This is a genomic window from Microbispora sp. NBRC 16548 (assembly GCF_030268985.1).
Classification (GTDB): domain Bacteria; phylum Actinomycetota; class Actinomycetes; order Streptosporangiales; family Streptosporangiaceae; genus Microbispora; species Microbispora catharanthi.
Genome location: NZ_BSSF01000025.1, coordinates 1 through 56,658 on the forward strand (window position 1 = coordinate 1; position 56,658 = coordinate 56,658).

The following is a 56,658-nucleotide window of genomic DNA, read 5'->3' on the forward strand; positions in this document are numbered from 1 at the left end:
CCGGCCTTCAGCAGGTCCAGGACTTTGCGACGGAACTCGGGGGGATAGCTCCTCGGCATGCTGACCTCTCTCGGGGTTCAGGCATGCCAGTCAACCAAAGGGACTCCACGAAAGGCGGTGAACATCACCGGACATGCTCGTGTTATGGGACAAGGGCTTCGACAGCAACGCTTTCCTGGCCCAGGTTGCCGCCACCGGCGCGCAGATCCTCGGCCGGCTGCGCAGCAATCGGCGCACCTGTCTCGGCCGTGCTCGCCGATGGCTCCTACCTCACGATGGTCGGCACCCTCCAGATCCGCGTCGTCGAGGCCCGCGTGACCGTGACCTGCGTGGACGGCACCACCTTCACCGGCTCCTACCTGGCCACCACGTTGACCGACGCGGGCCGCGCTATCCAGCCGCCGCCCTGGTCGCCCTCTACCCTCAGCGGTGGGAGCACGAGTCGGCCTACTACGCGCTGCGTCACACCATCATGCAGGGGCGGGTGCTGCGCTCGGGTGACCCCGCCGGGCTGGAGCAGGAGATGCGCTCGGTTCTCACGCTCTACCAGCTCCTTCGTACGACGATGGTCGACGCCGCCGAGTCCCGGCCCGGCACCGACCCGGACCGCTGCGGCTTGTCCATCGCCCTGCACGCGGCCCGCGATCTGGTCGTTCAAGCCGCAGGCGTCACCGAGTACGGCACCAACCTGGTCGGGGTCATCGGGCGTCGCGTCCTTGCCCATCTGCTTCCGCGCCGCCGCCCGCGGGTGAGCACCCGCAAGGTCAAGTCACCGATCTCCCGCTACCACGAACGACGCGATGACGGCCGGCCCGACCGCCAGCCCGTCACCGCTCTCACCATCGTCCTTGCAGCACCCATCGAACCCCCGCTTCCCACGGCGTCCCGCGACGACCAGCTCGCCGCACTGACCGACCGCCGCGGGGAAAGGCTCCTGGCCCTGCTCCAGGAAGATCCCGGCCGGTCCTGGCGCCCCGGGAAATCCCCTGCTACCTGGGCGACATCACCCTCGGCGCCATGTACACACAGCTCTCACGATGGGCCGAAAACGGCCTCATCCTCAAGATCGGTTCCGGCCTCTACACCGCCGCCGCGCCCGTACGCCGGTTGAGGCAGATGGCGCACCGTCTGGCGGAGTACAGGCAGCTCTATCAGGCGCTCCATCGGGTCGCCGAAATGCCCGCAAATGGCGGTTAGGAGATTGCACGACCGCGGACAGCATCACGCGGGTCGCGGCAACCCCGCTCGTTAAGCCAACCTGCTCGCGTCATGGACCGCCAGGCGTGGCAGGAGCACACCCGGCAACGGCTGTCGAGCCGGCGCTGCCGCGCTCAGTGGCGACCGAGCGCTCCGTGAGGACATCCAGCATCTCGTCGCGCTCGACACCCCAGACCCCGGTCTCCAGTGGCGGGCGACGTAGTCGAGCTCGGTGATGGCGATGACGCTGCGGAGGTGGCGGGTGCCGGCGGGGGACCGGCCGGCACGGTCGAGCCCCTCCTTGATGTCACCGATGGCCTCGTTCATCCACTCGTCGAGGAGCGTGTGGAACGCGGGGTCGACGGCGGCGCAGGAGGCTAGCCGACATACAGCCCCACAGGTGAGCCCGCTGCTCCTTTTCACCGCCTGGATGATGCGGTTGTCGGGGCGGATGTTACTGAGAGAGCACGTAGCGGCGGATGCCATCGTCTCCCGTGGCGGTCAACAGGCCGTGGTCGGCGAGTAGATCGAGGTGGGCGTCGCTCTCCAGCACCGCGAGCATCTGACTGAACAGGTCGAGGTCGTCGAGCTTCCGCCCGCGCCGGGTCCATCGCATGGCGCGGGCGACTTCGAAGGCGGTGCTCGCTCCCGCCCTGACGTGGCCGAAGGCTTCGTCAAGCCGTTCCTCGTGGTGCCGCAGAAGCTCCTCGATCCGGGTGTGAACGCTGCGGGTGACCGGGCCGTGGGCGGGCAGCAGCAGCGTGTCTGGCATGTCCCGCACCAACCGCAGCGAGTCGAGGTAACTGCGCAGCGGTTTGGGCTCCGGAACGGGCTCCAGTCCGAGGGAGGGGGTGATATGCGGAAGCACGTGGTCGCCCGCGAACAGCAGGCCCGCGACCGCGTCGCGAAGTACCACATGACCGCGGGTGTGTCCCGGAGTGGCGACCACATCGATTTCCCGTGGCCCCAGGGGGATCCGCTCGCCGTGGTCGAGCCAGGCGTCGGGGAGGGTGAAGGGCATGTTCCGGTCCTCCTCCGAGACCTCCTGGGTGGCGATACGGCGGGCCAGGTCTGGGGCGCCGCAGCGGAGGAGCATCTCGGCCTGGCGCGGGTGCAGGCCGTTGGCTGGGTCGTGCGCCTCGATCGACACGCGTTCGCCCCGGCCGACGCGCACCCGTACGCCGAAGGCGCGCCGCAAGGCCAGGGCCTGCGAATAGTGGTCCCAGTGGGCGTGGGTCACCAACACCTGCGCAAGGTCGGAGAGCCGATGCCCCAACGCCTCCAGCGCGGCGGCGAGGGCCTTCTCCGCGTCGGGCATCGCCCACCCGGAGTCGACGATCACGGGCCCCTCGAGGCTCTCGATGACATACGCGTTGACGGCATGCAGGCCGTTGGCGGGGATCGGAAGAGGCACCCGGTAGACCCCCGGCACCACCGGATGCGCTCCGGGTTCTCGCCAATCCTCAGGCTGTTCCGCCAGCATGCCGAACCCCCTCACCGCGCTCACGTCACTCATGGTTCATCAGAATCTAAAGGGCCCCGTACGCAAGGCCGCGGTCGGGAGGGCTCCCAGGCGCCATGTGACAGGGTTCGCACTCCTCGTCTTGTCTGGGTACGAGCGGTTCTGTACATTTATACCTAACAATCGATTGGTTGAACAAGTGGAGGGGATGTGGCCCTCGGTGTGGCCGATCAGTTCGGTCGCCTTCTGCAAGACCTGAGGATCTCCGTCACCGACCGATGCAGCCTCCGGTGCCGTTACTGCATGCCCCGAGAAGTCTTCGGTCCTGAGCACGTGTTTCTGGACCGCGGGGCGCTGCTGAGCTTCGAGGAGATCGCCCGGCTCGCGCGCATCTTCGTACGGCTGGGCGTCCGTAAGATTCGGCTGACCGGCGGAGAGCCGCTCCTGCGCCGAGGGGTCGCGGACCTGGTGGCGGGCCTTGCGGCCGTCGAGGGCCTCGAGGAGGTCACGATGACGACCAACGGCCTGCTCCTGCCCCGGCTCGCCGAGCCACTGCGGCGCTCGGGACTGCGGCGGGTCACGGTCAGCCTCGACAGCCTGGATGATCACACCTTCCGCGAGTTGGCGGATACCGTTCAGCCGGTCGCCTCCGTGCTGAAGGGCGTGGCCGCCGCCAAAGCGGTCGGGTTGGCACCCGTGAAGGTCAACACGGTGGTTCAGCGCGGAGTGAACGACCGCCAGATCGAGTCGATCGCGGAGTGGGCTCGAGACAGCGGTGTGACCGTCCGGTTCATCGAGTTCATGGACGTGGGCACGACGAACGGCTGGCGGCGCGAGCGGGTGGTTCCGGCTGCCGAGGTGGTCGAGCGGCTGCACGCCCGCTGGCCGATCGAGCCGGTCCATCGGCCGGGTGCCGGGATGGTGGCCGAACGCTATCGGTATCTTGACGGGGCCGGAGAGGTAGGGGTGATCGCCTCGGTGACCCGGCCGTTTTGCCATGCTTGCACGCGGGCCCGGCTCTCCTCCGCGGGAGAGCTCTACACATGCCTGTTCGCCTCGGCCGGCCTGGATCTGCGTACGCCGCTGCGTGATGGCACCACGGATGGGGAGATCGAGGCGCTGATCGCGGCCACCTGGTTCGCCCGTACCGACCGTTCGTCACAGCTGCGCGCCGAGGGCGGTCTGTCCGGCCCGCGAGTCGAGATGTCGTACATCGGTGGTTGACCTGATCGCTCTGCGCGACCGCGCGATGGTGACGATCGGTGGGCGAACCGAGAGATGAGCATGACAAGCGTCCGCGACCTCTGAGATCACGATCTCGTCCGGGGAAAGTGATCGAGACAGGAGTGCGGGGCGCGTCACGCGGTCCAGGCCGTAGGAAGATGGTCGCGTCGGCGCGATCCAACTCCCGGCTCCTTGCGAGGGTTGCGGAGATCGAAGAGCATTCGAGAGCTAGACTTGGCGTCTCACAGGTTCATACAAACGGTAGATTGGCTCAATGCCCTCAGCGAGACAGAGCAGAGGCGCGGTGGCTGACACGTCATCAGAGGCCCACGAAGCCCGGGGCTCTTCCAAACGGGGACGGCCGCGCCGGGGACCGGACCCGGAGCGCTTCCAGGACATCGTCGACGCCGCCGCGAAGCTCATGCTGGACAACGGGTACAGCGCCACGAGCATTCAGGACATCGCCGACGCCGTCGGCATCCTCAAGGGCAGCCTGTACCACTACGTGCGTTCCAAGGAGGACTTCCTCTACAGGATCATCAAGGACGTCTATGACGCGGCGCTCGAGGAGATAGTGCCGATCGCGAAGTCGGACCGGCCCGCGTTGGAACGCCTTGTGGCCTTCGTCACCGCGCACGTGCACTTCAGCATCCGCCACCTCACCGGCTTCACCATCCAGATCCGAGAGTTTGACCGGTTGAGCCCGGAGCGAAGGGAGGAGATCACCGCGGGCGGGGACGTCTATGTCGACGCTCTTCGTGGCATCCTGCAGGACGGCCAGGAGGAAGGCGTGGTGGACAGGGAGCTGGACGTCCGCTTCACCACGGTCGCCATCCTCGGCGAACTCAACTATCTCACCAGGTGGTACAGTCCGACCGGCCCGATGGCTCCGGACGAGATGGCTGCTCGTTTTGCCGGATTGATCCTCGGTTCGGTCGTCTCGGACAAGGCCGTCAAGGCTGCCGGAGGACTCGAGAAGCTCCGCCAGGATCTCCTCTCCTGAGACGGATTCGGCAGAGCCAGGAAGTCCGGACGGACGACCTGGCTCTTTTTTTGCGCATCTTGGCGGCTCTCCCTGTCGCGAGTATTCTACCTATCGTCTGGTTGAATAAAAGAAGGGGTGGATGATGCGGGCGGAGTCCGAGCCGGCAGATGATGTCCGGCGTCGCACAGATGGAGATTTGACATGCCGCTGGACATAGGCGTCGGGCTGTGGACGATGCAGTCGACCGCGTCGTATCCCCACTCCATCCCTGGTCAGTACCGGGCCTTTCCCGATGAGGCACGCCACGTCGAAGAACTCGGATTCGGCTCCCTATGGCTGGGTGAGCACCGTTTCTGGTACGACGCTTGGGTTCCGGCGCCCATGCTGCCCATCGCGGCCGGCGTGGCGGCCACCTCGACGCTCCGCTTCGGCACCGCGATGATGCTCTTGCCGCAGCACGACCCGGACCGGCTGGCCGCGACGGCCGCGTCGCTCAACGCCCTGGGCGGCCGGCGGTTCGATGTAGGTGTGGGACTGGGACATCGGGACGCCGAGTACGACGGGCTCGGTATCGCACGCCCCTCCCGTGGCCGGCGCATGGACGCCGGGCTGGACCGGCTCACCGCCCCGGTGTACGGCCTGGCGCCCGACACCATCTGGGTCGGGGGGATGGCCGAGGCCGCGCTCCGGCGCCTCGGCTGCCGCGGCATGTCGGCGATGCTGCCGCAGACGCTGGACGAGCGGGCCCTCCGCGGAGCCGTGCACACGATCGGCGAGGCGGCGGCGGCCGCGGACGTGCCCCGCGGCCGTATCGGCGTTTTGAAGGACGTGTGGGTCGACACCGACGGCGCGCGGGCTCGCGAGTGGTTCCTTCCACGGCTGCGGGACCACTACCAGGAGGAGGCGGGCGCCTGGTGGGTGCTGAAGGGGCGGGGTCACGGCTTCAGCCAGCGTGACGTGTTGGACAGGCAGGTCGACCGGGTCGTCGCGTCCGCCATCGTGGGCGATCCGGGCGAGGTGGCCGAGCGGCTGGCGGAACTGCCGGCCTGTGGAGTGGACAAGGTTGTGGTCCGGCTGAACTTCGACTTCACCTATGGGCCGGCCCTGCGTCGGGCCCTGGAGCTCTTCGCCGGCAGCGTGCTGCCCTTGGTCCGGGCCGCGACCGTCGAGGCGGTGACGGCATGAGGCTCGGAGCGGAGATCGACCTTTCCGTAGTCCCGCTCGCCGACGTCGCGTCACGCGCCGCCCAGGCCGAGGAGGCGGGCCTCGCCCTTGTCTGGCTCACACCCGCCGCGGGCCGGCCGCAGGAGGCGCTGGTGGCGGCGGCCGCGTGTGCCGCGACCACCCGATACCTGCACGTCGGCGTGCACGCGGTTTCGGGCGCCCGCCACCCCCTCTACCTCGCTGAGGAACTGCATGTCCTCGACCAGTTGTTGGGCGGGCGCCTCGTTACGGCGGTGGTCGACGAGGCGGATGATCAGGACCGTCTGGCCGAGACGCTGTCGGTGCTGCTCTCCGCCCAAGCCACCCGCCCCTTCCGGCATACGGGGCATCACTGGACAATCCCGGCTGGATTGGCGGAGAACCCGATCAACCCCGAGCACCGGCTGCGTGTGACCCCCGCGCCCTTCCGCCTGCACGCGGAGCTGTGGCTGCACGGACTCGCCGGCACGGCATGTGCCGCCAGGTTCGGCCTGCCGCTGATCGCGGCCGTCGAGGACACGGCTCCCGATGTGAGCACGGCGTGGGAGCGTGTCACGGCCTCCCTCGGCGACGCCGCCATGAGGATGCGCCGGGCCGCGTTCCGCCCTCTGGCCGGCGACGGCGTCGCAGATGCCGCATCCCTCGTGAGCGCGCTTCGGGCCGAACGCGATCTGTGGGGAATGGACACCGTGATCGTGCGCCTGCCCGGCGCGACGGACACCGGCGACTGGGGACGAGCGTTGCAGACGCTCGCCGGGTACGCAGGCCCCCGCCTCCAGCTCGATCGGCTGCCCTCGGGGCTGGAGGAGTTCTGGGACGAGCGGCTGGCGGAGTTCACGCGGCCGGACAGGTGAGGCGGTTGTCGTGGACCGACGACCATGGCCAGTGACCGTCGGGGTTGAAGGTCCACGACAACCAGGGTGTGTGTCGGGCGAGCTCGCTTTGCCCAGGACGAGAGGGAGATCCGGCGGTCCGGCACCGCTCGATGCTGTGCCGGACTGACGTGCGGGTTCAGTGCATGACGAGTCCGGCGGTGACATTCAGGTCCGCACCGGTGACGTTCGTCGCGGCGTCGGAAGCCAGGTAGACCACGGCGTCGGCCACGTCGCCAGGTTCGACGAGACGCCGCAGCGGAGCGGCATCACGGTAGGAGGCGCGCACCGTTTCCGCATCGGCACCCGTCGCGTCGACGTTCTGCTGAATGATGTTGTCGAGGTTGGCGCCCGCGACGCCGCCGGGCGAGACGAGGTTGGCCCGGATGCCGTAGGGTCCGCCGTCCAGCGCGATGGTGCGCACGAGTGCGACGAGTCCGGCCTTCGACGAGCTGTAGCCCGACCGGTTGGGGCTCGGTCGCTTGCCGGCGATGGAGCCGATGACGACCACCGTGCCGGATCCGCGCTCCACCATGTGCGGGAGGAGCGCCCGGCACGTGAGGAACACGCCGGTGAGGTTGACGTCCTGCACGTGACGCCACGCATCGACCGGGTACTCCCACACTGGCGCGGCCGGCCCGCTGATGCCGCTGTTGCACACGAGGATATCGATCGCACCCACGTGCCGGAGCGCGCTCTCCACGGCGGCGTTCACGCTGTCCGGTGCGGTGACATCCATGGAAACGACTTCGGACTTCTGGCCGATGGCACGCACCTCGTCCGCGACGGCGGCCATGGCGTCAATCGAACGGCCGGCGAGGATCACGTCGGCACCGGCCCGTGCCAGCGCGAGCGTGATCTCTCGGCCGATGCCGCCGCCGGCCCCGGTCACCAGCGCCGTACGGCCGGCCAACATCATCCTGCCCATGCCACCTCCACGGTTAAGGCAACGTCGTGTGTGCTCACCACTCCAGGACGAGACGTCCGCGTGTCCCGCCCGCCGACAGCCTCCGGTGGGCCTCGGCCGCCGACCGCGGGGGGACCGTGTCCGCGACCCGGAGCCTGAGATCACCGGCGGCGGCCTGCCGCACCAGGCCCGCGAGCCGATCCGGGTCACCCTGGTACGCGCGAACGCTGATGAGATGCACGTCGACGCCCGCCCTCTCGGCCTCCGGGCGCTCCGCACCCGACATGGGACGCATCAGGGCGAGCCTGCCACCGGGCCGGATGGCGCCCAGGATGCTCGAGCCGAGCACCGCGGTGTCGATGACTCCGTCGACACCGCGAGGCGCCGCACGGAGGGTTCCCCTCACGACGTCATCCCGGGAGACGCACACATCCGCTCCCAGGCTCACCGCGTAGGCCTGGTCGTCTTCCCGGGCCGTCGCGAGGACCCTGAGGCCGCGTGCGCGGGCGAGTTGCGCGGCGTACGCTCCGACAGCGCCGGTGACGCCGACGATGAGGAGGGTCGAGCCGGGCGGGAGATCCAGGGTGTCGAGGGAGGCGAGCGCGGTGAGCGCGCTCATCGGGAGGGTGGACGCCTCGGCGAAGCCCATGCCGGGCGGCATGAGCGCGGTGTCCGCGGCGTCGAGCACGGCCACCTCCGACTGGCAGCCGCGCCCGGAATCGATGAAGGTCGTGACCCCGAGGATCCGGTCGCCTGGAACGAAGGGCGCGCCCTCGCCACACGTCTCGACGGTCCCGGCCACCTCGAGACCCGGCACCCGCGGCCAGGGCCGGTCGCCCACGAGCCGGTCGACGCCGCCCTCCCGGAACCATACGTCGGCTGGGTTGACCGGAGTCGCCCGCGTGCGCACGAGCAGCTGTCCGGTCCCCGGCGGCGGGACGTCCACCTCTACCATGGTGAGCACGTCAGGCCCGCCGTAATGGTGGAAGCCCACCGCCGCCGCGCGCACGACGTCCCGGACGCTCACAGACCGTAACCTCCGTCGACGTCGATCCATTGACCGGTGATGTACCGCGCGTCGTCCGACGCGAGGAACGCGACCGCCGCCGCGATGTCCCGCGCCTTTCCATAGCTGCGCAGTGGAATCCGGGTCATGGCATGTTCCAGGTCTCCCGGGCGGATGTCACCGCTGTCGATGAGGACCTGGGTCATGCCCTCATCGAGGATTCCGACGCCGACCGCATTGGCGCGGACGCCGAACCGTCCCTCCTCGGCGGCGACGGCCCGGACGAGGGCTTCGTTCGCGGCCTTGGGTCCGGACGACAGCACATCGCGCAGGACGAACCGGCGGTTGGCGACCGTGCTCACGACGACGATCGAGCCCCGGCTCTCCCGCAGCGCCGGCAACGCGGCGGAGATGACGCGGAAGGTGCCGCCCGAGTCGACGGTCAACTGCTCGACGTAACGGCCCGGGTCGAGCCGGCTGACGTGGGACTGGTAATTCGTCGGCGACGCGGCCAGGACCACCGTGTGGAGGCCGCCGTGCCGGTGCGCCGACTCCTCGACGACGGCCCGCACCTGGTCGGCGTCCCCCATGTCCATCCTGGCCGCATGAGCGGCACAACCCTGCCCCGTCAGCCGGTCGACGAGGGCGCGAGCCCGCTCGGCGCCGCCGCTGTAGGTGACGGTTACGTCGGCGCCCATGGCCGCCAGCCGCTCGGCCACCGCGCCGCCGATCGCGCCGCTGCCCCCGACGACGATGGCCCCGCCCGTACGCTCTCCGAAGGTCTGCGCGACCGACCGGCTCACGTTGTCGTCCGCGGGACCGGGACGGGCGCCTCGGCGGGCCGGATCCGGCACCGGGCGCCGCGCAGCGGCTGGTCGCCGGCGAAGCTCGATAGCTTCGGGTCGCTCGGCGTGATCGCGTTGGCGTTCGAGACCCATACTCCCGAAAGGTGTGGCTCGTTCTGCGCCTGCTCCGGCTCCCACCAGTAACCGTCGGGGTTGATCGTGTCCTTGCGCATCGTCTGGTCGAAGCGGGCGCGCTGGCGGATCTCACCCTCCGGCCGCTCGATGACCACCCACCCGCCGTCGGTGATGCCCCACTCGTCGGCAGTCTCGGGATGGATGTCGCAGAGCGGCTCAGGATGAATCCGGTTGAGCCGGCTGCTCTGCCGCAGGTTCGACGCGGTCAGCTCACGGACCCGGCTGCCCGGGATCATTTGGAGCGGGTACTCGTCCTCCGGCGCGTCCGGGATGGAGTACGGCGGGCCGGTGTAGACGGGCGAGGGGTCGATGTCGAAGCGCTTGAACATGCTGGGCACGAGCTCGACCTTGCCCGACGGGGTCGCGAAGCCGTGCTCCTCGTACTTGCGCCACCTGGGCCGGGTGAAGTGGTGGTTGGCGTCGCCCGCGGCCCACTCCTCGTACGTCTTGCCGGACGGCGCGAGGAACCGGTCGAACATCTCCTCGACCCCCTCGGGCCAGTCGTCCGGATTCAGGAGACGGCGGCCGAGACCGGCCCACAGGTCGTAGTCGTTGCGGCGCTCGGCGATCGGCCGGGCGGACTGCTGCCCCACCACGAAGAAGTTGCCGATGCCCCAGTGGGCGCTGAGGTCGGCGCGCTCCAGGAAGTCGGCGGCCGGCAGGACATAGTCGGCGAGCTGGGCGGTCGGCGTCATCCACAGGTCCATCGCGACGAGCAGTTCGAGTTCGGGACTCGTGAAGGCCTTATACGCCGCCTGGCCGGCTCCCATCGACAGCAGCGGCTCGCCGCACTGCACGATGATCGCCCGGATCGGGTACGGGTCCTGCTCGACGACCGCCCGGTAGATGGCCGGCTGACTCGCGAACAGGACGTACGCCGTGCCGGTGTGCCCCTTGGGGTAGATCTTCCTCGTCGCCTCCCGGAACGCCTTATAGCCGCTGATCGACGTGATCCGGGTCTCATGGGCGTTGACGCTCTCGCGCGCGCGTAGCGGGTGGTCGATCAGCTTCTCGAAGTTGATGTTCTCGAGCCAGGCGAACTGCGTCTCGTCGTACGGGTTGCCCAGCGGCTCACCGCCGGGGACGTCGAGGTTGCCGGAGATCGCGCGCAGGATGGCCCGGCCGAGGACCGCGGACCGGGAGGCGCCCTCGCCGAGCTGGGTGGGGGCGACGCCGAACGAGAGCCGGGCCGGACCGCTCGTCGCGTAGATGTGGGCGGCCTCCACGATGTCGGCGGCCGGCACTCCGGTGATCTCCTCCGTGCGCTCCGGCGTCCACTTGGCCGCTTCGGCCGCGACCTCGTCGAAGCCGAGGCACCACTTGTCGACGAACTCCTTGTCGTAGATGCCGTCGCGGATCATGACGTGGATCAGCCCGAGCGCGAGCGCGCCGTCGGTGCGCGGACGCAGTTGGAGGTGGAGGTCCGCCCGGGCTGCGGTCTTGGTTCGCCGCGGGTCGACGACGATGAGCTTCGCGCCCTGCGCCTGGCAGGCGCGGAGCCTCTCGAAGGACGGCGGAGAGGACTCGGCCGGGTTGGAGCCCCAGATGATGACGCACTTGGTGAGGCCAGGGTACGGCGCCTGGTAGACGGTGTCCCAGCCGTAGACCGAGACCTCGGCGATGTACTCGCTGACACCGCAGTTGCGGCCCTGGCTGACGAAGTTGGGGGTCCCGAAGTCACACGCGAAGCGCCAGCTCGCCCAGTCGCCGGGGGTCTTGTGGGTGCCGCCGAGAGTGGCCAGCGCCTCGGGTCCCTCGCGGTCGCGGATGTCGGCGAGCTTCTCGGCGATCTCGTCGAGGGCCTGCTCCCAGGAGATGCGCTCCCACTTGCCCTCGCCCCGCTCGCCGACTCGCTTCAACGGGTAGTTGAGCCGGTCCGGGTGATGGTGCACTTCGATGGCCGTGGTGCCCTTGATGCACAACTTGCCCTTGGCCACCGGATTGTGCTGGTCGCCGTCGAACGCGATCGGCTGGCCGTCATCGTCGATCTGGATCAGCATGCCGCAGTGCTGCGGGCACAGCGTGCAGAAGGTGCGTTTGACGTCGCCGCCGAAGGTCAGCTTGGCCACAGGCTTGCCTCCACCATTCAACCAAACATCCGTTTGTTTTATTATTGGAAGTTATCCCATGCCGAGGGCGCACAACAAGACCCGGCCCGGGTGAGTGCTCAGAACGCCAGCGATCCCGAGTCGACGGGCAGTGCGACACCGTTGACGCGCGCGGCGGCATCCGACGCGAGGAACAGGACGACCGAGGCGACCTCCTCGGGCAGCGCGGGGGCCGGCTTGCGCCGGTCGCGCGAGAGCGCTTCGAGCGCGGACGGGAATGCGCCGGTGACGTCCTGCATGCCCGTCTGAATCGACCCCGGGCACACCGCGTTACTCCGGATGCCGCGGTCTCCCAGGGTCGCGGCGATGTTCTTCGTCAGTCCGACGAGGCCGTGCTTGGACGCGGTGTAGGCGGCGCCCGCGCGTCCTCCGCGTACCCCCGCGACCGAGGCGACGTTGACGATGACACCCCGCCCGCGCCGGAGCATGCCGGGCAGTACGCCGTTGCAGAAGAGGAAGGGCGCGGTCAGGTTGATGTCGAGCAGCCTGTGCCACTCCTCCACCGTCACTTCGTGCGCCATGCCGAGCCGATCGATGACGGCGGCGTTGTTGACCATGATGTCGACCTCGCCGGCCTCATCCACGACGCGCGCGACCTCCCCGGCCTCGGAGACGTCGGCGGCAAGGCGCATGACGCCGGGGTCCGCATCGAGGCGGTCCAGCGCGGCGGTGTCGCGGTCGACGGCGACGACGCGGGCGTCGCGCAGGCGGAACTCGCGCACCAGGATCCGCCCGACGCCTCCGGCGGCTCCCGTGACGATCACCGTCCGCCCGGCGAACGTTTGGGGCCGTGCGGTGTCTCCACTCATGACGTCTCCTTCTCGTGGTGCTGCCCGGGGTCGTCGAGGGCGGGGCGGACGGCGTCGCCGAGCGCGGCCTGACGCGCGCAGGGGACGGCGTCGAGGAACACCGCGCCGCCGCGCAGGACGGTCGCGAGGTCGACTCCGTCGACACCCTTGCTCCAGTCGCGCGTCGTGTCGACGAACTGGAGCAAGGCGCCGTGCGTGGCCGCCGGTTTGACGAACGTCTCGCGCCAGACCGGATTGGACAGATCGGTGCCCGTCATCGGATAACCCGCGGCCGAAAGCGCGTCGACGGTCACGCTGACGTCGTCCACGACGAACGTTATGTGGTGCATTCCCTCGCCTCGCCGCTCGAGCGTCCGGGCCAGGAGCGAGTCGGTGCGTAGCGGCTGCACCAGCTCGATCTTGAGGCCGCCGAGGTACAGGTGCAGCAGCCGGATGCCGGTCTCGTCGTTGTCGCCGCCGGTGACGAACCGGCCGCCGAGCGTCTCGCCGAACAGCGCCCACGCCCGGTCAAGGTCGCGGACGGCGACGGCCACGTGGTCGAGCCGCCGGACGCTCGTCGCGTCGCCCCCGCGGCCGGGAGCGGTCGCGACGGCGCCGTCTTCTACGGTGTGTTCCAATTCATCGACCAATCGTGCGAGAGGTGACCAGCGCGAGGGAAGACCTGGCGCGCCGGGTCGTGAGCGTGGGGGAGCCGGTCACGACACATCGATGACCGTCTTGATCACGGACTGTGGCTCGTCGAGGGCGTACCGGAGGGCCTTCCGCACGTCCGGCAGGGCGAACCGGTGGCTGACGAGGCTCGACACCTTCGCCTCGTAGCGGCGGCTCAGGGCGACGGCGCCCGGGAAGTCGAGCGTCGCGCGGCTGCCGAAGACGTCGAGTTCCTTGCTCGTGAACAGCCGCATGCTCACGCGCAACTCCTGCTCGGAGACGCCGACGATGGAGATACGGCCGCCGGTGGCGACCACGTCGAAGGCCGACGGCGCGACGGCCGGAGACCCGGTGGCCTCGATGACGACGTCGGCCCCGTCGCCGTCGGTCCAGTCCAGTACGCGCTGGGGGAGGCGGGCGAGTCCCGAGACGGTCTCCTCGGCGCCGAGTTCGGCGGCGAGGTCGAGGCGTGCCTCGTGCTGGTCGACGACGAGGACGCGTGCCCCGCGATCGGTGGCGGCGAGTACGGCGCCGAGGCCGATGGGTCCGGCGCCCAGGATCACGACCCGGTCCCGCTCGGTGACGGAGGGCCGGGTGACCGCGCGGAGGCTGACCGACAGCGTCTCGGCCAGGGCGGTGGCGGTGGGGGACAGGGAACCGGCGGGATGGCACTGACCGGCCGGGACGACGAGTTCTTCCTGAAACCCGCCCGGACGGTGAACGCCGACGGCGATCATGCGCTGACAGGTGTTGCGGAGGCCGTGGCGGCAGGCCCGGCACTGTCCGCAGGACGTGACGGGCTCGATCGCCACGCGGTCGCCGACGGCGAGGCGGGCGGCCGCCGCCGGCGAGACCTCGATGACCCGGGCGCTGATCTCGTGCCCCTGGATCACCGGGTAGTCGACGGGGTAGGAGCCATCGAAGATGTGCAGGTCGGTGCCGCAGATGCCGACGCACTCGACGCGCAGGCGGACCTCCCCGTCGGAGAGCTCGGCGGCGTCGGCCGTGCTGAGGCCGACGGTGAACGGTTCTGTGGTGCGGGCCGCGGTGTGCATGCTCCTCCTCGATGTCGGGATGCGGTTCCCCGCGCTGGGCGCGGGTCAGTCGCCGGCGGGCGCCGGCGCGGGCAGGGCCGCCACGGCGGGGTGGTCCTTGTCCAGGGGGCCGAGCGAGGCCGCGCCGCCCGGGCTGCCGAGGTCCGCGAAGAACTCGGCGTTGATGGAGAAGTACTCGCGATGCTCCTCCGGTACGTCGTCCTCGAAGTGGATCGCCTCGACCGGGCACACCGGCTCGCAGGCGCCGCAGTCGACGCACTCGTCCGGGTGGATGTACAGCATCCGGGGCCCCTCGTAGATGCAGTCGACGGGGCACTCCTCAACACACGCACGGTCTTTCACGTCCACACACGGCTGAGCGATGACGTAGGTCATGCGGCAACTCTCCCCACTGATCAAACGAGTGGTTGGTAGAATAGTGAGGGGTCCGAGCTGCGTCCACTCCCTGCCGGGCGTGGGTCCCGGCCGTTTCACTGCCAGGCGGCGAGGATCCCGCGAATCGCCGTCACGAAGGCGAGCGGCTGGTCGAGCATGATGTGGTGCGCGGCCGACGGCACGAGGACGAGCGGTGCCTCGCCGTGGCGCGAGCGAACGGCCGAGGATCCCGCGTCCGGTCCGAAGACCTTGAGCGCGTCCGAGGCCAGGTAGGAGTCCTCGCCCATGACGAGGGCGTACGGGCAGGCGCTGTCGGCGAGAGAGCCCTCGAAGCGGGCGATCCTGTTCTCGCCGCCGGCGACCCCGCCGTTGCCGCTGAAGATATGCGGGTCGAAACGCCAGCGGTACCCCTCGGGGGTCTCGACCAGACCGTGCCAGGCGATGTGCCGCAGGTACCAGTCGTTGTGGCATTCCTGCCGGGGGATGAGCCGGAACCTCGAAATCGGGTCCTCGGGGTCGGCGCAGTACCGCACCGGGGCCTTGGCCCTGGCGGTGATCTCGCCCTCGGGCGCCGGCGCGGTCTCCCACACCGGCGAGTCGGCCACGATGAGCCGTCTCATGACGTCGCCGGCCGTGACGGCGAGGTGGGCCGACACGATGCCGCCCATGGAATGCGCGATGACGGTGGGCGGCTCCGCGGACGTGGCCAGCGCGACCGCGCGTACCTCCTGCGCCCACTGTGCGACGGTGTACCCGCCGGGCCGCCAGTCGCTCAGGCCATGGCCGGACAGGTCCATCGCCACGACCGGCCCCCGGGAACGGAGCAGCGGCGCGAGCGGGCTCCACCAGTGCGCGTGCGCGCTGCCGCCGTGGACGAGCAGCGTGGCCGGTCCGGGCCCGCCCGGCCACCGGAGGTAGCGGACACGGGCGCCCGCGACCTCGACCTGCCCGATGGCCGGCTCGTCGGCCAGGGCGCGCAGGAACCACCGCGGCGCATGGGCCGGTGGCGACGGGTCCGGACGGTAGCGGGCCTGCACGAGGTCCCCGGAGGTGGGCGGCGTGAGCTGTGCATGAGTTGCTCGGTCCGGCATGGCCGCCTAATCTACCAAACATACGGTCGGTAATTTGGTGGGGTGTCACGCGGCCCGGAGCCGCCCGCCGGATCCCGCCGAGCGGCCCTGATCTGGCAGGAGTGCCCGTGCTCTCGACAGCGAACATCTACCACACCGGGTTCGTCGTGCCCTCGATCGAGGAAGCGATGAAGGAGTTCACCGCCGTCTTCGGCGTGTCATGGACCGGGATCGAGGAACGGGAGATGCCGGTCCTCACTCCCGGCGGACCGGTCCGGGCGAAGATGCGTTTCGTCTACTCCCAGGGCGGATCGCCGCGTCTCGAGTTGCTCGAGCCGGTCCTGGGCACCATCTGGGAGCAGCCCGTGCAGCCCGAGGGCGGTCCGAGCTCCGCCCACCACATCGGTGTGTGGGCCGACGACTTCCAGAAGACCTCGGCCGAGCTCGAGGCGGCGGGGTGCCCTCGGATGCTCACCTACGACGACGGCTCAGGCAAGGCGGTGCGCTTCGCCTATCACCGGCTGCCCAACGGCGCGATCGTCGAGCTCATCGACGCGACCCGGCGTGCCGAGCTGGAGGCCTGGTTCGAGGGCGCCGATTACCCGGCGGCCGTCGAAGGTGAGTGAGACCGGCGCGGCGGCACTGGCCGCTCATCAACTGCTGGGGGCGTACGCCTGGCTCGTCGACGAGCGCCGCTGGACGGAGTTCGGCGAGGTCTTCACGGTCGACGCCCTCGCGGACTACGAGGCGTTCACGTGCCGTGGCACCGACGAGCTCGGAAGCCGGATGGAGTCGATCCACGCCGGTCTCGACGCCACCCAGCACCTCATCGGGTCCGTGCTCGTTACTGAGGCGGAAGGCGGCCTCCGGGTACGCAGCCACGTGCAGGCGACCCTCGTCAGGCGCGGTTTCCCGGGTGGCGGCAGCGTCACCGTTGGGGCGCGGTACGACGATCGGGTGGTCCGCGGGGCCGGTGGCTGGCGGATCGCGGAACGGCGCACGCGCGGGCTGTGGGTGCGGGGCAATCGGGCGATCATCCCGTGGATGGCCGACCGCGGCGGTTCCGATCCGTCCGGGTCTGTCCTGAACGGTGGAGATGCGTGACCCAGTCCAGGCGAAGTCAGACGCGCCGCGGGCCGGACCCCGAGCGTTACCACGAGATCGTCGGCGCCGCCGCGGAGATCTTCCGGCAGAAGGGCTACAGCGCCACGAGTATCCAGGACATCGCGGACGCCGTGGGCATACTCAAGGGGAGCCTGTACCACTACGTCAGGTCCAAGGAGGACTTCCTCTACACGATCATCAAGGACGCGACCGAGGCGGCGCTCCGGGAGATCCAGACCGTGGCCCGGATGGAGGCCGGCGCGGTCCATCGGCTGGTCGCCTTCGTCCACGCGCACGTCCGCTTCGCCACCGGCCACCTCACCGCCTACTCGATCCGCCTGCGCGAGATGCGCCGGCTCAGCCCGGACCGGCGGGGCAAGATCAGGGCTGATGGGGAGGCCTACAACAAGGTCATGCAGGACATCCTCGTCCAGGGGCAGGAACAGGGCGTGTTCGACGCCGGCATGGACGTGGAACTGATGACCACGATCCTCCTCGGCCAGTTGAACGCCGTCACCCGCTGGTACCGGGAGGGCGGCCCGTACACGCCCGAGCAGCTCGCCGACGTCTTCGCGGGCACGGTGCTGAGTGCCGTCGTCTCCGACCGGGGTCTTGGGGGAGAGGGCATCGAGGAGCTCCGGCGCCGGGTCCTGACCATCTCCGCGGGCAAGGCCGCCGCCCGGACCTGATCCCGCACGCGGCCCGGCGCCCCTCTGGCGGGTGCCGGGCCGTTCTCGTTCCGGTGTTTCGCGCGGCGGTGGTCGTAGGCTACATTTCACCGAACAACCGATTGGTCGAAAGAGGGAGAATGACCGAGGAAGAACTCGCCGCCGTGGTGGGGCGGCGGCTCCCCGGCGGGGAGTACGTCATCGAGCCGTACGTGGACTGGCTGCTCAACGACGTCGTCGGCGCGCCCGTCGACGGCCACTGGGCGCACCCCCTGTTCGCCTACCTGGCGACGGCGCGGGGCAAGGGGATCACCTGGGACGAGGTCTTCGAGATCTGCGGCGCGACCGCCGCGGACGGCCCGATGTTCGGCGAGCACGAGACGGAGCTGCTGAGGCCGCTCAAGGTCGGCGAGAAGGTGACGGTCTCCGGCCGGTTCACCTCCGCCGAGCGCAAGAAGGGAAGGCGCGCCGGCGTGTTCGACATCGTCGCTTTCGAAGTCGAGCTGCGCGGTGCGGACGGCGCGGTGGCCGCGCGCACCCGCAACTCCATCGTTTTCCCGAGGAGGGCGGCGGCATGACGGTCCGTCCCGGCGACGTGATTCCCGCCTGGGAGATCGACGAGGTCTCCCGGGAGAAGATGAAGACGATGGCCGCGCTGCTGGCCGACTCGAACCCGATCCACTTCGACATCGAGTCGGTCCGCCGGCTCGGCCTGGGCGACCGGCCCGTCAACCAGGGCCCGAACAATCTCGCCTATCTGATGAACATGCTGGCCGCGTGGACCGGAGGCCGCGAGCACCTGCGCAAGATCTCGGTGCGCTTCCGGAGCAACGTGCTCGGCGATGACCACGTCGTCGCGCGGGGCACCGTCACCGAGGTCCGTGAGGACGGCGGCCGCGTGCTCGCCGACTGCGACATCGAACTCCTCGTCGAGGGACGGGACATCGCGCTGAGCGGCACGGCCACCGTCGACGTGACGCACATGAGCCGGCACTGAGGCGCGCGGCGCCTGTCCATCACTCGTTCCCATGACATCTGGAGACCAGACATGACCGAGGCATACATCGTCGACGCCGTCCGTACCCCGACCGGGAGACGGGGCGGCGCCCTCAGCTCCATTCACCCGGCGGACCTGCTGGGACACGTGCTGAAGGCGCTCGTCGACCGCACCGGGATCGACCCCGGCGCGGTGGACGACGTCATCGCCGGCTGCGTCGCGCAGATGGGCGCCCAGGCGTGGAACGTCGGCCGCAACGCGTGGCTCTCGGCGGGACTGCCCGAGCACGTGCCCGCCGTCACCATAGACCGGCAGTGCGGCTCGTCACAGCAGGCGCTGACGTTCGCCTCGTACGGCATCAAGGCCGGCGAGCAGGACCTCGTCATCGCCTGCGGCGTCGAGGTGATGAGCACCGTGCCGCTCAACAGCTCGGGCGACTCCGGGCTCGGCTTCGGCTATCCGTTCGGTGGTCAGGGCTGGGCGGATCGCTTCGGGGACCAGGAAATCCACCAGTTCCGCGGCGGCGACCTCATCGCCGAGAAGTGGGGGATCGGCCGTGAGGAGATGTTCGACCTGGCCCTGCGCAGCCATGGGAACGCCGCCCGCGCCGGGGACGACGGACGTTTCGCCGGCGAGATCGTCGAGGTCCGCGGACACTCCCGCGACGAGGGCGTCCGGCGTGACACGACGAAGGAGAAGATGGCCACGCTCGCGCCGATCCGGCCGGGCGGTGCGCACAATGCCGCGCTGGCCAGCCAGATCGCCGACGGCGCCGCCGCGGTGCTGCTCGCCTCCGAGCGCGCCGTGGAGAGGTACGGCCTGACGCCGCTGGCGCGCGTGCACACGACGACGGTCGTCGGATCCGATCCGGTGCTCATCCTGACGGGCCCGATCCCCGCTACCCGCAAGGCGCTCGAGCGCGCCCGGCTGAGTGTGGGCGAGATCGACCTGTTCGAGTGCAACGAGGCCTTCGCGGCCGTCGTGCTCGCCTGGGCCAAGGAGATCGGGGTGGACCTGTCCCGGGTCAACGTCAACGGTGGAGCCATGGCCCTCGGGCACCCCCTCGGCGCGAGCGGCGCCAAGCTGATGACGACCCTCGTCCACGAGCTCGTCCGGTCCGGCGGCAGGTACGGCCTCCAGACCATGTGCGAGGGCGGCGGGCTGGCGAACGCCACCGTCATCGAGCGGGTGTGACCGTGAAGGTCACCGACACGGTCGCGGTCGTCACGGGCGGCGCCTCAGGGATCGGCGAGGGCATCGTGCGGATGCTCGTCGCGAACGGCGGCTCGGCCGCCATCTTCGATCTCGACGGAGGCAAGGGGTCGGAACTGGCCAGGGAACTCGGACCCTCGGTCGCGTTCTTCCCGCTCGACATCACGATCCCGCAGCAAGTGGAGGCGGCGGTCTCCGCCGTGGCCGAACGGTTCGGGCGGATCGACGTCCTCGTCAACAGCGCGGGCATCAGCCCGGCGAGCCGCGTCGTCTCCAGGGACGGCGCCCTCTTCCCGCTCGACCTCTACCGCAGAGGCGTCGAGGTCAACCTCATCGCCGCGTTCGACGTCCTGCGCAACGTCGCCGGCGTGATGGCCCGCAACGAGCCGAGCGACGAGGGGGAGCGGGGAGTCATCGTCAACATCGGCTCGATCGCGGCTTTCGAAGGACAGATCGGCCAGGCCTCCTACGCGGCCGGCAAGGGCGGGCTGGTCGCGATGACCCTGCCGCTCGCCCGGGACCTCGCCTCTCACGGCGTACGTGTCATGACCATCTGCCCGGGCACGATCGACACCCCGATGGTTCAGCAGGCGAGCGAGCAGATCCGCGACTACCTGCGCGACGCCAACGTCTTCCCCAAGCGGCTCGGCGTTCCCGAGGACATCGCGGCGGTGGTCCGCACCTGCATCGAGACGACCTACCTCAATGGTGAGGTCATCCGCGTCGACGCGGCCGTCCGGATGGCGCCGCGCTGATGCCCGGCTCCGAGAACGAGGTGGAGAGTATGAGCTCGCGCATAGCCGACCCGCGGCCCCAGGCCGTGGCGTCCGGTGGTGTGGTCACGATCACCGGATGGCGGTGCCGGGACTGCGCCTATCCCATCGCCAGAGAGGTCCTGCGCTGCCCGATCTGCCGGGGCGGGATGGAGCAGACCACCTTTTCCCCCCGGGGGGAGGTCTTCGCGTCGACCTGCCTGCGTGTCGGGGTCCCCGGGCACGAACCGCCCTTCGCGATGGCGTATCTGATCCTCGACGACGGACCCCGGGTCCTCGTCCACACCGAGGGTGAGGAGCCGCTCCCGGTCGGCGGCCGGGCCGCCGTCACCTCGGTCACCGCCGGCGGCGACATGGTCGCCACGATCTGTGTGCAGGAGGCGTCATGAACGCGGTCGTGTACGGGGTCGGCGCCTCCCGCTTCGGACGTCAGCCCCGCCGCTCCGGAACGTCCCTCGGGCAGGAGGCGATCCTCGAGGCGATGGAAGACGCCGGGGTCGACTCCGTCGACGCGGTGTACGCCGGCACCGTCTTCGGCGCCCCGGGCACCGCGCAGCGCGCACTCCAGGACGCGGGGATCACGGGCGTGCCGATCCTCACCTTCGAGAACGCGTGCGCCACGTCCTCGACCGCCTTCCACGAAGCCCGCCACGCGGTCATGTCGGGCCGGTACGAACGGGTGCTGTGCCTCGGCATCGAGACCATGACGAGCAGCTTCAACGGCCCCATCACGCCGGAGGTCACCGACAGCGAAGGCCGTGCGGGACTCGCCCTGCCGGGTGTGTACGCCATGGTGGCCAGCCGGTACGCCTATCTCCACGGGCTCGACAGGAGGGCCATGGCCCAGGTCGCGGTGAAGAACCGGCGGCACGGGTCGTTGAACCCCCGCGCGCAGCACGGCAAGGAGGTCACCCTCGAGCAGGTGCTCGCCTCCCGGATGGTGGCCGATCCACTCACGCTGTACCAGTGCTGCGACATCTCGGACGCCGCCACGGCGGCGGTCGTCGGGGTGCCCCGCGGCAACGGCCGTGACGTGCGGATCGCCGGCTCCGCGCTCCGCTCCGGCGGCCTGTGGGACCACCGCAGCACCCATCCCTGGGGCTACGAGCTGATGGGCGAGGTCGCCGCGGCGGCCTGGGAGGACGCGGGCATCGGTCCCGAGGAGGTGGACCTGTTCGAGGTCCACGACGCCTTCACCATCGGCGAGATCACGGCCACCGAAGCGCTCGGGCTGACCGCCCCGGGCGGCGGTGCCGAGCTCGTGCTGTCCGGGCACACCGCCCTGGGCGGCAAGCAGCCGGTCAACCCCTCCGGAGGCCTGCTCAGCAGGGGGCATCCGCTCGGGGCCACCGGTCTGGCGCAGATCGCCGAAGCCGTGTGGCAGTTGCGCGGGGATGCCGGCGGCCGGCAAGTGGAAGGAGCGCGCGTCGCAGCCGTAGAGACCATGGGCGGTGGCACCGCGGGAATTGATGGAAACGGATGTGTAGTGGTGGTTCTTGGTGGCTGAGATGACGATGACCGTCGATGACGAGATCCTGCGGAGCGACCGCCTCGCGGATCCGTATTCCTACTTCGCCCTGCTGCGCGAACAGGACCCGGTGCACTGGAACGAGCGGTACCGCAGCTGGTTCGTCCACAAGCACGAGGACGTCCTCGCGGCGCTGCGCAACCCGGCGTTCTCCTCCGACCGGGTCCGGCCGGTGTTCTCCGACCGCCTCTCCGAGGAACAACGGGCCGCCCGGCGGCCGACCTTCGAGGTGCTGTCGCACTGGATGGTCTTCCTCGACCCGCCCGAGCACACGCGCCTGCGCAAGCTCGTGCAGCCGGCCTTCTCGCCGAAGGCCGTGGCGAAAATGCGGCCCAGGGTGGAGCAGGTCGTCCGCGAGACCATCGAGTCGCTCGCCGACCGCGACTCCTTCGACTTCGTACGGGATCTCGCCTACCCCATTCCCGCGATCATCGTCGCGGAGCTCATCGGCGTCCCGGCGGAGGAGCGCGACCAGTTCAAGAAGTGGTCCGACGACATCCTGACCCTGGTCTTCGGCGCCGAGGGGCAGGCCGACCGCCGCGAGCTGGCCCAGCGCGGGCTGCTCGAGCTGACCGGCTACCTGCGCGACATGATCGCCAAGGCCCGCCGGGAGCCGCAGGACGACATCATCTCCTCACTCGTGCACGCCCGTGATGTCGAGCCTCCGCTGAGCGACGAGGAGATCATCAGCACGTGCGCCCTGCTCGTCTTCGGCGGGCACGAGACGAGCACCAACCTCATCGCGAACGGCATACGGCAATTCCTGCTTCACCCCGCGCAGATGGAGCTGCTGAGGAACGATCGCGCGCTCGTCACAACCGCCGTGGAGGAGATGCTGCGGTTCGACGGCCCCTCCCGGATGGAGGCCCGCCTGCTCGTCGAGGACGTCACGCTGCGGGGCAAGCACATGCACGCCGGCGACAACGTCCTGCTCGTCCAGAGCGCGGCCAACCGCGATCCGGACGTGTTCGCGAACCCCGACACCCTGGACATCACCCGCAATCCCAACCCCCACGTCGGATTCGGGTTCGGGGTGCACCACTGCCTCGGCAACTTCCTGGCGCGCCTCGAGGCGCAGGTCGCCTACCTCGCGGTCCTCGACGCGATGCCGGACCTCGCCCTGGCGGGCGGGGAGACCTGGCATCCGACCATGATGAGCCGCGGCATGAAGAGCATGCCCGTCGTGCGGACGGGCCGGCGGTGACGGGCATCCAGGTTCTCGGCGGCCGCGTCGCCGTGGTCACCGGCGCCAGCGGAGGGATCGGGCGGGTCGTCGCCCGGGCCCTCGCCGAGGCCGGCGCCGACGTCGGCCTGCTGGCCCGGCGCAAGGACGCCCTCGACGAGACGGCGGGCCTCGTGGCCGGCCTCGGCCGGCGGGCCGCCGTCGCCCCCTGCGACGTGACCGACGAGGACCAGGTCCGGGAGGCGGTCGCCGCCGTCGCGGCGGAGCTGGGAGACCCGGACATCGTCGTCAACAACGCCGGCGGCGCACGGTTCGTGTCGGACCTCGAACACATGAAGCTGTCCGGCTGGGACAAGACCGTCAACCTCAACCTCAGGGCGCCGCTCGCGCTGGCCAAGGCCGCGCTGCCGGGGATGATCAGGCGCGGCGGCGGTTCGGTCATCACGATCGGCTCGATCGTCGGCGAACAGGCCCTCACCGGTCTGTCCCACTACGCGACGGCGAAGTCGGCCCTGGAGATGCTCAACCGGAGCATGGCCCGCGAGTGGGGCCGCCACGGGGTGCGCTGCAACCTCGTCGTGCCGGGCCTCGTCGACTCCGGCGCCCACGACCACTACGCGGGCGACCCGGCCATGGAGGCCCTCTACTCCAAGGAGATCCCCCTCGGGCGGTGGGCGCGTCCCGAGGAGATCGCCGCCCCCGTGGTGTTCCTCGCGTCGGACTCGGCGTCGTACATCACTGGGGCGTCGCTGCTCGTCGACGGCGGCACCGTGGCCTGACGAACCGGGCCTGACGAACCGGGCCTGACGAACCGGGCCTGACGAACCGGGCCTGACGAGCCGTTGGCCTTCCGGATCAGCGCCCGGCGGCTCCTTCCGCCCGGCCCTCGCGATTCGCGTGCTTCCGGGGAGCACCGGCGCGCGAAGACAGCGGATCGCCGATCGGCGATCCGCTGTCTTCCCGCTGGTTTCTCCGCGCCCTTGGCCTCGTCGTCTCAGGCCGGCTCCAGAGCGTCGGAGGCGAGGGAGGCGAGGATCTGCTTGCGAAGGCGGAAAGCCGCCTTGGGCATGCCCAGCAGTACGGCGCCGACGAGGCGTTCGCCGCGGTAGTAGCCGACGGCTGCCTCGCCGGCGAGGTCGCCGTCGAGCACCTCGACGCGCTCACCCAGAACCGGTGAGCCGAAGGACTGCAGCTTCATCTCGAACTGGTCGGACCAGAACCACGGGAGCGGCCGGAACGGCCCGGACTCGTCGGTCGTGCCGGACAGGTCGGCGAGCAGCGTGGCCGCAGCGCGAGCCGCGGTTTCCGCCGCCATCTGCCAGTGCTCGACCCGGCGTGGCACATTGTCGAAGAGCGGGTTCGGGAATCGGGCGACGTCGCCGACGGCGACCGCGCCAGGCAGCCCGCCCATTCTCAGCGAGTTGTCGCACTCGACGCCGTCGGTCAGGTCCAGGCCGTTGCCCTCGAGCCACTCGATACAGGGGGCAGATCCGACGGCCTGGACGAACACGTCGCACTCCACCCGGGAACCGTCGTCGAGGAGAAGGGCGTGACCCGAGGGAGAGCTTTCGACCGCTCGGATGGAGCGGCCGAGGTGAAACCGTACGCCGTGGGCTTCGTGACGGCGCTGGATGGCGGTCCCGACGAGCTCGCCGAGCGGCACCTTCATCGGCGCCGTGTCGAGCGCGACGACGTCGACGGCACAGCCGAAACCCGCCGCCGTGGCGGCGATCTCGCAGCCGATGAAGCCCGCGCCCACGATCGCCAGGCGGGTGCCCGGGCTCAGCAGCGGCCGCAGTGCGATGCAGTCGTCCAGGGTGCGCAACGTGAACCCGTTCCGCGTCACGCGTTCCGGCAGTCGCCGCGGGCGGACGCCCGTGGCGGCCACGAGGCCGTCGTAGGGGAGTTCGCTCCCGTCCGACAGGGTCAGGTGGCGGGCACGGAGGTCCGCGCGGACCGCCGAGACCCCGAAGCGCCAGCTCGCCGCATCGGTCTCCGGCCGCCGGCGCAGCTCCACGGCGGAAAGGTCCGGGGTGCCGGCGAGCAGGGCCTTCGACAGCGGCGGACGCGTGTAGGGAGGGTGTCGTTCGGCGCTGAGCACCACGATCTCCCCCTCCCAGCCTCGGGCCAGGAGGGCCTCGGTGGCGCGCAGTCCGCCGAGCGACCCTCCGACGACGACGATGCGTGACATACGGGAGCTCCCGTCTAGCTGACGATCTTGATTGCCTGGACCGGGCAGGCGATCGCGGCCGCCTCGACCGCGCCGCGCGTCGACTCCGGCGCCTCGGCCTGGTAGACCAGCTCGGCGTTGTCGTCCAGGTCGAAGACCTCGGGAGCGGCGAACACGCACTGGCCGTAGTTCTGGCAGACGCCGAGATCGACGGAGACGATCACTTGGGCCCTCCCGAGGGCAGGTAGAAGCGCTTCTTCATCTCCTCGAGCAGTTCGGTCTGCTCGGTGTTGCCGGGGTGGGGCACCCAGCGGTCGCCGGCGGCCTGGTAGCGGGTGGCCAGCTCGATGAGCACGCCGTGGGCCTTGGCCTCCGGAATGAAGTTCCACTGCAGCCACGGCATGGTGTCGGGGCTGCTGTCGCCTTCGAGCAGCAGGGGCAGGTCGGCGGCGCGGCACTGCTCGATGGTGTGCCCGAAGTTCGACGACAGGAAGGCGATGTGGTGGACGAACTCGCCGCGCTTGGCGAGCACCTTATGCACCCACGTGTTGTCGGCGCCCGGCGCCCAGAGCTGGATGGAGACTCCCGTGGGATCGGGGTTCTGGAACGTGGCCCACACCATCGGGGTGCCGTCGGAGGTGCCCTCGCCGTACGTGATCTGCTCAGTGTGGCCCGGCATGAGGACTCCGAGGATGTCCTTCCAGTCGGCGACCGCCGTGTCCAGATCCTTGACGCACATCGCGACGTGGTCGATGTGAACGCGTGTCATGACGCTCCTTCCGTAGGGCTCCGAGATTACACCAAACGTTTGGTCGGCGAAAGTCCTCACTTCCCTCTGCGCCTCTTGACAGGCCCTCGGATGCGGCTGTTCCATTGTCGACCAGTCGTTTGGTTGAATTCTTGGGGAGGATACATGGACTTCGCGCTCACCCCCGAGCAGGAGGACTTCCGCCGCATGGTGCGGGACTGGGTCGAGAAGGAGTGCCCGAAGGACGTCGCGCTCGAGCTGGAGAGGCAGGAGTTCCAGTACCCCCATGAGCTGTTCAAGAAGATGGCCGACGCGGGCTTCCACGGGATCGGTGTCGCCGAGGAGTACGGCGGCGCCGGCGGCACCGAAGTCGACCAGGTCATCCTGATACGCGAGCTCGCGCGCTCGCTGGCCGGTCAGGCCTGGATTTGGGGCATCAACGCCTTCGCGGGGTCCAAGTCCGTCGGTTACTACGGCACCCCGGAGCAGAAGGAGCGCTTCCTGCCGGAGATCGCCGCGGGCACCAAGAAGTTCGCGATCGCGGTGACGGAGCCCGCGGGCGGCACCGACCTGCTCGGGGTCCTCAAGACCAGTGCAAGGAGGGTCGAGGGCGGCTGGGTGATCAACGGGCAGAAGATCTGGTCGACGCAGGCGCACGTGGCGGACTACCTGCTGCTGCTCGCCCGCTCCGACAAGAACGTGGCCAAGAAGACGCAGGGCACGACCCTGTTCCTCGTCCCGACGAACAGCAAGGGCCTGGAGACCCGGCAGATTCCCAAGCTGGGCATGAAGAACGTTGGATCCTGCGAGGTTTTCCTCGACGACGTCTTCGTACCCGACGACCTCGTCCTCGGCGAGCCGGGCCAGGCGTGGTACATGCTGCTCAAGACCCTGAACAACGAGCGGATCATCATGGCCTCGCTCGCGCTCGGCATCCTGGACGGGGTCATCGAGGAGGCGCTGCGCTACCTCCACGAGCGCGAGGCGTTCGGCAAGCCGCTCGGCCAGTTCCAGGTCCTGCAGCACTACATCGCAGACATGATCATTGCGCAGAAGTCCGCTGAGCTGATCGTCCACAACGCCGCCTGGAAGCAGTCCCAGGGCATGGACTGCGGTCTCGAGGCGAACATCGCGAAGGTCGTGGCGTCGGAAGGCGCCGTCACGGCGGCCGACCGCGGGATCCAGATCTTCGGCGGCATGGGCTACTCGCTCGAGACGCAGATGCAGCGGTACTGGCGGGACGCGCGCCTCTACCGAATCGGCCCGATCGCGAACGAGATGGCCCGCAACTCCATCGCCGAGATGGTCGGCCTGCCGCGGTCCTTCTGAGCGGCGAGTCCGGCCACAAGGCGCGAAGTAGACAAGGAGCACCTGTGGGGGCGAAGACCGTCAAGCGGATCGAGTCGATCGTGATCCGATTCGCCGGTGACTCGGGCGACGGCATGCAGCTCACCGGGGACCGGTTCACTCATGAGAGCGCGGTCTTCGGCAACGACCTGGCGACTCTGCCGAACTTCCCGGCGGAGATCCGCGCGCCGCAGGGGACGCTCGCGGGCGTGTCGTCCTTCCAGGTGCAGGTCGCGGAGCACGCCGTGCTCACCCCGGGCGACGCGCCCGACGTCCTCGTGGCGATGAACCCGGCGGCGCTGCGGGCCAACGTCAAGGACGTGGCCAGGGGCGGCACGATCATCGTCGACACGCACGAGTTCACCTCGCGCTACCTGAGCAAGGCCGGCTACCCGAGGGACCCGCTCGAGGACGCTTCCCTCGCCGGCTACGCCGTGCACCCGGTCGACATGACGTCGCTCACGGTGGAGGCGGTCAAGGAGTTCGGCCTGGGGCGCAAGGACGCGGCCCGCGCGAAGAACATGTTCGGACTCGGGCTGGTGTCGTGGATGTACGGCCGTCCGACAGAGGCGACGGAGGCCTTCATCAGGTCCCGCTTCGCCAACAGGCCGGCCGTCCGGGACGCGAACCTCGCCGCCTTCCGCGCCGGCTGGAACTACGGGGAGACCGCGGAGGTGTTCGCGGTTTCCTACAGCATCCCGCCCGCTCCCATGCCGCCGGGACGCTACCGCAACATCACCGGCAACACCGCGCTGGCCTACGGCCTGATGGCGGCGGCGCGCTCAGCCGGGCTCGAACTCTTCCTCGGCGCCTACCCGATCACTCCCGCGTCCGACATCCTGCACGAGCTGAGCAAGCACGCCCGGTTCGGCGTCACGACGTTCCAGGCCGAGGACGAGATCGCGGGCGTCTGCGCGGCGATCGGCGCCTCTTACGGAGGGGCGCTCGGCGTGACGTCCACGTCCGGGCCCGGCGTCTGTCTCAAGAGCGAGGCCATGGGGCTCGCGGTGAGCCTCGAACTGCCTCTCGTCGTCGTCGACGTCCAGCGTGGCGGGCCGTCCACCGGACTGCCGACGAAGACGGAGCAGGCGGACCTGCTCCAGGTGATGTACGGCAGGAACGGCGAGGCGCCGCTGCCGGTCATCGCGCCCCGGTCCCCGGCGGACTGCTTCGACGCGGCGGTCGAGGCGGCGCGGATCGCCATCCGGTATCGCACCCCGGTGGTGCTCCTGTCGGACGGCTACCTGGCCAACGGGTCCGAGCCGTGGCGGATCCCCGAGGCGGGCGACCTGCCGGTGATCGAGCCGGGCTTCGCCACCGCGCCGAACCACACCACCGAGGACGGAAGCCGCCGGTTCTGGCCGTACAAGCGCGATCCGGAGACCCTGGCGAGGCCGTGGGCCCTCCCGGGAACGCCGGGGCTCGAGCACCGGATCGGCGGCCTGGAGAAGGGCGACGGGCACGGCGACATCTCCTACGAGCCGGCCAACCACGACCTCATGGTCCGCACCCGTCAGGCCAAGGTGGACCGGGTCGCGGAGGTCGTCGGCGACACCTGGGTCGACGACCCGGACGGTGAGGCACGGCTGCTCGTCATCGGCTGGGGGTCGACGCACGGGTCCATCGCCGCGGCCTGCGCCGCCCTCCGCAAGCGGGGTCACCCGGTCGCGCAGGCGCACCTCAGAACGCTCAACCCGTTCCCCCGCGACCTCGGGGACGTCCTGCGCCGCTACGACCGGGTCGTCTGCCCCGAGATGAACCTCGGGCAACTGTCGATGCTGCTCCGGGCCGGGTATCTCGTCGACGTCGTCGGCTGCAACCAGGTCAGCGGACTGCCGTTCCAGGTGGCCGAGCTCGAGGACGTCCTCGTCAACCATCTCCAGGAGGTCGGTCGATGACCGTGGAAGCACTGCCGTTTCCGGGCCTGAGGGGTGTGCCCGCCGCCGAGGTGCCGTCCGGCGCCAAGGACTACAGCTCGGACCAGGAGGTGCGGTGGTGCCCGGGCTGCGGTGACTACGTCATCCTCAAGACGATCCAGGGCTTCCTGCCGGAGCTTGGGCTGCGGCGCGAGAACATCGTCTTCATCTCCGGCATCGGCTGCTCGTCCCGGTTCCCCTACTACCTCGACACGTACGGCATGCACTCCATCCACGGGCGTGCCCCGGCGATCGCGACCGGGCTCGCGACCACGCGTTCCGACCTGTCCGTCTGGGTCGTCACCGGAGACGGCGACGCCCTGTCCATCGGCGGCAATCACCTCATCCACGCCATGCGCCGCAACGTCAACCTCAAGATCCTTCTGTTCAACAACCGGATCTACGGACTGACCAAGGGCCAGTTCTCGCCGACGAGCGAGGCGGGGAAGGTGACGAAGTCGTCGCCGGACGGTTCGGTCGGATCGCCGTTCAACCCCGTCGCGCTGGCCCTCGGCGCCGACGCGACGTTCGTCGCCCGGGCGATCGACTCCGACCGCGCCGGCCTGACCGAGGTGCTGCGGGCGGCGGCCGCGCACCGCGGCACTGCCCTCGTGGAGATCTACCAGAACTGCCCGATCTTCAACGACGGCGCCTTCGAGGTGCTCAAGAACCCCTCCGAGTCGGTGCGGCGTCTCGTCCGGCTCCGGGACGGGGCGGCGTACGACATCGACGGGCGCCGCTACCTCCACGACGAGAAGTCCGCATCCGCCGAGTCGTCCTGGGCGCTGGCGCGTCTCGACGACGGCTCGATGGAGCGGGTGCCCGTCGGGATCTTCCGTCGCGTCGAGCGGCCGGTCTTCGACGACCAGGTACGTGAAAAGCGTGCGCGGGCCGGCGAAGGGGACGACGACGCCTTCCTCTCGTTGCTGGCCGGTGCGGACCCCTGGACCGTCACCCGGCCGTCTTCCTGAACGCGGATGAGAGAGCCGAATCACATGGCAAGCAGTTATGCATCACCCTCTCGCGCCGACACCCGGTCCTGGGCCGAGGCCGTCCCCCTGGGCGACGTGCCGGTGCGCGGCGCCGTGCTCTGGGGGGAGAGCGAGGCGCTCGTCTTCCCCGGCACCCGCTGGACCTACACGACGCTGGGCGAGCAGGCCGAGCGCACGGCCCGCTCCCTTCTCGCGCTCGGCGTGCGCTCCGGGGACCACGTCGCCGTCCTGATGTCGAACTCCCCCGACTTCGTGCGCTGCCTTTTCGGCACCGCGATGATCGGCGCGGTCGCCGTCCTCGTCAACGCCCGGTACCAGGGGCGTGACCTCTCGCACGTGGTCGCCGACTCGGGGGTCAAGGTCCTGATCACGGGAGAGCAGCCGGGCCAGCCGTTCAGCATGCGCGCACGGGTCGAGTCCGCCCTCCCCGGGTTCGACCCCGCCGATCCGCAGGGCCTGCCCGTCGCGTCGGCGCCGGATCTGCGCCATATCGTCGTGCTCGGCGAACCGCCGGAGGAACCGCTGCCCGCCTACACGTCGGCCGCCGCCTTCGACGCCCTGGCGGAGACCGTCGACGGCGCGGAGGTGCACCTGCTGCGCCGGCAGGTGCCGCTGCGTTCCGTCGCCGCGATGATGTACACCTCCGGGACGACCGCGGACCCCAAGGGGTGCCTGCTGTCCCACGAGATGGTGGTCAGGAACGGCATCGCCGTGGGTGACCGCCTCGACGTGCGCCGGGGCGACCGCTTCTGGGACCCGCTGCCGATGTTCCACATGTCCTCGGTGCTGCCTTTGATCGCCTCGTTCCACGTCGGCGGCACGTTCGTCTCCATGCAGCATTTCGAGGCGGACGCGGCCCTCGCCCTGATGCACGAGGAGCGGGTGACCCACGCATTCCCGACCTTCCCGACGGTGACCCAGGCGCTGACCCAGCACCCCCGCTTCGCCGAGGTCGACTTCAGCGAGCTGAGACTGGTGAACACCGTCGCCTCGCCCACACGCCTGCGGGAGCTGCAGGACCTGTGGCCCGACGCCACCATCGTGACGGCGTACGGGTCCACGGAGACGGGCGGGTGCGTGTCCTTCAGTGAGATCACCGACACGCTGGAGGACCGCACCAACTCGTGCGGCCGGCCGTTCCCGGGCATCGAGCTGCGGGTCGTCGACGTGACGACCGGGCGGACGCTCCCGCCCGGGGAGCGGGGCGAGATCTGCGTCCGCGGCTACTCGATGTTCGAGGGCTACCACGGCGACCTGTCGCTCACGACCGGCAAGACCGACGACGAGGGGTGGTTCCACACCGGCGACATCGGCTCGGTGGACAAGGTGGGCCGGGTCTCGTACCACGGGCGGCTCAAGGACATGCTCAAGGTGGGCGGTGAGAACGTCGCCGCGGTCGAAATCGAGGAACTGCTCCAGTCGCATCCCGCAGTGAGCATCGCCCAGGTCGTGGGCGTCCCGGACGCGCGCCTCGTCGAGGTGCCGGCCGCCTTCCTCGAACTGGCCCCCGGGCGGAGCGTCACCGAGCAGGAGCTCTGGGACTGGCTCAAGGGCCGGGTGACGACCTTCAAGGTGCCGCACTACATCCGCTTCGTGCGGGAGTGGCCCGTGGCGGCCACGAAGATCCAGAAGTTCAGGCTCCGTGAGCGGATCTGCGCCGAGCTGGGCCTGACCGACCCGGACGGGGCTTGAGCCCGTGCTCGGCGACACGCTCGTCCGCCGGTTCGACCACGTGGCGATCGCCGTCGGGGACCTCGCCGAGGCCGTGCCGCTATACCACGACCTCCTGGGAGGGAAGCTGATCGCCGGCGGCGACGACGAGAACCTGGGACTGCGCACGATCCAGCTCGAATACCCGCAAAAGGTCAAGATCGAGCTGATCCAGCCGCTCACGCCCGACTCGTACCTGGCGGCGTACCTCAAGAAGCACGGACCGGGTTTCCATCACATGACCTGCTTCGTGCCGGACGTGGAGGGGGCCGTCCGGGCGCTGGAAGCCCACGGCTTCGAGACCGTCGGCACGAACACGAGCAGCTCCTACTGGCGCGAGACGTACGTCCGCCCGTCGTCGGCGTTCGGCACCCTGCTCCAGCTCGTATCGACGGAGCTGCGGTGGGAGGACCCGATCGTGCCCGAGGGCGCCACCGTCGAGGACATCATCGCCGGCCGGCTCGTCTGGAACGACGCCCGGCCCGCCTGGAGAGAGGACGCCAAGTGATCAAGCTCGTCGCCGTGGTTCGGCGCAAGGAGGGCCTCGACTTCGAGGAGTTCCGGCAGCTGTGGTGTGAGGAGCACCCGCAGCTCGTGCGGAGGATGCCGGGAGTGCGCCGGTACAGCCAGAATCTGGCGTTCGAGGGGCGGTCGCGAACGTGGCCGATCGACGGCGTGGCGGAGGTGTGGTTCGACGACAAGCACGCGGTCCGGGAGGCCTTCGCCTCCGAGGCGGGCACGGCGGCCACAAAGCACGAGAAGACCTTCGCCGGCGAGGTGACGTGGTTCCTCGCCGAGGAGATCGAGTACGAGTGGGGGGCGCGGTGACGTCGCCGGCGCAACGGCTGCGCCTCGACGACGCCTACGTCCTGGGCGGCAACGTCTTCGGGTGGACGGCCGGCGAGCGTGAGTCGTTCGCCGTCCTGGACGCATACGCCGACGCCGGCGGCCGGATGATCGACACCGCCGACGTGTACGCGGCCTGGGTGCCGGGCAACACGGGAGGCGAATCGGAGCGGATCATCGGCGCGTGGACGGCCGCACGCCGCAATCGCGACCGGGTGCTGATCGCCACGAAGGTGGGTCAGCTGGAGAGCGCGCCGGGACTGTCCCGCGCGAGCATCCGCGCCGCTGTGGAGGCGTCTCTGCGGCGATTGGGAACCGACCACATCGACCTGTACTACGCCCACTTCGACGACCGGGACACGCCGATCGAGGAGACGATGGCCGCGTTCGACGAACTCGTGCGGGAGGGCAAGGTCGGGCGCCTGGGCGCGTCGAACTATCCGCCCGCCCGGCTGGAGGAGGCCCTCGACGTCTCCGCCGCGAGCGGGTGGGCGTCGTTCGAGGTCTACCAGGCGCACTACAACCTGGTCCGGCGGGAGAAGTTCGAGAAGGAGTATCGCGACGTGCTGCTGCGGCGGGGCGTGCCCGTGCTCACGTACTACTCGCTCGCGCAGGGTTTCCTGACGGGCAAGTATCGCGACGGCAGCGACCACGGCGGTACAGTTCGGGCCGCTCCGGCGCTGCGATACCTCGACGATCGCGGCCGTGCGGTGCTGGCCGTCATCGACGAGGTGAGCCACGCCCACGGGGTGAGCCCCGCCGCCGTGGCGCTCGCCTGGCTGCGCGAGCAGCCGTCGGTGGCGGCGCCGGTCGCCAGCGCCCGCACGCCGGCGCAACTGGCGGAGCTCGAACAGGTCCGCGATCTGCGGCTCACGCAGGACGAGGTCGCCGCGCTCACCGGGGCGTCGTCATGACGGGCGAGGCGGCCGGCAGGCTCGGGCCCGTCGTCCAGATCGCCTACGCCACCACGGACGTGCGGAAGGCCGCCCTGCGGTGGCATGAGCTCACCGGTGCCGGCCCGTTCTTCGTCCGGGAGCACGTGCCCATGGCCGGGGTCACCTCGGGCGGCGGGCCCGCCGTCTTCGACCACAGTTGCGCGCTCGGTCAGTACGGCGACGTCATGATCGAGCTGGTGCACCATCACGCACTCGAACCGCAGGGCCTCGAGGACGTGATGCGGCGCGACGGCAGGGGAGTCCACCACGTCGCGCACTTCGTTGACGACCTGGAGGAGACCCGCGCGTTCCTCGAGTCCCGCGACGTCCCCCTCGTTATGGACGCGCAGAGCGAAGAAGTGCGGTTCCTCTTCTTCGATCCCGGGCCGGAGGTGGGACACCTCATCGAGTGCTACGAGGCCACCGACTACCTGCGGACGCTGTACGCCAAGGTCCGGCGGGCGTCGGTCGGCTGGGACGGCAGGAACGTGCTCAGGGAGCGGAGTTGAGGCGCCGGCCGCTTCGGACCGATGATCGCCGGACGTGAGGCGGCGCTCGGCGTCCTCGGCTTTCTCGACATCCCGGCTCCCGAACTGGTGCGTGTGGCGGCCGACGCCGGATTCGACTCCGTCTCGGTCAGGGTGACCGGCAGCCGCGGGCCCGTCGCCGCCGATCTGCGGGACGACCCGAGGACCCTGGCGCGCACGCTCCGGGCTTTGGATGAGACGGGCCTGTCCGTGCTCGACGCCGAGGTTCTCCGGCTGGCCCGCGCCACTCCATCGGATGAGGCCGCACGGGCGATCGACGCGGCGAGGGCACTGGGCGCCCGCCACATCATCGCGGTCAACACCGACCTGCGCGAGGAGGAGTGCGCCGAGCGACTCGCCAGCGTCTGCGCGCTGGCCGACGGTTCGGGCCTGCGCATCTGCCTGGAGTTCATGCGCTTCAGCGCGACGCCGGACCTCGAATCCGCCTGCAGGATCGTCGAGGCCGTGGGGCACCCGTGTGCCGCCGTGCTGGTGGACGCGCTCCATCTGCACCGCTCGGGCGGCACGGCGCGAGACGTCGAGACGCTCGCGGCGCCGCGTCCCGGCCTGTTCCCCTACATCCAGGTCTGCGGGGTGCCGCCGGCGCCGCCGGAGCCCGTGGATCCGGATCTCCTGTTCCGGGAGGCGGTGTCCGCTCGGCTGCTGCCCGGTGACGGCGTGAACGATCTGCGCGCCCTCGTCGACGCGGTGGGGCCCGCGACACCGCTGTCCGTGGAGGCGCCCGTCGCCGGAGACCGGCGTCGCCGTCCCGCGCAACGCGCCCGGGCCGCCGCCGCGGCCCTTTCCATGGCATTGGCGAATCCGAATGAAGAAGGCCATTGACGAGCCGGGACCGCCACTACTAGGTTCTCGACCAACCGGTCGGTAGGTGATAAGAATGCAACACCGAATTTTCCTGGTGGCTACGCGCGCGGACGTGCTCTGGGACGAAGCCCGGCGGCACTGGCAGGAACGGCATGGAGAGATCTTCGTGTCGACGCCCGGCCTGCGGCGGTACGTCCAGAATCGGCCGCTGACCGAGCCGGGTCAGGGTCGGGGCGTCGTCTGCTCGGAGACATCCTTCGACAGCAGGCAGGCCGAGCGTGCGGCCTACTCGTCCAGGTACTACCAGGATGTCGTGGCCGCCGACGAGGCGCGGTTTCTCGACCGAGAAGGCGTGTGGAACGCCCGCGTCGTCTCCGGGGCGGCCGCCGGAGAGCCCGCGGGCGCCTACCGGGTGTTGTGGTTCGACGAGAAACCTCCCGAAGGTGAGCGGTGGAGCCCGCTCCAGCTGTCCCGGCCGGTGCCGGGGCCGGGGCGGGGCTCCCGCCTGTACTCGACATGGACGGACGACAGGGACCTCGCGATCGAGATCGCCGAGGGCTCTGGCGGACTGGCCCTCGCCTGTGAGCCCGTCCCTTTCCCCATCACGTGTGCAACCGAGGATGCATGATGACCCTGACCGAGCCAGATCAGCCAGTTCTGCTTGAGGTGTCCACGGTCGGCGAACTGCTGTACCGGGCGGCCGCCAGGTGGCCCGGTCGGGAGGCCATCGTCTTCCCGGACGAGCGCGCCACGTTTCCCGGCCTGCTGCAGGGCGCGGAGCAGGCCGCTCGCTCCCTGCTCTCGCTGTCCGTCGGCCGCGGCGACCGCGTCGGGATCCTCATGCCGAATCGGATCGCCTTCCTCGAGGTGCTCTTCGGCTGCCATCTCATCGGCGCGGTGCCTGTCACGATCAACGCGAGGTACAAGCCCAAGGAACTGCTTCATGTGGTGCGGGACGCGGGTCTTTCCGCCATCGTGACGACTGACGTGATCGCCGACCACGCGCCGTTCGTCGACCTGCTCGCCAGAGCCTTCGCCGGCGGGCGGCCTCCGGCGCTGCGCCACCTCGTCATGCTCGGCACGGCGAGCCCGCCGGGATACGTCGACCGGGCCGCGTGGGAACAGGGCGCGGTATCCCGGGCCGATGTCGACGTCCACGCCCTCGCCGGCGGCGTGGGAGGGCGCGAGATTGCCGTCATCATGTACACCTCGGGCACGACGTCCAGCCCCCGGGGGTGCCCGCTCAGCCACCAGGCGCTCGTACGCACCGCGCTGTGCGCCGCGGACCGTTTCTCGCTGACGGAGGACGAGAGGTTCTGGGACCCGCTGCCGTTGTTCCACATGGCGGGCCTGCTGCCCATGGTCGCGAACATCAGCCGGGGCGGAGCCATGCTCAGCATGCTGCACTTCAAGGCGGACGTCGCGCTGAGGCAGCTCGTCGAGGAGCGTGCCACGTTCGCCTACCCGGCCTTCCCCACGATCACCCAGGCGCTGGTCCACCACCCGGACTTCGCCGCCGCGGACCTCTCCCGGATCCGCGGCATCCTCGAGACGGGCCCGGCGGACTACCTGTGCGGTGTCGAGGCCGCCTTCCCGGGTGCGAAGGTCGTCTCGTCCTACGGGCTCACCGAGGCGGGCGGGGTCATCACCTACAGCCATCTCGAGGAGACCTTCGAGGAGCGGATCGGGACGACGGGCCGGCCCTTCCCCGGGATGCGGGTCCGGATCGTCGACCCGGAGACGGGGCTCGACTGCCCGGCCGGCGTCCAGGGAGAGATCAGGGTGACCGGTCCGGGAATGTTCGAGGGCTACCTCAACGATCCCGTCTACACGGCCGAGCGGACGGACGAGCAGGGCTTCCTCTGTACGGGCGACCTCGGCGCGCTCGACGAGCAGGGACGCGTCATCTACACCGGCCGCCTCAAGGACATGCTCAAGGTCGGCGGCGAGAACGTCGCGGCCGCCGAGATCGAGGCGCACCTCGGCCAGCACCCGGCGGTGAAGATCGCTCAGGTGGTCGGCGTCTCGGACGCGCGCCTGATCGAGGTGCCGGTCGCCTTCGTGGAGCTCGCTCCCGGCAGGAAGGCCGAGCCTGAGGAACTGATCGAGCACTGCCGCCTTTCACTGGCCAGCTTCAAGGTCCCCCGTCGCGTCTTCTTCGTCGACGAGTGGCCGATGTCCACCACCAAGATTCAGAAGTTCCGGCTGCGCGAGCTCGCCGAGGAGCGGGTGCACGGGAGGCCTGAGCGAAAGGAGAACTGACCATGGTGCAGAGCACTGCGACCGGCACCCCGGCCACCGGGCGGGAGCGCGTCGAGGACGGCGGGCGGGTCGCGCTCGTCACCGGTGCCGGGTCGGGAATCGGCAAGGCGTTCGCCCAGCTCTGGCTGCGGCGTCATGGGCCAGTCGTCGGCGTGGACCTCGACCCGGCGCGGCTCGAGTGGCTCGAGAGCGAGGGAGGGGCCGCGCTGGCCGGCGACGTGACGGTCGCCGAGACGAACACCGCGGCGGCCGCGCTCGCCGAGGAGCGGTACGGGCGCCTCGACGCCGTCGTGCTGTCGGCCGGTGTCACCGCCTGGGGCGGCGTGGAGGACCTCGATCTGGCGACGTACGACCGCACGATGGACGTCAACGTGCGTGCCGGCGTCCTCGGGATACGGGCGGCCGCCCCCGCCCTGCGGCGCGCGGGCGGGGGCTCGATCGTCCTGCTGTCGTCCGTCTCCGGCACCGGAGGCGAGCCGGAGCACTGGGCCTACTGCGTGTCCAAGGCCGCGGTGAGCAACCTCGCGCGGTCGGCGGCCGTCGACCTCGCGGCATCCGGGATCCGGGTCAACGTCGTCGCGCCCGGGCCGGTCCACACCGACCTCACGCGACCGATCAAGGTGACCAGGCCCGAGCGCTACGAGGAACTGCGCAGAGCCCTTCCGCTCCAGCGCTGGGGCGAGCAGGAAGAGGTGGCCGAGGCGATCGCCTTCCTGGCGAGCCCCGCGGCGTCGTTCATCACGGCGGCGGTGCTGCCGGTCGACGGAGGCGCGACCGGACGTACGGGACTGATGAATCCGCTTCCCTTCTCCTCCCAGAAGTAGCGTCTCCGCCGGTCCGGCATCGTTCACATCGTCCGGCCGGGGACCGCGTTCGTCGCCTAAATTCAACCAAACGACCGCTTGACATAAATACGGCCGCACTGCCATGGTCGTCCGCACGGAGCGGATCGGGGCGGGGGCGCCCATCCCCTGAACAGGGTTTCCCATCTCAGCAATCGCTACCTTCGCCCAGTAGGAGAACTGCAATGACGCGTACGTGCAAGGCAACCCTCGCCCTCGTCGCGCTGCTGCCAGCGCTCGGCGCCTGCGGCGGCAACAGCTCCGAGAAGTCGGCAGGCTCCGACGGGGCGATCAAGTTGATGAACATCACGGCCGTCAACTCGCCGCTGCAGAACTACCCGGACGTCAAGGCCGGAGCGGACGCGGCCGTGAAGGCGATCAACGCGAAGGGCGGCATCAACGGCAAGAAGATCGACCTGCTCTTCTGCAACACCAACTCGGACCCGAACCAGGCCCTTTCCTGTGCCCGCCAGGCGGTCTCCGAGAAGGTCGCCGCCGTCGTCGGCTACACCGACACCTTCTCCAGCCAGGCTCTCCCGGTTCTCGAGAAGGCGAACATCCCCGCCATCGGCCTCATGCCCCGCGGCAACGCCATCGAGCTCAACTCCGCCGCCTCGTACCCCTTCGAGGGCGGTTCGGCCGGCAGTTCGACGGCCGCCCCCTACGGCCTCAAGGGTGAAGGGGCGACGACCGTCGTGTCGGTGGTCGCCGACGTGCCGTCCGCCGTCGCCAACGCCGAGCTCACCAAGAAGGGCGCCGAGCTGGCCGGCCTCAAGTACGGCGGCACGGTGAAGATTCCCACCAGCGGTGTCACCGACTACGCCCCCTACGCTCAGCAGATCAAGGCGATGGGCGGGGACGGCGTCATGTTCAACGCGACCGTCGGCCAGATCCAGGGGACGATGAAGGCCACCCAGAGCCTCGGCATGACGGTCCACTACGCGCAGCACGCCACGGCCTTCGGCGTGAACGAAGCCAAGAAGACGGGTGCGACGGCCGAGGGACTGCTTCTCGTCAGCGCGTACCCCGCCTACAGCGACACCGCGAGCGAGGGCGTCAAGGCCTTCAACGCCGACATGGACGCTGCGGGCTCGGCCGACCCCGGGCTCAAGCGGCCCACCGCCATCAACTCGTGGCTGTCGGTCTACGCCGTCAAGGCGCTCGCCGAGGGCCAGGGCGGCGCTCCGGGCATCAAGGGCGACATCACCAGTGAGAGCCTGAACGAGGCCATGGCGCAGGCCCAGAACATCGACCTCATGGGTCTGGCCACGTGGACGCCGAAGGGCAGCGGGCCGGCCGACATGCCGCGCGTCGCCCACGCCTCGTACAACTTCCTGGTCGTCAAGGACGGCGCGGTCGCCCCGACCGACATCGCCCCGGTCGACATCGTCAAGGAACTGGGAAGCGCCGCCGGCGCCGGTGCCTGACCCCATGGTGGAGCCAACATGACCACGTTCATCCAGTTCGCCTTGCTCGGCCTGGGAGCCGGCGCGGCGTACACCCTTCTGGCCCAGGGACTCGTCCTCGCCTATCGCGGATCGGGCGTCCTCAACTTCGCGCAGGGAGCGTTCGCGCTCATCGCCGCGTTCCTCTTCCTGGAGCTCAGGCAGAACCGGGGGCTGCCCTTCGTCCCCGCCTTCCTCGTGGCCGTGGTGGCGACCGCCGTGCTGGGCGCGCTCGTCTACGACCTGATCATGCGTCCGCTGGCCAAGGCGGCCGCGGTCACGCGCGTGATCGCCACGCTGGGGCTGATGATCCTGATCCAGAACGCGGCGGTGCTGATCTGGGGACCCAACCCGCAGAGCATGCACTCGTCACTTCCGACGTCGACCATCGCCCTCGGCGACGTGTACGTGGGAATCGACCGGGTCATCATGTTCGCCATCGCGGCGGCGCTCACCGCCGTCCTGTGGGCGGCGAGCCGGTTCACGACCCTCGGGCTCGCGCTCAGGGCGGCGTCCGACAATCCGACTGCCGCGGCGAGCCTGGGGTGGTCCCCGATCACGTTCGGACGGCTCACCTGGCTGCTCAGCAGCGCCGTGGCCGCGGTCGCCGGCATCCTCATCGCCCCGCTCTCGTCGGTGAGCGCGGCGGAGATGCCCATGCTCGTCGTGCCCGTCCTCGCCGCGGCCCTGTTCGGCTCGCTCAAGTCGTTCCCGGTCGCCTTCCTGGCGTCCATGCTCATCGGCGCCGGCCAGTCCGTCGTCGGTTACTACGTCCACGTGCAGGGTGCGGCGGAGAGCCTGCCGTTCCTGCTCATCATCGCGGTGCTCGTCCTGCGCGGACGCGGGCTTCCCGGCCGAGGCCACGTCAACGACATGCTTCCCGAGGTGGGCTCGGGCCGGGTGAGGCTCTCGGTCGTGATCCCCATCGTGGTGATCGTCTCCATCCTCGTCCTGGGCGTGTTCCCGGTGGACCTCGTCGACGCGGTGACGGTGACCATGGGGTGGGCGCTGCTCCTCCTGTCCGTGACCGTGCTTCTCGGGTACGCCGGACAGCTGTCGCTGGCGCAGTTCGCCGTCGGCGGCCTCGCCGCCCTGCTCGCCGGGAAGCTCGTCAACGACGCGGGCCTGTCCTTCGCTCCGGCGATGATCCTGTCGGTGGCGCTCATCGTGCCGGTGGCGATCCTCATCAGTCTCCCGGCCCTGCGCACGCGGGGTATGGATCTCGCCGTCATCTCGCTCGGCGTCTGCGTCGCGGTGACAGCGCTCGTCTTCACCAACGGCGACCTCACGGGAGGCGCCGCCGGTATCCCCACCGGCGACCGGTCGTTCTTCGGCATCGACATCGACCCGCTGATGGATCCCTCGAAGTACGCCCTGTTCGTGTTCTTCGCGTTCGTCGTCTGCGCCCTGGTCGTGGCCAACGTCCGCCGGGGCACGGCGGGGCGCCGGCTGCTCGCCATCCGCACCAACGAGCGCGCCGCCGCGAGTCTCGGCATCAGCGTCTTCGCCGGCAAGGGTTTCGCGTTCACGCTCGCGTCGGTCGTGGCGGCCGTCGGCGGTGTGGCCCTGGCCTTCAAGGACTCCCTGCTGATCTTCGAGAACTACCAGCCGATGTCGTCGCTGCTCGTCGTCGCCTTCGCCATCGTCGGCGGCGTCGGGTACCTGAGCGGATCGGTTCTCGGCGCGACTCTCGCCACGGGCGCCATCGGCAGCTGGATCCTCACGCACATCTTCGACAACCCCGACCCGGCCTGGTTGGGGCTCGTGGGCGGCGTGGGCGTCATCATGCTGGCGGTGCAGAACCCCAACGGTCTCGCGGGGGAGAACCTCAAGCTCATCCACGCGATCGGCCGGCGCATCCGCAAGCCCGCCCCCGAGCCACCCGCCACCCCCGCGGCGCGGACGCCGGTCAAGCCGCAGCGGTGCACCCCCACGACCCTGGAGGTCGACGGGCTGACCGTCCGGTACGGCGGCGTCACCGCGGTCTCCGACGTGAAACTCACCGTTAGGCCGGGAGAGGTCCTCGGGCTCATCGGGCCGAACGGCGCGGGCAAGACCTCGCTCATCGACGCGGTGACGGGCTTCACGGTTCCCGCCACCGGCGAGATCCGCCTCAACGGCAAGCGCATCGACACCCTGCCCGCGCACCTGCGGGCCCGCGCCGGCATTGCACGGTCGTTTCAGTCTCTCGAGCTGTTCGAGACCAGTACGGTGCAGGAGAACATCTTCGCCGCCTGCGACGACGGCTCCCTGCGGACGTACCTCACCGACCTGGTCCGCCCGCGCACCCCGGTGCTCACCCCGGAGGCCGAGGCGGCGCTCGAGGAGCTCGACCTGGTCCGCCACCGTGACGAGCCGGTCGAATCGCTCGCGTACGGCAAACGCCGGCTCCTCGCCATCGCCCGTGCGGTCGCGCAGAACCCGACCGTGGTGCTCCTCGACGAGCCGGCGGCGGGACTCAGCGGCCACGAGGTCGAGGAGCTGCGCCTCGTCGTGCGGCGCCTGGCCGACGAGTGGGGGTTCGCCATTCTCGTCGTCGAGCACGACATGTCCTTCGTCATGCGGACCTGCGACCGCATCACCGTCCTCAACTTCGGTGAGCAGATCGCCTACGGAACCCCGGAGGAGATCCAGGCCGACCCCGCCGTCGTCAAGGCCTATCTCGGGCAGGCGGCCGGAGAAGGACGCGAGCCGGTCGACGCCAAGGAGGCGCGATGACCATCCTCAAGGCCGACGGGATCAGCGCCGGCTACCACAACCACCCGGTCGTGCACGACTTCACCCTCTCCGTGGAGCCGGGCCAGATGACGGCGATCCTCGGGCCCAACGGCGCCGGCAAGACCACGACGCTGCTGACCCTGGCCGGCGTGCTCAAACCCCTCGCCGGATCCGTCGAGATGTACGGCAAGGCGGCGCCCAAGTCCCTGCACGCGCGGGCGCGTGAGGGACTCGCGTTCATCAGCGAGACCCGCTCCGTGTTCATGGAGCTGACCACGCTGGAGAACCTCAAGGTGGGGCAGTGCGACGTGGCGCGGGCGCTCGATATCTTCCCTGAGCTCGAACCGCTCCTGCCGAAGCCTGCCGGCCTGCTTTCCGGGGGCGAGCAGCAGATGCTCACCCTCGTGCGCGCCCTGACGCGGGGGCCGAAGATCCTGCTCATCGACGAGCTGTCGCTCGGGCTGGCGCCGAAGGTCGTCGAACGTCTCCTCGACGAGGTGCGCCGCGCGGCCGACGAGGCCGGGATCGCCGTCGTCCTGGTCGAGCAGCACATCAACCAGGCGCTGTCGCGGGTCGACGACGCGATCGTGCTCCGCCGGGGGCGGGTGTCCCTCAGCGGCCGAGCCGAAGAGCTGAGGAACCAGACGAGCAAGATCCAGGACGCATACCTCAGTCACTGAGGAGGGTGGCGGCGACGGCCGGGGTGATTCACAGAGAGCGGCTGGTGAACGCCTCGATCTCTTCGGCGATCTTCCAGGGCGATGCCTGCCGGCTCGCGACGACGACCAGGATCTCGTCCGAGGACGGTTGCTCGCTTCCCGCCCGGCCGTCCAGCCACGGTTGCAGGGCGTCCGTCATCTCCGCGAGCGCGCCGCCGAACTGCGCGCGGACGTCGCCGGTGCCGCCGGCGCGAAGCCAGCCGCGCAGGACGTGGTTGTGGGTGGCGACGACCGCGGCCGCGGCGACCTCGTGGCGAAGCCGGAACGCGTCCCGATGCTCATCCGGCCGGCGGCTGTTGAGGTAGGCGGCGAACGCATGCTGGTAGCGGCTGGTCGTGGCGAGTTCCCGCTCGCGCAACGCCGGCACCTGTCGCGTCAGCTCGTATCGTCTGACCGCCGTCTCCGGGTCCCCGGCGTACATGTCGAGCACGATCCCCGCCGCCTCGCCGACGACCGAAAGCGGCGACCGCGCGGAGCCGGCCGTGTCCAGGAACTCGGTCACCCGGCGCAGGCAGTCGTCGTGGTCGGGAAACACGGCGTCTTCCTTGACCCGGAAGTACCGGAAGAAGGTTCGCCTGGCCACGCCCGCGGCGCTGGCGATCTCGTCCACGGTCGTCTCGCCGAAGCCGTTGGCCAGGGACAGGCTGATCGCCGCGGACATCAGCTCCCGGCGTACGTCTCGCCGCGTGGACACGCTACTCCTTCACCGGCCAACCCCGACTCTGATGCGACTATAGCGCCAGACCTGTGCGGTGGCACTCGATGCCGTAGCATATGTCACTGAGTGACTAAACTCCGTTCTGGGAGAGATCATGAGCTTCCCTCTGTACGCCCCCGCTGAGGAGCACGAGATGCTCCGCGAGACGGTCCGGGCCCTCGCCGACGAGAAGATCGCCCCGCGTGCCGCGGCGGCCGACGAGAACGAGGAGTTCCCCTGGGAGGTCTACAAGGACCTCGTCGCGGCCGACCTGCACGCCGTCCACATCCCCGAGGCGTACGGCGGAGCGGGCGCCGACGCGCTCGCGACCGTGATCGTCATCGAGGAGGTCGCCCGCGCGTGCGCCTCGTCCTCGCTGATCCCGGCCGTCAACAAGCTGGGCACCGTGCCGCTGCTGCTGTCGGCGTCCGAGGAGCTCAAGCACCGCTACCTGACGCCGGTGGCGCGCGGGGAGGGCATGTTCTCCTACGCCCTGTCGGAGCCGGAGGCCGGCTCTGACGCCGCCTCGATGAAGACCAGGGCCGAGCGTGACGGCGACCACTACGTGCTCAACGGCACCAAGATGTGGATCACCAACGCGGGCGTGTCGGAGTACTACACGGTCATGGCCGTGACCGACCCCTCGGCCGGCGCCCGCGGCATCTCGGCGTTCGTGGTGGAGAAGGACGACGAGGGCGTCTCGTTCGGGGCCAAGGAGAAGAAGCTCGGCATCAAGGGCTCGCCCACGCGCCAGGTCATCCTGGAGAACGTCCGCATCCCGGCCTCGCGGATGATCGGCGAGCCGGGGACGGGGTTCAAGACCGCCCTGGCCACGCTCGACCACACCCGCATCACGATCGCCGCCCAGGCGCTCGGCATCGCGCAGGGCGCGCTCGACTACGCGCTCGGATACGTCAAGGAGCGCAAGCAGTTCGGCAAGGCGATCGCCGACTTCCAGGGCCTGCAGTTCATGCTCGCCGACATGGCGATGAAGCTGGAGGCCGCCCGCCAGCTCACCTACGCCGCCGCCGCAAAGTCGGAGCTGGCCATGAAGGGCACTCGGGTCAAGGACCTCACGTTCTTCTCCAGCGCCGCCAAGTGCGCCGCCTCCGACGCCGCCATGGAGATCACCGTGGACGCCGTCCAGCTGCTGGGCGGGTACGGCTACACGCGGGAGTTCCCGGTCGAGCGCATGATGCGCGACGCCAAGATCACTCAGATCTACGAAGGCACCAACCAGATCCAGCGCATGGTCATGGCCCGCCAGCTCCTCAAGTAACCCCCGAAATGCGCAAACCCCGTCTCCCTCATCTGGGCGGCGGGGTTCGCTGTGTCCCGACAGGACTCCTAAACGATCACTGTTCCGTCCCTGTTCCGTGAGAGGTAGTTGCGCTTCCGAGTGGCCACGCCCGAGCCCGAGCTACCGCGGAAGCGCTCCGTTCTCATGACACCCCGGTTTGTCAGTCGCCATCTGTAACTTGATCCGAGGTGCTCGGAAGGAAGGTCAGATGGCGGGACGCGCGAGGGATAAAACTTGCGAAGAACCAGGTTGCGATCGGCCGCAGAGGGCTCGTGGCCGGTGCAACCCGTGTCTCAGCAGGGCATATCGCAACGGAGAGATCGAGCGAGTACAGGTTCACGGGCGTGTCGGCTGTGAGGTTGAGGGTTGCGACCGCCCCCATCGCGCCAAGGGTTACTGCAGCGTCCACTACGCCAACTTCCTTCGGACTGGTGAACCAGTTGCAGCGAGGCAGGTTGTGCGGGGGACCGTAGAAGAGCGGTGGCTTGCGAAGGTTATCCCGACTCCAGACGGCCACTGGCTCTGGCCTGAAGCCCCTAAAGGATGTCCGTATCCGAAGTTGGGGGTGACGATCGACGGTAGGCAGACGACAGAGTATGCCCACCACGTTGCCTACCGGTGGGCCTACGGGGCACTACCTGAGGGCCGCGTTGTCCATCACATCTGTGGTCTAAGGCTCTGCTCGAATCCTGAGCACTTGCAGGCAGTCGACGAGGTGGCGAACATCCTGGAGATGAAGGAGCGCCTGAGCCTTCAGCGGGAGATCGCGGCGCTCAAGGCTGCGATCGCATCGCTTGAAGCGGCTCTGAACGAGGCTAATGACCGAAAGGGGGTAGCAGGAGATGCCCCGCTGGCCTGAGGACCGTGAGATCCGCAGGTGTGAGGTCCCTGGTTGTGAGGGGAAACACGCTGGCCATGGATACTGCAAGAAGCACTTACACCGCTTCCAACGGAATGGCGATCCGTTGCTCGTACGTCATCATGTGGACACGGGAACGGTCGAGGAGCGCTTCTGGAAGAAAGTCAAGCCGGGGCCGGATGGCTGCCTACTGTGGGGCGGCGCAAAGGTACCGGATTCCAAGCGTCCTGCCGAGGAGCGGTACGGCATGTGGACTTGGGATGAAGATGGCCGGACCGAAGGGCGCCTTGCGCATAGGTTCGCTTACGAGAGGACTAAGGGACCGATCCCGGAGGGAGCTCAGCTTCATCACACCTGTGCCCGCCGAGCCTGCGTGAACCCGGACCACCTGCAGCTCGCGACCGCTCTAGAGAACACAGCCGAGAGTCTCCAGCGCAAGCATCTGCGTTCGAAGCGAGACGCATTGCTAGAGCGTTACTCGGCATTGATGGCGCAAGCTCAGGCGATGGGGTTGCGCGTGGTGGCCGAGACGCTCGAGAGCGGCGATTCCTAATCGGCCGCTCTCAGCCGCAGGGGATGAGTTTGGAACATGCGATCATCGATGGCCTGCCGAGCGCGGTCGTGGGAGCCAGGCATCAAATGGGCGTACACGCGGAGCGTGAAGCCGGAGTCGGCATGGCCGAGGTACTCCGCGAGTTCCTTGATTGAGACGCCGCCAGCCAGCATGACGCTGGCGTAGTAGTGCCGAAGTTGGTGGAGGCCTTCCCGGCGTGAGGTGGTGAACCGCTTCCGGGCGCGAGCGTCTTTTTCGGCAGCCGGAATGACGCCAGCGGCTACGAGGGCGGGCTTCCAGACGAGCTCGCTGTAGCCGCGCGCCCGGACGAACTTGTCGTCAGTCCAGCGGAACAGCAGGTTATGCGTTCTGAGCTTGCCGTTCGTCTTCTCCCAGGGCAGCGAACAGACCAGCGGTACATGAACCTTCACATGACGCTGAATTGCCTCATCGGCCCACTGGGGGAGCGGCACCACCCGTTCCCGGTCGTTCTTGGGCAGCGCGTAGGACTCCGACCGACCTAGATCGACCGAGACGGCTGGCCTGACCACGAGAACAAAGCAGATCACGTTGATGTTGACGTGCTCCAGGCGTTGGAGATCCTCCGAGGTCAGGAAGAACATCAGCAGCCCGCGATCGTTTGGACTGGCCATGCCGGGGACGGAACATACGCGGAGTGACGGTTGTGGTTTGAGGTCAGCAGAGAGCATTTCAAGCGGACCGCGTTTCATCGGCTGCGATGCTGGGGCGGCTCGGGCCGGTTAGCGATCCACCGGAGCAGCCGGAATGCGCGTTCGCTCGAAGAATTGGACCCGAGGAGGGCGACCGTCATGATGGCGATTCCCGCAGCCAGGTGAACGCTCACGATGATGGCACCGAGGACGGGGTGTACGACCGAAGCCACAGAGGCTCCACTGGCGGCAGTGATCGCGGCCCAATTACCGTAGCGCTTCGTTACTGACATGTCTCAAGCTGATCACCAGTACATCTGCCAAGTCTGCATTCGCAAGCGACCCTGGGTAACCCCAGGTTGCCCGAGGTTGTCACAAACTGTCACATTCTGTGACAGTCCGTGTCTTTCGTGTGCGTTCAGCTAGGTCCTCTTTAAACTGAAGACGTAGAAGATGCCCAGCTCCCCGATGCAGGTGAGGAGAGGCGCACTCACTTGAAACTGCACGAATCCTCGCAACTGTTCATTGACTACCTCAAGGAGGCACGCGAAGCGGCCTGGAACCCCTCGGCCTCATGGTTGGCCCGTCACTCCGGCATAGCAAAGAGCACGGTAGAGGGTCTGATCGACGGGCGTCGCCGGCGGCTACCGGATTGGGGCACACAGGTCGAGCCCCTGTTGAGGGCCTACCAGCGCAAGGTGAACGACGATCGGCGTGGGAACCCGGATGCGATACTGGGGCCGATCCCCGTTTGGAAGCGGGCTTATGACGATGCGCAGAACGACCGACCCATCACATGCCCGCTCCCTGCTCTACCTTCTGATCTCTCAGTCAGAGGCCAAGAAGGCTCAGGCGGGGACTGTCAGTCGCTTAGGTCTGGTTTGGGACGGCCGATTGGGCAGCTACGAGCATTAGATCTGGAAGTTCATCCAGCGATCGATGCCGGGGCGGAAGCTTCTGGTCTGGACGGCATGCCCGCCTACGTCCGACGTCCACTTGATGATGCGCTAGCTGGCGTAGTGACAGAGGCTCAGGAGCGAGGCGAAACTCGCATTTGTGTCCTGGTAGGTGGATCCTCCACCGGGAAAACGCGGGCTTGTTGGGAGGCAATCCGCCTGCTGCCTCCCCCGTGGCAGCTTTGGCATCCGCTACGTCCGAATCGACCTCAGGCCGTGCTGGCCCACTTAGAGAGCCTCAATCCTTATACAGTAATATGGCTGAATGAAGCTCAGCATTATCTCCTTACCCCAGGCAGTCGGACCGGGGAATATGTTGCCGCTGCGCTTCGTGAGTCTATTGCAATAGGTGACAAGCGACCAATATTGGTGCTAGCCACACTGTGGCCGCAGTACTGGAACATCCTCACCTCCGTCCCGTCTCCTGGCGAGCCGGATCCACATGCACAGGCTCGTGATTTACTCAAGGGTGCGAGCATTCGCGTCCCAGACGCATTCACTGGTTCCGAGCTTGCTGCCGCTCGTGTCCATGCGCTCCGAGATCCACGGCTGGCCGAGGCCTTATCTCATGCGCGGTCCGGAGCCCTGACCCAGTATCTAGCTGGTGGACCTGCTCTAATCGAACGATACAAGAATGCGAGCCCCGCAGCCCAAGCAATTATCCACGCCGCCATGGACGCGCGGCGTCTGGGGTATGGTGCTGCCCTTCCGCGGCTGTTACTTGAGGAGGCTGCTTCAGGGTATCTTAGCGACGATCAATGGGATCTTTTGTCCGATGACTGGCGGGAACAAGCATTCGCGTATCTGACTGACGCCCGGCCGTGCCGTGGAGCGCGTCCCCCGCTCAGCCGTATCAATCCTCGCCCCGGTGCATCTTCTCTTTATAGACAGACTGGCAATGAGCCAAGCTACCAACTGGCCGACTATCTGGAACAGCACGGCGCACAAACTCGGCGTCGACTGTGTCCCCCGGCAGAGTTTTGGGAGGCTGCCGTGAGCCATGCGGCGACTACGAACGATCAGATGGCTCTGGCCAAGGCCGCAAGAGATCGGGGGCGCCATCGCCTCGCTTTCGTCCTCTGGCGCCATGCCGCCGATGCAGGTAGCACCCCCGCCTTATTCAATATGGCGGAGATACGCGAGCGGGCCGGTGACCGTGACGAGGCTGAGCAATTAGCCAGGGCGGCTGCCGACGCCGGAGACACTGCGGCCTTACATACTCTGGCCGAACGGCGCGAGTGGATGGGGGATCGTGAAGGCGCTGAGCGCTTGGCCAGGGCGGCTGCCGACGCCGGTGATGCCTCTGTGCTGCAGACGGTAGCTTGCCTCCGGGAACGGGCTGGAGACGGTGAAGCGGCAGAGCGCTTGGCGAGGGCGGCTGCCGACGCTGGCAACCCTCGTGCGCTACAAGACCTATCTTGGCTGCGCGAGCGATTCGGAGATCACGAGGGAGCTGAGCGCTTGGCCTGGGCAGCTGTTGACGCTGGTAGTAGCTCTGCATTGCAGAATGTGGCTCGCCTGCGCGAACGAGCTGGGGATCGTAAAAGTGCTGAGCACTCGGCTATAGCCGCTGCCGTCGCCGGCCATACCTTTGCCACACAAGACCTGTCATGGCAGCGCGATCAGTTGGGGGATCGTGAAGGTGCTGAGAGGCTGGCGCTGGCAGCCGCTGAGGCAGGTGACCTCACCGCGCTACAAGCTCTGGCCGAACGCCGTGAGCGAATTGGACACTTCGAACAGGCAAAACGACTTTATCATTTAATCGCTGAAGCGGGCGGCGAAGTGAAAGTCTTCAAATACACTGAAGAGATGGCACCCAAGGAAAATTCCGATCAAACAAAAGAAGGATTTAGCCACATCCTCGCGCTCCGCGTATTAGCTGTTCAGAGAGAGAATGTCGGGGACTATAAGGAAGCAGAGCGGTTGTATCGGGTTCTTGCTGATTCCGGCGATATATCCGCACTCAAGGATGCTGCCCGATTGTGCGAGAAAGCCGGCAGTTTTGAAGAAGCGGAGCGGTTGTATCGGCTTCTTGCTGATGCTGGCGATACATCCGCATTAGAGGATGCCGCCCGACTGTGCGCGGTGATCGGAAACGCTGATGAGGCAGAACGGCTTTATCGGATACTCGCGGGTACTGGCGATACATCCGTGCTTCATAAGATTGCTGAGTTGAGGGAAAGGGCTGGAGATAGCGAGGAGGCAGAGCGATTGGCAGCGGCGGCGGCCGGAGCTGGCGACACCTCAACCCTTGAGTACTTGTCTCGCTCACGTGAGTGGGCCGGAGACCATGAAGGGGCTGAACGACTCGCACGAGCGGCCGCTGAGGCCGGCAACACGTCAATTCTTCGTAACTTGGCCGAGCGGCGGGAGCAAGCCGGGGATCGCAAGGGAGCAGAGCGCCTGGCACATACTGCCGCTGAGGTCGGTGACACCTCTGCGTTCCACGTTTTGGTGGAGCGACGGGAGGAGGCTGGGGATCATGAGGGGGCTGAACGGCTAGCCCGAGTTGCCGCCGACGCTGGCAATACCTTAGCGCTTCATATCTTGGTGGAGCGACGGGAGGAGGGTGAGGATCATCAGGGGGCTGAACGACTAGCCCGAGTTGCCGCCGACGCGGGAGATACCTCTGCCCTAGAGAATCTGGCGCGAGTGCGTCTCAAGTCCACAGGTAAGAAGCAATGGAGATACGTGCTTCGGTTCGGGCTGGAGGCGGACGGGCGAATTGCCGATCCATGGTGAGTGACTAGGAGACTACCGGGGGTGGGAGCTGGGCAAGCGTGTTCTAAAGCGCAGTGAAGCTTCTGCTTATTAGGTCGAGCTGTGACACGAAGCGCCGTGAATGTTCAGAGCAACGATCAAGGTCTCGCTTCGTGACAACCAGCCTTATGCCATCAAGTTCGATGCGTGCTTTTTTAAGGTCTTGTAGGACGTGGGGCAGCTTATTAGGTTGCTGTTGCATCTTGGTGAGCTCTCCGAGTCCGTGAAGTACTGCATTGCGAGCCTCAATGAAACCACGTACGACCGAGTATTCGGCAGTATCCTGCCGCAGGTCGACGTTGTGGTGATCTTTCCAGGCTTTCTCTTGCTTCGGCCAACTCGCAACACTTGACTCATTCACTACTGGAGTGGTCTTTATAAGCAAGTGCAGGCTGAAATGTTCAACAACTGCAACCAATGCGGCGAGCGTCAGCTCACGGCGTCGGCGCTCTGGGTCGCCGCCCGCTAGAGGGATGCGCCCGGGGCGCAGCGTAATGGGGGCCTGGCTTCGCTTGTGCTCCGCGAGAATGAGTCGCAAGTCCGTCACGGCCTGCTCGGCCGCAAGAGACGGCAGTTGCCGGCTTGTCATTGTTGCTCTGCAGCCCAGTCGTACGTCCAGCGATGGAGCTCGTCCTCGCTTGTGACAGATCGAACGCGACCGCGAGACGCACGAGTTCCAAGAGCCCCCAAGGCTGCGCTGTAGACGGGCCGGGAGATAGGTGAGGCGCGATCGTAGCCACCTAGTACTTCATCGACGGTGATGGCGCCATGGCGAGCCAGCGTATACGCAGCTGCAGATTGTACTATTTCACCAGCGCGAGTGGAGGTGAAGACCGACCGCAGCCATTCTCGACGCCGCTCACCGCCTCTTCCATGGGGAAAATCCTTGTAGTTGGCAAAAGGGTCCTGGAGCCATAGTGCCTGCCAGCCAGTCATATAAGCGTTGTCTTCTAGCAACTCTGTGAACCGATCAAGCGTGTACCGGTGACTCTCATCTGGCAGATAGCTTAGGTACCTTGCGATATGGGGAGTCATGGTTTGCTCTTTACGGAGCATTTGCATGCATGTCGGTACTACCTCATTATGGAAAGGTAGGCCGGCAAGGTGGCTAAACGCGCTAGGAATGAGCTGGAGGACAGCTTGTTTTTTTGATGCTGCGAGCGTCCTATCGGACCAGAGCTCTAAGACCCGGAGATAGGCAGCCGTCTGAACATCGTCGGGATACGGACTGGAGGCTATGGTGTCACCATAAGGGCCAATGTCGATTTCTGTAAGGTCGAGTTGTGCTTCTTCTGCAATTTCTTGAAAGAGATGCTGACGCATATTGAGTTGCGTCTCGTACGTCCTCCGCCGCTGAATAAGTGTTTTCGAGTCGTTGAGGGTCAATCCTATTTTGCGAGCGTTCTCCTCCAAAATGTCGATAGCTTCCAGTGCGCCAGACCAAGATTGGCTAGCTATAAGGAAATCGTCGTTGTAACGCCATACCCGTAGGCCGCGTCGCAGAAGGGCACGCTCTAGTACATCGACGTAGACCTCGGCCAGCACGTCCGAGGGTGCAGACTGCTGAGGAAGGCCGAATCTGCGACCAGTGATTCCCAAGAGCAGCCCGATTACTGCGTCTACGCCATCGACATCGCCGGTCTGGGCGATAAGTTCTCGCCCTAAAAGGTCATAGTCGATGTATTGGTAGCAGGCAACAATGTCGGCCGTCACGATGTGCGAGCACTCCTCCTCCAGAGGAGCACGCTTGAAAGTCGCGTAGGCGGTAGCGGACCTATCCGGCTGCGGTATATCTCCCTTCCAGCGGTTGACCAAAGCCCTGAACGCAAGCCTGTCTCTCAATGCGAGTTCCGCAATTGGGCGTACTCCGTTGCGATGCTTGCGAACAGGGACGATCTGCTCGGGGACCGGCTGGAAATCTCCCCGAAGTCTCCGGGATGCCCAACGCGCGACATCCTCATTCCGGCTTAGGACAGCGTAAGTCACGGGGGCTGGTACGAGCTGGCGAGGAAAACCGCGCTCCGCGATGACCGCGTCCTGAAGCGCGGTGATACTGAGAAGGTGGTCTCCGATGCGCATGGTTCCTCCGGCTACTGATGCCCAGGGACAAGGTACCCGGCTCACGGCCAAATTGTGATGATCTTGGGATCTCTATGTCTCTTTATGGGTGATAGATCCTAATTGGGTCGGCTGATCGCAAGGGTATACGCCGGGGTGGCAGGCACTAACGCCGCGAGGTCCGCATCGCAACTGCCAACCTCGCCAAGCGATCAGGGAGGCATACCAGCGGGTGTTGTACCGGCCAGCAGACCTCCTGATTGAGAGCCATTGAGGGCGGGGCCGCTGCTGGCAGCCCGAACGCCGGCCGGACACCAGTCGCAGCGGTGCAGCTCTTCCACCGGCCGTGGCCAGCGTCCGCACGCCACACTCGTGAGGAACCCCCTAGATGTCCGTCACCCACCCTGGCAGGTCGCTTTCGCTGATCTCGCGCCATACTCGAGCCACGCCTTCCGGGTCTTGCTTATAGGCCTCGCAAAGTAGGCCTGCAACAGGCGGAAGCAGCTCCTCCAGCTCTGCTTCAAGTGCAACCTTCAGGCTCTCAAGTAGGAAGGGAGCGGCTTCGACAGCATTGCTGTTCTGAAGCAGGATCTTTCCCTGTACCGCCAGGGTTCTCGCCAGGTTGGGCAGGTAGGCATTGGGGTGGGTCTTGGCCAGGGTGTGGTAGAGCTTGATGGCTTCTTGGATCGCGGTCAGTGCTTTCTCCCGCTTTCCCAGATTCGACAGGCAGGTGGCTTGGTTGTTCAGCGCCATGGCGAGGTCGGGTAGGAAGGCGTCGGGATGAATCTTGGCCAGGGTGCGGTAGAGCTTGATGGCTTCTTGGATCGCGGTCAGTGCTTTCTCCTGCTGCCCCAGATTCGACAGGCAGGCGGCTTGGTTGTTCAGCGAGTTGGCGAGGTCGGGCTGGAAGGCGTCGGGGCGGGTCTTGGCCAGGGTGCGGCGGATCTGGACGGCTTCTTCAATGACGGTCAGTGCTTCCTTCCGCTTCCCCAGCCTCGACAGGCAATTGGCCTGGTTGTTCAGCGCCATGGCGAGGTCGGGTAGGAAGGCGTCGGGATGAATCTTGGCCAGGGTGCGGTAGAGCTTGATGGCTTCTTCGATCGCGGTTAGCGCTTCCTCCTGCTGCCCCAGGTTCGACAGGTAGGTGGCTTGGTTGTTCAGTGAGCTGGCGAGGCTGGGCTGGAAGGCGTCGGGGCGGGTCTTGGCCAGGGTGCGGTAGAGCTTGATGGCTTCTTCGATCGCGGTCAGTGCTTTCTCCTGCTGCCCCAGGTACGACAGGCAGATGGCTTGGTTGTTCAGCGCCATGGCGAGCTCGGGCTGGAAGGCGTCGGGGCGGGTCTTGGCCAGGGTGCGGTAGAGCTTGATGGCTTCTTCGATCGCGGTTAGCGCTTCCTTCCGCTGCCCCAGGTCCGACAGGCAGGTGGCTTGGTTGTTCAGTGAACTGGCGAGGCTGGGCTGGAAGGCGTCGGGGCGGGTCTTGGCCAGGGTGCGGCGGATCTGGACGGCTTCTTCAATGACGGTCAGTGCTTCCTTCCGCTGCCCCAGGTCCGACAGGCAGGTGGCTTGGTTGTTCAGCGCCATGGCGAGGTCGGGCAGGAAGGCGTCGGGGCGGGTCTTGGCCAGGGTGCGGTAGAGCTTGATGGCTTCTTCGATCGCGGTTAGCGCTTTCTCCCGCTGCCCCAGGTTCGACAGGCAGGTGGCTTGGTTGTTCAGCGCCATGGCGAGGTCGGGCTGGAAGGCGTCGGGGCGGGTCTCAGCCAGAGACCGATATACGGTGACGGCTTCGGTGACGGCTTCCAGAGCCTCTTCCCGCCGACCTACTTGTGCCAGGACTGTGGCGAACTTGCTGCTCCATTCGGCTATTTGAGTCTGGTCGATGCCGACCGGCAGAAGGTCACGGACCCGGCGAGTCACCGCCACAGCAGCAGCGGCCAAGGCCACTGTCGGGTAAGGGACCATCTCAGCAATCTGCTGAAGATCGGCCACGGCGGCCGGGGCGTCTTCCAGCACATGAGCAAACAGATCACCTAGGCGGGGACCGGTCTGGACCGCGACCACGATCGCCGCGGCGGCCAGACCGGTCAGATCCTGCCGCAACACCTGCTCGATCAGCCGGGAACCTTGATCGTGATGGGCGCAGGCGCGGACCAGAACCGTCAACATCTGCACCGCTTGCCGCTCGGTCAAATCGGTCGCACAAGCCCGGCGCAGCAGCGAATTGGCTATCAGCTCATGGACGGCGTGTCGCTCGGCCAGCAGGTCGGGCCGCAACGCCTCCACCCGTTCCCCGCCGCCGGGATACACCTGCCGCAGCCATCGCACCACCGCCCCCACCCGCGCATCATCGGCTCGCGCAAGGTCGGGCACCCGCCGTACCACCGCCCGCACGGCGTCCTCATCATGGTCCTGCGCGTCCAGCAGCAGCGCCACCGCGGCGACCACCTGTTGCAGCACCGCCAGAGCAACCCCCACCCCAGCGCGCCGAGCGGTCTTGTCCCATAGCCGACGTTCATGCCCCAATAGCCGGTCCAACACCCCCAAGTCCGCAGCCGCCCGCCCCCCGGCCGTCCCCTGCTCCTCATCCAGCACCGCCACCAGCGCTGCCGCGTGCAACACCAGGACCGGCAACCGCTCTGCCGAAGTTACGGTGAAGGACATTCGCGGTACCGGGCGGCCCCGCGCCGCCGCGAAGAACGGCAGCGCTTCCTCGATCACCTGGAGATCGCTGCGATCGGCATCCAACGCGGGCGCCAACTCCAGCACCGGGGTGCGCGCCACCAGAGCCCGGACCGCATCTGATTCGGTGTCCAGCTCCGTCCACCACTCACCTGCCTGACGGGCCAGCAACAACACCCGCAGCCTGCCCGCATCCCCAGTCGCTTCCAGGCGGGCCACCTCAGCTAGCATGGCTGGCAGTTCGGGGCGGGTCTCGGCGTAATCGACTAGCAGCAACACCCGCTGATCTGCCTGGCCGGCGGCCCGGACGGCCGCCACCTCTTGGCCCGGCCGGACCTGTTGGCACTCCCAGTCCATGAATGGCAACGACTCGGCCAGATGCAAGGCTAGCCGGGTCTTGCCCACCCCGCCCTGACCGGTCAGCAACCGCACCGGACACGCCGCCTCATCCTCGCACCAGCCGGTCAGCGCCTTCAGTTCCTCCACACGCCCGGCGAACATGACCACTCCGCGTTCGGGACGCAGCAATCCCGCCACGCTCTCACCTGTTGAGACCACCTCGCGCGTGGCGGCCAATGCCGCCCGCCGCGTCCCCTCCTCAGCAACCGCGGCAGCTTCCGCCGCCTTGACCGCCCGGCGGGCAGTAAGCCACTCGCTGACATACGACCCCGCAGCCCCCGCTGCGATCGCCCCCAACACGGCCGATACGAACCGCACCGCCAGCGGCCACGTCGAGGGCGCCCACGGCATCACCGCT

Annotated in this window: 53 protein-coding genes (1 of these 53 only partly in view); 35 read left to right on the top strand and 18 right to left on the bottom strand. The window is 68.2% G+C overall.

What is annotated here, in order from left to right; all coding sequences use genetic code 11:
* Window positions 1-133: 133 nt before the first annotated feature.
* Entirely contained in the window at window positions 134-1,111 is a 978-nt protein-coding gene (locus QSK36_RS39735; RefSeq protein ID WP_285785966.1) for a transposase, read from the top strand.
* Between the two features lie 540 nt (window positions 1,112-1,651).
* Here the strand turns inward: QSK36_RS39735 and QSK36_RS39740 are convergent.
* Window positions 1,652-2,704, bottom strand: coding sequence for an MBL fold metallo-hydrolase (locus tag QSK36_RS39740; protein ID WP_285785967.1), 1,053 nt, complete (start codon window positions 2,702-2,704; stop codon window positions 1,652-1,654).
* 177 nt (window positions 2,705-2,881) lie between these two features.
* Here QSK36_RS39740 and moaA point away from each other — a divergent pair, with 177 nt between their 5' ends.
* The 4 genes from moaA to QSK36_RS39760 all read left to right on the top strand — a co-directional run bounded on the left by moaA (window position 2,882) and on the right by QSK36_RS39760 (window position 6,925).
* Window positions 2,882-3,883 (top strand): GTP 3',8-cyclase MoaA, encoded by a 1,002-nt coding sequence (moaA, locus tag QSK36_RS39745; protein ID WP_285786012.1) that lies wholly within the window; start codon window positions 2,882-2,884, stop codon window positions 3,881-3,883.
* A gap of 304 nt (window positions 3,884-4,187) precedes the next feature.
* Window positions 4,188-4,886, top strand: coding sequence for a TetR/AcrR family transcriptional regulator (locus QSK36_RS39750; RefSeq protein WP_183541488.1), 699 nt, complete (start codon window positions 4,188-4,190; stop codon window positions 4,884-4,886).
* A gap of 183 nt (window positions 4,887-5,069) precedes the next feature.
* The gene (locus QSK36_RS39755) at window positions 5,070-6,053 is read left to right on the top strand and encodes an LLM class flavin-dependent oxidoreductase (protein WP_285785968.1); all 984 of its coding nucleotides are present in this window, start codon (window positions 5,070-5,072) and stop codon (window positions 6,051-6,053) included.
* On the top strand, window positions 6,050-6,925 hold the full coding sequence (locus tag QSK36_RS39760; RefSeq protein WP_285785969.1) for an LLM class flavin-dependent oxidoreductase: 876 nt from the start codon (window positions 6,050-6,052) through the stop codon (window positions 6,923-6,925). Before QSK36_RS39755 ends, QSK36_RS39760 begins: the two co-directional genes overlap by 4 nt.
* 157 nt (window positions 6,926-7,082) lie before the next feature.
* Here QSK36_RS39760 and QSK36_RS39765 read toward each other — a convergent pair whose 3' ends face one another.
* The 9 genes from QSK36_RS39765 to QSK36_RS39805 form a co-directional block, all read right to left on the bottom strand.
* A complete protein-coding gene (locus QSK36_RS39765) occupies window positions 7,083-7,871 on the bottom strand; it encodes an SDR family NAD(P)-dependent oxidoreductase (protein WP_285785970.1) in 789 nt (262 codons plus the stop codon).
* Window positions 7,872-7,905: 34 nt separating this feature from the next.
* Window positions 7,906-8,877 carry an NADP-dependent oxidoreductase gene (locus tag QSK36_RS39770; protein WP_285785971.1) on the bottom strand — a complete coding sequence of 324 codons (972 nt, stop codon included), beginning with the start codon at window positions 8,875-8,877 and terminating at the stop codon, window positions 7,906-7,908.
* On the bottom strand, window positions 8,874-9,659 hold the full coding sequence (locus QSK36_RS39775) for an SDR family NAD(P)-dependent oxidoreductase (protein WP_285785972.1): 786 nt from the start codon (window positions 9,657-9,659) through the stop codon (window positions 8,874-8,876). The genes QSK36_RS39770 and QSK36_RS39775 overlap by 4 nt, the downstream gene beginning before the upstream one ends.
* Complete coding sequence (locus QSK36_RS39780; protein WP_285785973.1) at window positions 9,656-11,905, bottom strand: molybdopterin-containing oxidoreductase family protein; 2,250 nt, start codon at window positions 11,903-11,905, stop codon at window positions 9,656-9,658. Before QSK36_RS39780 ends, QSK36_RS39775 begins: the two co-directional genes overlap by 4 nt.
* Window positions 11,906-12,003: 98 nt before the next feature.
* Window positions 12,004-12,753, bottom strand: coding sequence for an SDR family NAD(P)-dependent oxidoreductase (locus tag QSK36_RS39785; RefSeq protein WP_285785974.1), 750 nt, complete (start codon window positions 12,751-12,753; stop codon window positions 12,004-12,006).
* Window positions 12,750-13,370 carry a VOC family protein gene (locus QSK36_RS39790; RefSeq protein WP_285785975.1) on the bottom strand — a complete coding sequence of 207 codons (621 nt, stop codon included), beginning with the start codon at window positions 13,368-13,370 and terminating at the stop codon, window positions 12,750-12,752. The genes QSK36_RS39785 and QSK36_RS39790 overlap by 4 nt, the downstream gene beginning before the upstream one ends.
* 78 nt (window positions 13,371-13,448) lie before the next feature.
* Complete coding sequence (locus QSK36_RS39795) at window positions 13,449-14,459, bottom strand: alcohol dehydrogenase catalytic domain-containing protein (protein WP_285785976.1); 1,011 nt, start codon at window positions 14,457-14,459, stop codon at window positions 13,449-13,451.
* 45 nt (window positions 14,460-14,504) lie between these two features.
* The gene (fdxA, locus tag QSK36_RS39800; protein ID WP_183541506.1) at window positions 14,505-14,834 is read right to left on the bottom strand and encodes a ferredoxin; all 330 of its coding nucleotides are present in this window, start codon (window positions 14,832-14,834) and stop codon (window positions 14,505-14,507) included.
* A gap of 95 nt (window positions 14,835-14,929) precedes the next feature.
* Window positions 14,930-15,925: an alpha/beta fold hydrolase gene (locus QSK36_RS39805; protein WP_285785977.1), complete on the bottom strand. Its 996-nt coding sequence runs from the start codon at window positions 15,923-15,925 to the stop codon at window positions 14,930-14,932.
* A gap of 107 nt (window positions 15,926-16,032) precedes the next feature.
* Between QSK36_RS39805 and QSK36_RS39810 the strand changes: the two genes are divergently transcribed.
* The 11 genes from QSK36_RS39810 (at window position 16,033) to QSK36_RS39860 (ending at window position 24,148) form a co-directional block, all read left to right on the top strand.
* Window positions 16,033-16,530: a VOC family protein gene (locus QSK36_RS39810; RefSeq protein ID WP_285785978.1), complete on the top strand. Its 498-nt coding sequence runs from the start codon at window positions 16,033-16,035 to the stop codon at window positions 16,528-16,530.
* Window positions 16,523-17,008 (top strand): nuclear transport factor 2 family protein, encoded by a 486-nt coding sequence (locus QSK36_RS39815; RefSeq protein ID WP_183541512.1) that lies wholly within the window; start codon window positions 16,523-16,525, stop codon window positions 17,006-17,008. Before QSK36_RS39810 ends, QSK36_RS39815 begins: the two co-directional genes overlap by 8 nt.
* On the top strand, window positions 17,005-17,697 hold the full coding sequence (locus tag QSK36_RS39820; RefSeq protein WP_183541514.1) for a TetR/AcrR family transcriptional regulator: 693 nt from the start codon (window positions 17,005-17,007) through the stop codon (window positions 17,695-17,697). Before QSK36_RS39815 ends, QSK36_RS39820 begins: the two co-directional genes overlap by 4 nt.
* Window positions 17,698-17,816: 119 nt before the next feature.
* Entirely contained in the window at window positions 17,817-18,254 is a 438-nt protein-coding gene (locus tag QSK36_RS39825) for an FAS1-like dehydratase domain-containing protein (RefSeq protein ID WP_285785979.1), read from the top strand.
* Window positions 18,251-18,673 carry a MaoC family dehydratase gene (locus QSK36_RS39830; protein ID WP_183541518.1) on the top strand — a complete coding sequence of 141 codons (423 nt, stop codon included), beginning with the start codon at window positions 18,251-18,253 and terminating at the stop codon, window positions 18,671-18,673. Before QSK36_RS39825 ends, QSK36_RS39830 begins: the two co-directional genes overlap by 4 nt.
* 51 nt (window positions 18,674-18,724) lie before the next feature.
* Window positions 18,725-19,867: an acetyl-CoA C-acyltransferase gene (locus QSK36_RS39835; RefSeq protein ID WP_285785980.1), complete on the top strand. Its 1,143-nt coding sequence runs from the start codon at window positions 18,725-18,727 to the stop codon at window positions 19,865-19,867.
* Entirely contained in the window at window positions 19,864-20,640 is a 777-nt protein-coding gene (locus tag QSK36_RS39840) for an SDR family NAD(P)-dependent oxidoreductase (protein WP_285785981.1), read from the top strand. The genes QSK36_RS39835 and QSK36_RS39840 overlap by 4 nt, the downstream gene beginning before the upstream one ends.
* Before the next feature lie 29 nt (window positions 20,641-20,669).
* Complete coding sequence (locus tag QSK36_RS39845; RefSeq protein WP_183541521.1) at window positions 20,670-21,047, top strand: OB-fold domain-containing protein; 378 nt, start codon at window positions 20,670-20,672, stop codon at window positions 21,045-21,047.
* Window positions 21,044-22,165, top strand: coding sequence for a thiolase family protein (locus QSK36_RS39850; RefSeq protein ID WP_285785982.1), 1,122 nt, complete (start codon window positions 21,044-21,046; stop codon window positions 22,163-22,165). Before QSK36_RS39845 ends, QSK36_RS39850 begins: the two co-directional genes overlap by 4 nt.
* Before the next feature lies 1 nt (window position 22,166).
* Entirely contained in the window at window positions 22,167-23,390 is a 1,224-nt protein-coding gene (locus QSK36_RS39855; protein ID WP_285786013.1) for a cytochrome P450, read from the top strand.
* The gene (locus QSK36_RS39860) at window positions 23,387-24,148 is read left to right on the top strand and encodes an SDR family NAD(P)-dependent oxidoreductase (protein WP_285785983.1); all 762 of its coding nucleotides are present in this window, start codon (window positions 23,387-23,389) and stop codon (window positions 24,146-24,148) included. Before QSK36_RS39855 ends, QSK36_RS39860 begins: the two co-directional genes overlap by 4 nt.
* A 215-nt stretch (window positions 24,149-24,363) precedes the next feature.
* On the opposite strand, the gene QSK36_RS39865 is transcribed toward QSK36_RS39860, so the two are convergent.
* The 3 genes from QSK36_RS39865 to QSK36_RS39875 are packed head-to-tail and all read right to left on the bottom strand — an operon-like array spanning window position 24,364 to window position 26,308.
* Window positions 24,364-25,560 carry an NAD(P)/FAD-dependent oxidoreductase gene (locus QSK36_RS39865; protein WP_285785984.1) on the bottom strand — a complete coding sequence of 399 codons (1,197 nt, stop codon included), beginning with the start codon at window positions 25,558-25,560 and terminating at the stop codon, window positions 24,364-24,366.
* A gap of 14 nt (window positions 25,561-25,574) precedes the next feature.
* On the bottom strand, window positions 25,575-25,763 hold the full coding sequence (locus QSK36_RS39870; RefSeq protein WP_183541531.1) for a ferredoxin: 189 nt from the start codon (window positions 25,761-25,763) through the stop codon (window positions 25,575-25,577).
* Window positions 25,760-26,308 (bottom strand): VOC family protein, encoded by a 549-nt coding sequence (locus QSK36_RS39875; RefSeq protein ID WP_183541534.1) that lies wholly within the window; start codon window positions 26,306-26,308, stop codon window positions 25,760-25,762. The genes QSK36_RS39870 and QSK36_RS39875 overlap by 4 nt, the downstream gene beginning before the upstream one ends.
* A gap of 144 nt (window positions 26,309-26,452) precedes the next feature.
* On the opposite strand from QSK36_RS39875, the gene QSK36_RS39880 reads away from it, so the two are divergent.
* From QSK36_RS39880 to QSK36_RS39950, 15 genes are all read left to right on the top strand, one after another.
* A complete protein-coding gene (locus QSK36_RS39880) occupies window positions 26,453-27,616 on the top strand; it encodes an acyl-CoA dehydrogenase family protein (RefSeq protein ID WP_285785985.1) in 1,164 nt (387 codons plus the stop codon).
* A 44-nt stretch (window positions 27,617-27,660) separates the two neighbouring features.
* On the top strand, window positions 27,661-29,532 hold the full coding sequence (locus tag QSK36_RS39885) for a 2-oxoacid:acceptor oxidoreductase subunit alpha (RefSeq protein ID WP_285785986.1): 1,872 nt from the start codon (window positions 27,661-27,663) through the stop codon (window positions 29,530-29,532).
* Window positions 29,529-30,521 (top strand): 2-oxoacid:ferredoxin oxidoreductase subunit beta, encoded by a 993-nt coding sequence (locus tag QSK36_RS39890; protein ID WP_183541538.1) that lies wholly within the window; start codon window positions 29,529-29,531, stop codon window positions 30,519-30,521. The genes QSK36_RS39885 and QSK36_RS39890 overlap by 4 nt, the downstream gene beginning before the upstream one ends.
* 24 nt (window positions 30,522-30,545) lie before the next feature.
* Entirely contained in the window at window positions 30,546-32,234 is a 1,689-nt protein-coding gene (locus tag QSK36_RS39895) for a class I adenylate-forming enzyme family protein (protein ID WP_285785987.1), read from the top strand.
* A 4-nt stretch (window positions 32,235-32,238) separates the two neighbouring features.
* Window positions 32,239-32,760 (top strand): VOC family protein, encoded by a 522-nt coding sequence (locus tag QSK36_RS39900; protein ID WP_285785988.1) that lies wholly within the window; start codon window positions 32,239-32,241, stop codon window positions 32,758-32,760.
* Window positions 32,757-33,080, top strand: a complete 324-nt coding sequence (locus QSK36_RS39905; protein ID WP_285785989.1) for an EthD family reductase — start codon at window positions 32,757-32,759, stop codon at window positions 33,078-33,080. The genes QSK36_RS39900 and QSK36_RS39905 overlap by 4 nt, the downstream gene beginning before the upstream one ends.
* Window positions 33,065-34,012, top strand: a complete 948-nt coding sequence (locus tag QSK36_RS39910; RefSeq protein WP_285785990.1) for an aldo/keto reductase — start codon at window positions 33,065-33,067, stop codon at window positions 34,010-34,012. Before QSK36_RS39905 ends, QSK36_RS39910 begins: the two co-directional genes overlap by 16 nt.
* A complete protein-coding gene (locus QSK36_RS39915; protein ID WP_183541546.1) occupies window positions 34,009-34,542 on the top strand; it encodes a VOC family protein in 534 nt (177 codons plus the stop codon). Before QSK36_RS39910 ends, QSK36_RS39915 begins: the two co-directional genes overlap by 4 nt.
* A gap of 21 nt (window positions 34,543-34,563) precedes the next feature.
* Complete coding sequence (locus QSK36_RS39920) at window positions 34,564-35,403, top strand: sugar phosphate isomerase/epimerase family protein (protein ID WP_285785991.1); 840 nt, start codon at window positions 34,564-34,566, stop codon at window positions 35,401-35,403.
* 55 nt (window positions 35,404-35,458) lie between these two features.
* Complete coding sequence (locus tag QSK36_RS39925; protein ID WP_285785992.1) at window positions 35,459-36,013, top strand: EthD domain-containing protein; 555 nt, start codon at window positions 35,459-35,461, stop codon at window positions 36,011-36,013.
* The gene (locus QSK36_RS39930) at window positions 36,013-37,647 is read left to right on the top strand and encodes a class I adenylate-forming enzyme family protein (protein ID WP_285785993.1); all 1,635 of its coding nucleotides are present in this window, start codon (window positions 36,013-36,015) and stop codon (window positions 37,645-37,647) included. Before QSK36_RS39925 ends, QSK36_RS39930 begins: the two co-directional genes overlap by 1 nt.
* 2 nt (window positions 37,648-37,649) lie before the next feature.
* Window positions 37,650-38,471, top strand: coding sequence for an SDR family NAD(P)-dependent oxidoreductase (locus QSK36_RS39935; protein WP_285785994.1), 822 nt, complete (start codon window positions 37,650-37,652; stop codon window positions 38,469-38,471).
* A gap of 203 nt (window positions 38,472-38,674) precedes the next feature.
* On the top strand, window positions 38,675-39,916 hold the full coding sequence (locus tag QSK36_RS39940) for an ABC transporter substrate-binding protein (protein WP_183541556.1): 1,242 nt from the start codon (window positions 38,675-38,677) through the stop codon (window positions 39,914-39,916).
* An 18-nt stretch (window positions 39,917-39,934) separates the two neighbouring features.
* Entirely contained in the window at window positions 39,935-42,652 is a 2,718-nt protein-coding gene (locus QSK36_RS39945) for a branched-chain amino acid ABC transporter permease/ATP-binding protein (protein WP_285785995.1), read from the top strand.
* Window positions 42,649-43,332 (top strand): ABC transporter ATP-binding protein, encoded by a 684-nt coding sequence (locus QSK36_RS39950; protein ID WP_285785996.1) that lies wholly within the window; start codon window positions 42,649-42,651, stop codon window positions 43,330-43,332. Before QSK36_RS39945 ends, QSK36_RS39950 begins: the two co-directional genes overlap by 4 nt.
* Window positions 43,333-43,360: 28 nt before the next feature.
* Here the strand turns inward: QSK36_RS39950 and QSK36_RS39955 are convergent, their stop codons facing one another.
* Window positions 43,361-44,065: a TetR family transcriptional regulator gene (locus QSK36_RS39955; protein WP_285785997.1), complete on the bottom strand. Its 705-nt coding sequence runs from the start codon at window positions 44,063-44,065 to the stop codon at window positions 43,361-43,363.
* A 115-nt stretch (window positions 44,066-44,180) separates the two neighbouring features.
* On the opposite strand from QSK36_RS39955, the gene QSK36_RS39960 reads away from it, so the two are divergent.
* From QSK36_RS39960 to QSK36_RS43640, 3 genes are all read left to right on the top strand, one after another.
* Window positions 44,181-45,347 (top strand): acyl-CoA dehydrogenase family protein, encoded by a 1,167-nt coding sequence (locus tag QSK36_RS39960; protein WP_502883445.1) that lies wholly within the window; start codon window positions 44,181-44,183, stop codon window positions 45,345-45,347.
* A 586-nt stretch (window positions 45,348-45,933) separates the two neighbouring features.
* Window positions 45,934-46,227: an HNH endonuclease signature motif containing protein gene (locus QSK36_RS39965; RefSeq protein ID WP_285785998.1), complete on the top strand. Its 294-nt coding sequence runs from the start codon at window positions 45,934-45,936 to the stop codon at window positions 46,225-46,227.
* 247 nt (window positions 46,228-46,474) lie between these two features.
* Window positions 46,475-46,780 carry an HNH endonuclease signature motif containing protein gene (locus QSK36_RS43640; protein ID WP_352241760.1) on the top strand — a complete coding sequence of 102 codons (306 nt, stop codon included), beginning with the start codon at window positions 46,475-46,477 and terminating at the stop codon, window positions 46,778-46,780.
* Here the strand turns inward: QSK36_RS43640 and QSK36_RS39970 are convergent.
* Window positions 46,777-47,511 (bottom strand): tyrosine-type recombinase/integrase, encoded by a 735-nt coding sequence (locus QSK36_RS39970; RefSeq protein WP_285785999.1) that lies wholly within the window; start codon window positions 47,509-47,511, stop codon window positions 46,777-46,779. The two genes, QSK36_RS43640 and QSK36_RS39970, sit on opposite strands and share 4 nt — an antisense overlap.
* Before the next feature lie 2,021 nt (window positions 47,512-49,532).
* Between QSK36_RS39970 and QSK36_RS39975 the strand changes: the two genes are divergently transcribed.
* Window positions 49,533-51,149 carry a tetratricopeptide repeat protein gene (locus tag QSK36_RS39975; RefSeq protein WP_285786000.1) on the top strand — a complete coding sequence of 539 codons (1,617 nt, stop codon included), beginning with the start codon at window positions 49,533-49,535 and terminating at the stop codon, window positions 51,147-51,149.
* Between the two features lie 43 nt (window positions 51,150-51,192).
* Here QSK36_RS39975 and QSK36_RS39980 read toward each other — a convergent pair whose 3' ends face one another.
* The 3 genes from QSK36_RS39980 to QSK36_RS39990 form a co-directional block, all read right to left on the bottom strand.
* Entirely contained in the window at window positions 51,193-51,756 is a 564-nt protein-coding gene (locus QSK36_RS39980; RefSeq protein ID WP_285786001.1) for a hypothetical protein, read from the bottom strand.
* The gene (locus QSK36_RS39985; protein ID WP_285786002.1) at window positions 51,753-53,246 is read right to left on the bottom strand and encodes a reverse transcriptase domain-containing protein; all 1,494 of its coding nucleotides are present in this window, start codon (window positions 53,244-53,246) and stop codon (window positions 51,753-51,755) included. The genes QSK36_RS39980 and QSK36_RS39985 overlap by 4 nt, the downstream gene beginning before the upstream one ends.
* Window positions 53,247-53,609: 363 nt before the next feature.
* Window positions 53,610-56,658, bottom strand: the 3' portion of a protein-coding gene (locus QSK36_RS39990; RefSeq protein ID WP_285786003.1) for a tetratricopeptide repeat protein. Its footprint extends 68 nt past the window's final position; only the last 3,049 of its 3,117 coding nucleotides appear in the window; its start codon lies beyond the right edge, outside the window — the gene reads right to left on this strand; its stop codon occupies window positions 53,610-53,612.

Coding starts and splice junctions, on each gene's coding strand:
- QSK36_RS39945 (WP_285785995.1), top strand. CDS start 39,935: ATGACCACGTTCATCCAGTTCGCCTTGCTCGGCCTGGGAGCCGGCGCG.
- QSK36_RS39735 (WP_285785966.1), top strand. CDS start 134: ATGCTCGTGTTATGGGACAAGGGCTTCGACAGCAACGCTTTCCTGGCC.
- QSK36_RS39835 (WP_285785980.1), top strand. CDS start 18,725: ATGACCGAGGCATACATCGTCGACGCCGTCCGTACCCCGACCGGGAGA.
- QSK36_RS39830 (WP_183541518.1), top strand. CDS start 18,251: ATGACGGTCCGTCCCGGCGACGTGATTCCCGCCTGGGAGATCGACGAG.
- QSK36_RS39875 (WP_183541534.1), bottom strand. CDS start 26,308: ATGACACGCGTTCACATCGACCACGTCGCGATGTGCGTCAAGGATCTG.
- QSK36_RS39865 (WP_285785984.1), bottom strand. CDS start 25,560: ATGTCACGCATCGTCGTCGTCGGAGGGTCGCTCGGCGGACTGCGCGCC.
- QSK36_RS39805 (WP_285785977.1), bottom strand. CDS start 15,925: ATGCCGGACCGAGCAACTCATGCACAGCTCACGCCGCCCACCTCCGGG.
- QSK36_RS39765 (WP_285785970.1), bottom strand. CDS start 7,871: ATGGGCAGGATGATGTTGGCCGGCCGTACGGCGCTGGTGACCGGGGCC.
- QSK36_RS39930 (WP_285785993.1), top strand. CDS start 36,013: ATGACCCTGACCGAGCCAGATCAGCCAGTTCTGCTTGAGGTGTCCACG.
- QSK36_RS39855 (WP_285786013.1), top strand. CDS start 22,167: ATGACGATGACCGTCGATGACGAGATCCTGCGGAGCGACCGCCTCGCG.
- QSK36_RS39970 (WP_285785999.1), bottom strand. CDS start 47,511: ATGAAACGCGGTCCGCTTGAAATGCTCTCTGCTGACCTCAAACCACAA.
- QSK36_RS39985 (WP_285786002.1), bottom strand. CDS start 53,246: ATGCGCATCGGAGACCACCTTCTCAGTATCACCGCGCTTCAGGACGCG.
- QSK36_RS43640 (WP_352241760.1), top strand. CDS start 46,475: ATGTGGACTTGGGATGAAGATGGCCGGACCGAAGGGCGCCTTGCGCAT.
- QSK36_RS39850 (WP_285785982.1), top strand. CDS start 21,044: ATGAACGCGGTCGTGTACGGGGTCGGCGCCTCCCGCTTCGGACGTCAG.
- QSK36_RS39785 (WP_285785974.1), bottom strand. CDS start 12,753: ATGAGTGGAGACACCGCACGGCCCCAAACGTTCGCCGGGCGGACGGTG.
- QSK36_RS39925 (WP_285785992.1), top strand. CDS start 35,459: ATGCAACACCGAATTTTCCTGGTGGCTACGCGCGCGGACGTGCTCTGG.
- QSK36_RS39975 (WP_285786000.1), top strand. CDS start 49,533: ATGGCGGAGATACGCGAGCGGGCCGGTGACCGTGACGAGGCTGAGCAA.
- QSK36_RS39920 (WP_285785991.1), top strand. CDS start 34,564: ATGATCGCCGGACGTGAGGCGGCGCTCGGCGTCCTCGGCTTTCTCGAC.
- QSK36_RS39940 (WP_183541556.1), top strand. CDS start 38,675: ATGACGCGTACGTGCAAGGCAACCCTCGCCCTCGTCGCGCTGCTGCCA.
- QSK36_RS39950 (WP_285785996.1), top strand. CDS start 42,649: ATGACCATCCTCAAGGCCGACGGGATCAGCGCCGGCTACCACAACCAC.
- QSK36_RS39755 (WP_285785968.1), top strand. CDS start 5,070: ATGCCGCTGGACATAGGCGTCGGGCTGTGGACGATGCAGTCGACCGCG.
- QSK36_RS39845 (WP_183541521.1), top strand. CDS start 20,670: ATGAGCTCGCGCATAGCCGACCCGCGGCCCCAGGCCGTGGCGTCCGGT.
- QSK36_RS39760 (WP_285785969.1), top strand. CDS start 6,050: ATGAGGCTCGGAGCGGAGATCGACCTTTCCGTAGTCCCGCTCGCCGAC.
- QSK36_RS39915 (WP_183541546.1), top strand. CDS start 34,009: ATGACGGGCGAGGCGGCCGGCAGGCTCGGGCCCGTCGTCCAGATCGCC.
- QSK36_RS39880 (WP_285785985.1), top strand. CDS start 26,453: ATGGACTTCGCGCTCACCCCCGAGCAGGAGGACTTCCGCCGCATGGTG.
- QSK36_RS39895 (WP_285785987.1), top strand. CDS start 30,546: ATGGCAAGCAGTTATGCATCACCCTCTCGCGCCGACACCCGGTCCTGG.
- fdxA (WP_183541506.1), bottom strand. CDS start 14,834: ATGACCTACGTCATCGCTCAGCCGTGTGTGGACGTGAAAGACCGTGCG.
- QSK36_RS39795 (WP_285785976.1), bottom strand. CDS start 14,459: ATGCACACCGCGGCCCGCACCACAGAACCGTTCACCGTCGGCCTCAGC.
- QSK36_RS39980 (WP_285786001.1), bottom strand. CDS start 51,756: ATGACAAGCCGGCAACTGCCGTCTCTTGCGGCCGAGCAGGCCGTGACG.
- QSK36_RS39825 (WP_285785979.1), top strand. CDS start 17,817: ATGACCGAGGAAGAACTCGCCGCCGTGGTGGGGCGGCGGCTCCCCGGC.
- QSK36_RS39935 (WP_285785994.1), top strand. CDS start 37,650: ATGGTGCAGAGCACTGCGACCGGCACCCCGGCCACCGGGCGGGAGCGC.
- QSK36_RS39890 (WP_183541538.1), top strand. CDS start 29,529: ATGACCGTGGAAGCACTGCCGTTTCCGGGCCTGAGGGGTGTGCCCGCC.